Origin of the sequence: Methylobacterium sp. 285MFTsu5.1 (assembly GCF_000383455.1) — a bacterium.
Classification (GTDB): Bacteria; Pseudomonadota; Alphaproteobacteria; order Rhizobiales; family Beijerinckiaceae; genus Methylobacterium.
This window is the reverse complement of sequence record NZ_KB911270.1, coordinates 55844-111627: the sequence shown is the minus strand read 5'-3', so window position 1 is coordinate 111627 and position 55784 is coordinate 55844. Positions and strand designations below refer to the sequence as shown.

The following is a 55784-nucleotide window of genomic DNA, read 5'->3' as shown; positions in this document are numbered from 1 at the left end:
GATTTCATGATCTGGTCCTCACTGGTGGTCCGCGCCGTCCCACGGGCGGACGGTTGCGGAACCGGATCTGGCTGCGTTCCAGCGGTTCCAGGGTTGCTTTGCGCTCCGCGGTGTCGCCGACCGCTCTCGCGGCCCCTTGTGGCAACCCGCCGTTTTCCCCGGCACCTTGACCCCTAAACGCGGTCGAATGGCCAAGGTTCATTTACGGCTACGCTTTTTTTCGGGCCGGGAATCGACAAAGTGTCGCAGCCCCTGTCCGAGGCCGCACTGGCTCGTCAGGGCACCAGCGTGATCGCGGAGATCAGGCGGCCGTAATCCGCCTCGCCGCGATGCGTGGTCCGCCGGTAGCTGTAGAACCGCTCCGGATCGGCGTAGGTGCAGAGATTGAGTGCGGTGGCCTCGCCGATCTCGGCCTCGCCGAGCCGGGCCAGGATGAAGCCCGGAAGATCGAACTGGGCGTGCCCCGGCCGCGTGCCGGGGCCGAGGAAGCGCTCCATGCCGGGGGCATCGCTCCCGAAGCGCGCGACGAAGTCCGGACCGACCTCGTAGGAGGCCTGACCGATCGTCGGTCCCAGGACGGCGACGATGCGGCTGCGCCGCGCCCCGAGCGCCTCCATCGCCGACACGGTCGCGCCGATCACGCCGGTGAGCGCACCCTTCCAGCCGGCATGGGCGGCGCCGACGACGCCGTTCTCGGGATCCGCGAACAGGATCGGCCCGCAATCCGCGGTGGCGATGCCGAGCGCCAGGCCCGGAATCCGCGTCACCATGGCGTCAGCCTTCGGCCGCTCCGCCGCGAAGGGGGCCTCGACGGTGACCACATCGGCCGAGTGGACCTGATACAGGCTCACGAGCCGGTCCCGCGGCAGGCCGAGCTGCGCGCACATCCGCGCCCGGTTCTCGGCGACGCGCTCCGGCGCGTCCTGGGAGCCGAGGCCGCCATTGAGCGACGCGTACAGGCCCTCGGAGACCCCGCCGACGCGGGTGAAGAAGGCGTGGCGCACGCCCGCATGGGCGGAGAGTTCCGGCGCCTCGATGAACATGCCTGCGGTCACGGTCGGCCTCGCGCTTGCCCCTGTCGCGCCCCGATAGCGCAAGGGCGGACCCTTGACGATGTCGTTCAACCGTCAGATTCTTGCTGCATTGCAGTACGGAGCCGATCCGGCCCCGCCTTGAGAAGGATCGCGATGTCACGAGGGATCGAGACCGACGCCCTGCCCGAGACGCCCGAGGCCGAAGAGCCCCGGATTCCGAGCGCGCCTGCCCACCCCGTCACGGGAGAGCCCGCCGCCTTCGACCCGACCGACCTCAACCCGCCCGCGCCGCCGACTCCGCGGCCCGCCAGCCAGACCGATTCCGGCTTCGGCTCCTTCGGCTGAGAGTAGCCGGCCCGTACGGGGCCGCGCATCGTCCCGGCGGCTCAGAGCCCCGGAAATCCCGGGAGCGGCCCGACGGACGGGCCGCTCACCGCCAGCACCTTGAACAGGCTTCCCATCCCGCCCCGGCCCGGATCGGTCAGGCGCGCGGCCGCCGCGTCGATCGCGGCGGCCTGCGCGGGGCTCGCCCGTGCCTTCAGACGCTCGGCACGGGCCCCGAGTCCGAGGGCGGCCAGGAAGTCGCCCTGATCGACGGGGCCGTGGATCGCGGCGCCCTCGGCCCGCGCCGCCTGGGCGAGGGCGGCGAAATCGACGTGATGCGTCAGATCCGCCTCGCCGGGCTCCGCCAGCGGGTCGGCGAAGCGATGTCCCGCCAGCGCCTGGAGGGTGTCGCCGAAGCCCGGACGCACATGGCCGTAATCGATGGCCAGCAGGGCGCCGCCTTCGGAACACAGCCGCCGCGCCAGCGCGCGTATCAGCGCGAGGCCGGCCGCCGGCACGCTCATCAGCGCGCCGTCCGGGCCGTCCGCCGCGAGGCCCGGGACCGGCTCCGGCGACAGGCCGAAAGCGAGGCCGCCCGCCGGATCGAGACCGACCTGCCGCTCGTGCCAGCCCGACGGCTGGCGCTCGAACTGGCGCACCGGCAGGCAGTCGAAGAACTCGTTGGCCAGGATGATCGCCGGCCCCTCGGGCAGCGTGTCGACGCTGTCGTGCCACGCGGCACCGGTCCCGGCGAGGGCGCGCGCCTGCGCGGCCCGCAGCACCAGGCTCGTCTCGACGAGGTGCGGTGCCACGCGCACCCCCGGGAGCGCTGCCCGCAGCGCGCGCAGCGCGTCCGCCATCAGCGTGCCGCGGCCGGGCCCCAGCTCCACCAGGAGGAGCGGATCCGGCGACCCGATCGGGCCGCGGACGTAGGCTGTCCAGGCACCGAGCAGTTCTCCGAACATCTGGCTGATCTCGGGCGCGGTGGTGAAGTCGCCCTGGGCGCCCAGGGGATCGCGGGTGCGGTAGTAGCCGTGGACCGGGTGGCCGAGGCAGAGGGCCATGTAGCGGTCGACGCCGATCGGCCCGTTCTGCCGGATCAGCGCCGCGATCTCGGTTCCGAGGGGGGTCACGCCTCGACGGCCGCCTTGCGGGCGGCCTCGGCGGCCGGCGCTTCCACCGGATGGCGGGGCCGTGTCCGGCCGGTCGCGGCCAGCACGATGTAGGTCAGGCCGACGATCATCATCGGCACGCACAGCAGCATGCCCATGGTCACGCCGCCGCCCATCGGACCGAGATGGTCGCCGAACAGGAAGCCGAGCTGGCGATCCGGCTCGCGGAAGAACTCGCAGAAGGTCCGGGCCAGCGCGTAGCCGAGGACGAAGATGCCGCCGAGGAGCCCGGGCTTGCGGAAGCCGAACCGGCGGACGCTGACCGCCATCACGATGAACAGCAGCAGGCCCTCGGTGGCGGCCTCGTAGAGCTGGCTCGGGTGGCGCGGCAGCGGGCCGCCGCTCGGGAACACGATCGCGTAAGGGAAGTCCGGCGCCGCGCGGCCCCAGAGCTCGCCGTTCACGAAATTGGCGATCCGGCCGAAGAACAGGCCGATCGGCACCACCACGGCGCCGATATCGAGGAGCGTGTAGGCGTTGAGACCTTTCCCGCGGGCAAACAGCACGAAGGCCAGGATGGCCCCGATGAAGCCGCCGTGGAACGACATGCCGCCATTGCGGATCGCCAGGATCTCCCACGGATCGGCGATGTACATCGGCAGATTGTAGAACAGCACGTAGCCGATCCGCCCGCCGAGCACGACGCCGAGCGCCACCCAGACGACGAGGTCGTCGATGTCGACGACCTGCGGGCGCTTCACCACGCCCCAGAGGCTGTCGGCCATGACGAGGCGGCGCGCGTAATACCAGCCGCCGATCAGGCCGGCGATGTAGGCGAGCGCGTACCATTTGATCGTGATCGGCCCGATCGCGATCGCCACCGGATCGATGGCCGGAAAGGGCAGGGCGAGGAGCGGCATCTAACTCACCTCCGGGGCGGCCGGATTGGACGCCGGAGGGGCGACGCGTCAAGCCCGGGCGCACGCTCCCGGAACGGAGGCCTCAGCCGCGCACGAACAAGAAGCCGTGTCCGTCCGGGCCGGCGCAGTAGGCTGCCGTGCCGTCGGCGGAGGTCCGCGGCGTTCGCCCGCTCTCGCGCAGGCGCCGCGACAGGGCCCGCGGATCCGCTGCGGTGAACAGGTAGCGGGTGGCGGCCCGGTCGGCGGGCTCGACGACGAGCCGCCGCTCTGTCGCGGGCGTGCGGTAATGCAGGAGCTCCACGTGCGGCGCGGGGTCCGGCGGCGCCAGGGCGATCACGTCGACCTGCGGATCGTCGACTCCGTCGAGGCGCGCTTGCTCCGGCCCGCGGTTCAGGCCGCGCTCCGTCACCGCCAGCCCGAGGGGGCCGGTCAGGAAGGCCAGGGTGGCGTCGAGGTCGGTGACGGTGATCGCCGAGTGATCGATCCCCAGGAACAGGCCCGGCGGGTCGCGCCAGCGGGCGGCCGCGGGTCCGTCGGGGAAGAAGATCAGCTCCAGGGGATGCCCGTCGGGGTCGCGGAACTTGTAGGCGATCACGCCCCCCGTGGAGGCCGGCAGGCGCTGCGGCCCGCCACGGCTGATCGGCGTCGGGGCGAGCCGTGCCAGTCGCGCGGCCGCGGCTTCCATGTCGCGGACCGGGATCGCGAGGTGCTGGAAGAACGGGTCGGTCGCCGCGGGATCGGCCGGGTAGGGCGCGCCGGGCGGATCGACCGCCAGGAAGGTCACGGTCTGCCCGCCGAGGCGCATGCGCAGCTGGGTGGCGCGCCGGTCCGCGAGCCCCATCGCCTCCGCCTGCGCGGCGGGAACCGGCTCCGGCGGGGCGGCCCGCGCGAAGCCGAGCCCGTCCCGGTAGAAGGCCTCCGTGACGGCGAGGTCCGCGACCGTGCGGCCGAACCCCGTGAGGGCCCGCACGCCGCCCTCGGGAGCGGTGCCGCTCACAGGAGCGGCGCTCCCCGCACGTTCACGTAGATCGCGTAGAGCCCCTGCGAGGCGCACAGGAAAAGGCGGCTGTCGTTGCGTCCGCCGAAGGTGAGATTGGCGACCGTCGCGGGCACGAAAATCTTGCCGACCAGCTCGCCGCCGGGGTCGATGCAGTGGACCCCGTCCCCGGCGCTCGACCAGACATTGCCGTGCTCGTCGCACCGGATGCCGTCGGCGTTGCCCGGCGCGATCCGGCAGAACACGTCGCCGCCTGACAGGCTGCCGTCCTCGGCCACGTCGAAGACGCGCACGTGCTGGAGCGGATCGGTGTCGAACTGCAGCCCGGTCTCGACGATGTAGAGTCTGCGCTCGTCGGGCGAGAAGCAGAGCCCGTTCGGCCCCTGGAAATCGTCGGCCACCACCCGCAGCGAGCCGTCGCGCGGATCGAAGCGGTAGACGGCGGCGGGCAGCTCGGATTCCTGCTTGCCGCCCTCGTAGTCGGTCTGGATGCCGTAGGGCGGGTCCGAGAACCAGATCGTCCCGTCCGACTTGCAGACGATGTCGTTGGGCGAGTTCAGGCGTCGCCCCCGGTAATGCTCGACCAGGCCCGTGACCCGCCCGTCGAGCTCGGTCCGATGGATGCGCCGGCCGCGGTGCGAGCAGGACAGCATCCGCCCCTGGCGGTCGCGGGCGTGGCCGTTCTCGAAGTCGCTCGCCTCGCGGTAGACGCTCAGGCCGGCGGATTCCGACCAGCGCATTACCCGGTTGTTGGGGAGGTCCGAGAACAGGAGCTCGTCGCGGTCGCCGAACCAGACCGGGCCCTCGGTCCAGCGGAACCCGTCCGCGAGCTTCTGCAGCGGCGCGTTCGGCAGGATGTAGGCCTTGAAGCGCGGCTGCGTGAGTTCGAAGCCGTCCATGGAGCCGCCCCTACTTGAAGCGGCCGGGCTGATTGACGGTCGGCTCGACCTGCAGCCCGGTCACGATCATCGTGCAGGGCTCGTCACCCACCGTCCCGGACAGGTGGCCCTTCCGGCCGTCCCGCGCCTTGGTGTTCTGGTCCTCGCCCATCATCAGCTCGCCCGGGCCCATCTCGACCCGGTGGCCGTCCATCGTCTCGACGAACCAGCGGCCCGACAGGACGGCGATCCATTGCGGCCGCGGATTCTCGTGCCACTCGCCGACCCAGCCGACCGGCAGGACCGTGAAGGTCACGACCGACGGCGCCGGGTCCATCTTATCGTTCCACTGCGGCGCGGTCTCGGGGTTGATCCCCTCGAACTTGAACCGCTCGAGGTGGAACAGCTCCTGGCGGCTGACACCCTCCGCATCGGTGTAGACGTGCCAGTACGGCATCTTCGGAGGGGTCGGCTCGCTCATCGTCGCTCCTGCCGCGGCGGGACACACCCTCCCACAACGGCCGGGCTTGGCGATGGTTCGCGGCTCCCGACGAAGGCCAGAACGACCGGGACATCGCTCCGAGTCCCGGTCAGCAAAGCTCCTCACCGTCCTTGCGAGCGGAGCGAAGCAACCCAGCCGGCGCCACACTCGGCGATCGCGCGCCGGCCCGGCTCGCCTCGCCGCGCTCGCGATGACGGCGCGACGCTCACATCTGCTCGGGGATCCGGTCCGTCTGCGCGAGGTTCGAGAACCGGGTGATGTTCGCGTCGAACTGCAGCTCCACGGTGCCGGTGGGGCCGTGACGCTGCTTGCCGAGGATCACCTCGGCCTTGCCGTGGACGCGCTGCATCTCGGCTTCCCAGGCGAAGAACTCCTCGGTCCCTTCGCGGGGCTTCTTGTTCCCGACGTAGTACTCCTCGCGGAACACGAACATGACGACGTCGGCGTCCTGCTCGATCGAGCCCGACTCGCGCAGGTCGGCGAGCTGCGGACGCTTATCGTCGCGGTTCTCCACCTGACGGGAGAGCTGCGACAGGCCGATGATCGGAACCGCCAGCTCCTTGGCGAGCGCCTTCATGCCCGTCGTGATCTCGGTCATCTCCTGCACGCGGTTGTCGCTGCGCTTGCCCGAGCCCGAGAGGAGCTGGAGGTAGTCGACGATCAGCAGGTCGAGGCCCTTCTGGCGCTTCAGGCGCCGGGCCCGGGCGGCGAGCTGGGCGATCGAGATGCCGCCGCTCTGGTCGATGTAGAACGGGATCGTCTGCATGTCCCGGGCGGCGTCGGTGATCTTGTAGAAATCCTCGGGCCGGATGTCGCCGCGGCGGATCTTGTACGAGGGCACGCCCGACTGCTCTGCGATGATGCGGGTCGCGAGCTGCTCGGCCGACATTTCCAGCGAGAAGAAGCCCACGATGCCGCCGTTCACGGTCCGGGTCGTGCCGTCCGGCTGCTTCTCGCCGCGGTAGGCCTTGGCGATGTTGAAGGCGATGTTGGTCACCAGCGAGGTCTTGCCCATGGCCGGGCGGCCCGCGAGGATGATCAGATCGGAGGGCTGCAGGCCGCCCATCTTGGCGTCGAGGTCGGACAGACCCGTGGCGATGCCCGAGAGCTTGCCGTCGCGCTGGTAGGCCTTGGCGGCCATGTCGACCGCGGCGGTCAGCGCGTCCGAGAATTTCTGGAAGCCGCCGTCGTAGCGTCCGGCCTCGGCCAGCTCGTAGAGCCGGCGCTCGGTCTCCTCGATCTGGTCCCGGGGCGCCTGCTCCACCGGCGCCTCGTAGGCGCCGTTCACCAGATCCTCGCCGATGGTGATCAGCCGGCGGCGGATGGCGAGGTCGTAGATCGTGCGGCCGTACTCACCGGCGTTGATCACCGTCGTCGCGTCGGCGGCGAGGCGCGCGAGGTACTGCATCACCGTCTGGCCGCCGAAATCGGCGTCGCCCAGATAGGTCTTCATGGTGATGGGCGTGGCGAGCTTGCCGGCCTTGATCAGGGAGGCCGCCACCGTGAAGATCTGCTGGTGGGCATCCTCCATGAAGTGCTCGGCCAGCAGGAAGTCCGACACCCGGTAATAGGCGTCGTTATTCACCAGGATCGCGCCCAGCAGCGCCTGCTCCGCGTCGATGTTGTGCGGGGCGACGCGGTACTCGGCCTGGACCGCTTCGAGCTTGGCCGTGAGCGCATTGGGCAAGGCCATCGGCGGACGACTCCGTATCAGGCGCCGCGGCGGGCGCGCCAGGATCACACCGCACGACCTTGGCGCCGGTATGGTTACCGAAGCCTAGCCGACGGCCGGTTCTCCCGGGCCGGGGCGCGGAAAAGCGGACGCCCGCCGACTCTCGCGAGGGGCGGGCGTCCATGCTGGAACAAAACTGGAACGTGTCAAGTCTCGGGGACCATCATCCCCAGTGTTCACCGGTATACACGGCGGGGTCGGCCTCGCGGCCCGGCCACGCCGCCGCAGGCTTGACCGGCCGGTTGGCCGGCCGGTCAAGCCTGCAACCGGGGATCAGCCGCGGTCGTCGGCGCCCTCGCCGGCATCGGCCAGCGCCTGACCGACCTCGAGGCCGAGGTCGTCGAGGTTGAACGCCTCGCGCTCGGTCACCGACTCGCCGCGGGCCTGACGCTCGGCCTCCTCGGGGCTGCGGGCGACGTTGACGGTGATCTCCACCTCGACCTCGGGGTGCAGCACCACCGGGACCGTGTGAAGGCCCAGCGTCTTGATCGGCTGGTTCAGGGTGAACTGACCGCGATCGACCGTGAAGCCCTCCTTCGCGACGACCTCGGCGAGGTCGCGGGTCGAGACCGAGCCGTAGAGAACGCCGGTCTCGCCGGACTGACGGATGAGGACGAAGCTCTGGCCGTTCAGCTTCTCGGCGACGACCTCGGCGTCCTTCTTGCGGTCGAGGTTGCGGGCCTCGAGCTGGGCGCGCTGGGCCTCGAAGTGCTTCTTGTTGGCTTCCGTCGCGCGCAGGGCCTTGCCGCGCGCGAGCAGGAAGTTGCGGGCGAAGCCCGGACGGACATTCACGGTCTCGCCCATCTGGCCCAGCTTGGCCACGCGCTCGAGCAGGATCACTTCCATGGTCTTTCTCCTTCAGGTGTTCGGCCACGCGGGCCGGGGTCTCACGGCGCCGGATCGCCCTTGGGGCGTCGGCGGTCGAGGGCTGTGTCGGCGAGGCCGAACAGGGTCAGGGCGACCAGGGCGATGCCCTGGGTCACGAACAGGATCAGGTACATGCCGAACAGCATGAGCCCGCGCCCCGGCCGGCCGCGGGAGCGGTCGTGGAAGGCGGCGAGTCCCTGGAGGGCGAAGGCGGCGCTGAACGCGCCGAGCAGCGCGACCCCGAACACGCCGACATAGCCGGGCGCGAAGCACATCCCGACGGCCGCCGCGACCGCCACGAGCGTGCTGCGCGGCATGGCGGTGGAGGGGATGTCGGGCCAGGGCCGCGGCAGGCGGCCGGAGATCTTCACGATCCGGGCCGACGCCCAGAGGTAGAAGGCCAGCAGCAGGGCGAGGCCGTTCGCCGCGAAGGCGGGCACGACGCGGGCGAGGGCGTCCGCCACCTCGGCCCGCGTGACGTCCGCCGGGTCGGCGTCGGCCTGCGGGGCCGGACCGGGCGTCGCCGCCCCGTCCTTGCCGCCTGCCTCGCCGCCGGTCGAGGGCGCGTCGGCGCGCGGGGCGTCTGCGCGTGGGGTCTCGGGGGACGGGCGGGCGGAGGGCAGCCGCGTCTGGACCAGGGTCTGGGCGAGCCCGCGCAGCTGCGCGTCGAAGGCGGCGTGGTTCGGCGACGACAGGACCGCGATGGCGATGAAGGCGAGGGCGGCCGTGGCGGCGATCCAGCCGAGCAGGCGGCCGGTCGGGTACCATTCGAGGCCGGCGGGCGTCTCGCGCCCGAGGAGCGCGAGGTAGGCGAGCCACCAGGCGGGCAGGGCGATGTAGGCCGCGAAGGCCAGTCCCAGGAAGGGCGCGATCACCAGGACCAGCGCGAGGCTGCCGGCGGCGGCCGCGGCGAGCGCGGCCTTGTGGCTCCAGCCCAGGCCGACGATCAGGATCGGAAGCGGCGCCACGAGGTAGAGTAGGATCGCGAGCGGCGTCGCCTTCAGCAGCACCCCGAACAGGAGTGCGGAGACGAGGCCCGCGCCGATACCGATGCCGATGTGCTGTGCCATGAATTCCGCTGTCCCGCTGCCGGTACGGCAGGGTTAGAGGCGGCTACGCGCCCCAACGATCGGGCGGCGCGAGCCGCCCTCTGGGAGGGCCGGCCCGGGCAGATGCCGGGCCGGCGGGTTCTGATGGCCTACTTGATCACGTAGGGCAGCAGGCCGAGGAAGCGGGCGCGCTTGATCGCCTGAGCGAGCTCGCGCTGCTTCTTGGCCGAGACCGCGGTGATCCGCGACGGCACGATCTTGCCGCGCTCGGACACGTAGCGGGACAGGAGCTTGACGTCCTTGTAGTCGATCTTCGGCGCGTTCGCGCCGGAGAACGGGCAGGTCTTGCGACGACGGAAGAAGGGACGGCGTCCGCCGCCCGCACCAGCACCGAATGCCATGGGTTAGCCCTCCCCGCCGAAGCTGCGCTCGCCGCGGTCACCGCGATCGCCGCGGTCACCACGGTCGCCGCCGAAGCCGCCACCGCCGAAGCCCTCGTCATCGCGACGACGGCCGCGCTCGCGATCCTTGCGGTCGTCGCGGTCGCGCTTCTGCATCATGGCGGACGGCTCGGAATCGAGCTCCTCGACCCGGATGGTCATGAAGCGCAGCACGTCCTCGGAGATCTGCATCTGGCGCTCCATCTCGGCGATGGCGGCCGGCGGGGCGTCGATGTTGAGGAGGGCGAAGTGCGCCTTGCGGTTCTTCTTGATCCGGTAGGCGAGGGACTTCACGCCCCACATCTCGATCTTCTCGAGACGGCCACCGTTCTGCTCGATCACACCCTTGTAGGTGTCGATCATCGTCTCGACCTGCTGGGACGTCACGTCCTGGCGGGCCAAGAGCACATGCTCGTAGAGAGGCATTGTCGGGCCTTTCATCGTCAAAAGGAGCCCGGCCGCCGGAAGGCGGCTGATTCGGGCCGGTTCATCTCGCGCTACGCTCGGCGCCAAGCCCTTCGAGCCGATTTTCAGGCCCGAGCGGTTGATCGAAGGCGGAGACACCGGACGACGGGATCTGGGAGAGCCCTGTGCCGCGAGCGGCACCGTCCGTTCAGCCCCCGGCCGGAGCGAACGCGAGGGGCGGCGCATAGTCGGTTTTTCGCGACCTGGCAAGGTCGTGGCAAGGTCGCGTCGTGGGTCGCGGCTTGGGTGGCGGGCCCGATCTCCCCGCGGCCGCGGGGATCGGGCCGCGCGTCCCGTGCCGGGCCCTGCCGGGACGGCCCCGCCTGTTGTGCGGAACACGCCCACGGGCGCGTGCCGCGCCGCGGCGCGACCCTGTCCGGCACCGCTCAAGCTTGCCGCTCGGGCGGTTCGATGACACAAGCGCGGCGCGGCTGGGGATCCCCGGCCGCACTGGTTTTCGGTAATCCTCCAGATCCGCGATGGCAGAGGCCCCAGCTTCCGGCCCGTCCGAGGTCGGTCCCGTGCTGATCACCGGCGCGAGCGGCTTCCTCGGCTCAGCCCTGGTCGACGTGTTCCGCCGGGCCGGCTTCCCGGTGCGCATCCTCGTGCGCGCCTCGAGCCCCCGCCGCAACCTCACCTGGACCGACGTGGAGATCGCCGAGGGCGACATGCGCGACCCGGCCGCCGTGGCGGCGGCGATGCGCGGTCAGCGCTACCTGATCCACGCCGCGGCCGATTACCGGCTCTGGGCGCCGGACATGGAGGAGATCGTCCGCACCAACCGCGACGGCACGCGCCTGATGATGCGCGCGGCGCTCGAGGCCGGCGTGGAGCGTGTCGTCTACACGTCGAGCGTCGCGACGATCAAACCGCCGGCCGACGGCGTCACGCCCTCCGACGAGACCATGCCGCTGACGCCCGAGACCGCGATCGGCGCCTACAAGCGCAGCAAGGTCGTGGCCGAGCGGGTGGTCGAGGAGATGGTCGCCCGGGACGGCCTGCGGGCGGTGATCGTCAACCCGTCGACGCCGATCGGTCCCCGCGACGTCAAGCCGACGCCGACCGGCCGGATCATCCAGGAGGCGGCGCTCGGCAAGATGCCGGCCTTCGTCGATACCGGGCTCAACCTCGCCCACGTGGACGACGTGGCCCAGGGACACCTCCTGGCGCTGCGCAAGGGCCGCATCGGCGAGCGCTACATCCTCGGCGGCGAGGACGTGTTCCTCTCGCAGATGCTCGCCGACATCGCCGGCATGGTCGGGCGCAAGCCGCCGACCGTGAATCTGCCCCGGGCCGCCGTCTATCCGGTGGCGTTCTTCGCGCAGCTCGCCGCGCGGGTCACCGGCAGGCAGCCCTTCGCGACGATCGACGGGATCCGCATGTCGCGCTACCGGATGTTCTTCTCGGACAGGAAGGCGCGCGCCGAACTCGGCTACACGGCCCGGCCGTACCGCGAGGGCCTGTCGGACGCGATCACGTGGTTCCGGGAGGCGGGCTACCTCGCATGAGCACCCTCGATTCCGCCACCGCGACGCGCTCCGGCAAGGGGCACCGCGACGAGAACTTCCCCGTCGCCTCGCACCTGATCCATCCCCGCCACCGGGGCGCGATCCTGGCGTTCTACAACTTCGTCCGCGCCGGCGACGACGTGGCCGATCACGCCGCCCTGTCGCCCGAGCGCAAGATCGAGCTGCTCGATCGCCTCGCCGACGCGCTCACCGGCGCCGGGCCGTCCGATCCCGAGGCCGAGCCGCTGAAGCGCGAGCTCGCGGCCCGCGGCCTGCCGCCCCGGCACGCCCTGGAACTCCTCGACGCGTTCCGCATGGACGCGCGCAAGAACCGCTACGCGGACTGGGACGAGCTGATCCACTACTGCCGCTACTCGGCGATGCCGGTGGGCCGCTACGTCCTCGACGTGCACGGCGAAGACCCGGCCCGGGTCTACCGGGCGTCCGACGCCATCTGCGCGGCGCTCCAGGTGATCAACCACCTCCAGGATTGCGGCAAGGACTTCGCGGCGCTCGACCGGGTCTACCTCCCGCAGGATTGCCTCGACCGCCACGGCGCCACCGTGGCGATGCTCGGCGAGGCCCAGGCGCCGCCGCAGCTCCGGGCCGCGATCCGCGAACTGGCGCAGCGCTGCCTGGACCTCCTCGACGAGGGCGCGGTCCTGCCGGACCTGATCGACGACCTGCGCCTGTCTCTGGAGATCGCTGCCATCCACCGGCTCGCCGTCGTGTTGAGCCGGGGCCTGCTGGAGCGCGACCCGCTCTCGGAGAAAGTCCATCACGGCAAGGCCGCCTTCGCGCTGACGGCGCTCGGCGGCGTCGCTGCCACCCTGGCGCGCCGGCCCTTCCGCGGCCGGACCGTCCGGGCCGCGGCTCAGGGAATCCGCTCGTGACCGCCACCGCCACGCCCGCCCAGGACCACGCGAGCGCCGCCCCGGCGCTGCCCGCCGCCGGCTCCTCCTTCTACACGGCGATGCGCCTGCTGCCGAAGGAGCGGCGGGAGGCGATGTACGCCGTCTACGCCTTCTGCCGCGCCGTCGACGACGTCGCCGACGACGGCGGCACCCGGGCCGTCCGGCAGGTCGAGCTCGACCGCTGGCGGGCCGATATCGACGCGCTCTACGCCGGCCGCCCGGCCCCGCGGGTGCGCGACCTCGTGGAGCCCGTGCGCCGATTCGGCCTGAAGCGCGAGGATTTCCAGGCGGTCATCGACGGCATGGCGATGGACGCCGTCGAGGACATCGTCGCCCCCGACGCCGAGACCCTCGACCTCTACTGCGACCGGGTCGCCAGCGCGGTCGGCCGGCTGTCGGTGCGGATCTTCGGCATGCCGGAGGCGGACGGCATCCGGCTGGCGTGGCACCAGGGCCGCGCGCTCCAGCTCACCAACATCCTGCGCGACATCGACGAGGATGCCGAGCGCGGCCGCCTCTACCTGCCGCGCGAGAAGCTCCGGGCAATCGGCCTCACCGACCCGACGCCGGCAGAGGCGATCGGCCACCCCCGCATCGGCGAGGTCTGCATCTCCCTCGCCCGCGAGGCCGAGGACCATTACCAGGCGACCTGGGAGATCATCCGGCGCAGCCCCCGCAAGGCGACCAAGGCCGCCCGGCTGATGGCCGCCGCCTATCACCTCTACCTCAAGGCGGTCCTCGCGCGCGGCTGGGCGATGCCCCGCGCCCGGGTGAAGCCCGGCAAGCTCGCGCTGCTGGGCGTCGTCGTCCGGCACGGCCTGATCTGATGGGCACCGTCCACGTCGTCGGCGCCGGCCTCGCCGGCCTCGCCGCTTCCGTCGCGCTCGCCGAATCCGGCGCCCGGGTGGTCCTGCACGAGGCCGCCAAGCAGGCCGGCGGCCGCTGCCGCTCGTACTACGACCCGGCCCTCGGCCTGACCATCGACAACGGCAACCACCTGCTCCTGTCCGGCAACGCCGATTCCCTCGGGTTCCTCCGGACGATCGGCGCGCCGGCCGACGCCCTGGTGGGGCCGGACGTGGCGGAGTTCGACTTCGCCGACCTGAAGACCGGCGAGCGCTGGCGGCTTCGGCCCAACGCCGGGCGGCTGCCCTGGTGGGTCATGAGCCCGGCCCGCCGCGTCCCCGGCACCCGGGCGCGGGACTACCTCGCGCCCCTCGGGATCCTGCGCGCGGCCTCCGGCAAGGCGGAGGGTGCGGGCGGCACGATCGGCGCCCACATGGCCTGCGAGGGCACGCTCTACCGGCGCCTCTGGCACCCGGTGCTGCTCGCGGCCCTCAACACCGAGCCCCGCGACAGCGACGTCGGGCTGGCGGCGCGGATCCTGCGCGAGACCCTGGGGGCGGGCGGCAAGGCCTGCCGCCCGCTCGTGGCCGTCGAAGGGCTGTCCTACGCCTTCGTGGATCCGGCGATCCGCTACCTCACGAGCCGCGGCTGCGAGATCCGCCTCGGCCGGCGCCTGCGCGGCCTCGACCTCGCGGACGGCCGCGTCGGGCAGCTCGTGTTCTCGGACGGTGCCGAGACCCTCGGTCCGGAGGACGGCGTCGTGCTGGCGCTGCCGCCGTGGGTCGCCCGGGAGGTGTTGCCCGGTCTCCTCGCCCCGACGGAATTCCGCTCCATCGTGAACGCGCATTTCGCCCTGGCGCCGAAGCCCGGTAGCCCCCTCGTGCTCGGCGTCGTCAACAGCCTGACAGAGTGGCTTTTCGCCTATCCGGACCGGTATTCGGTCACGATCAGCGGCGCGGATCGCCTTCTCGACGTGCCCCGCGAAGACCTCGCCCGGCAGATCTGGGCCGAGATCGCACAGTTGTGCAACCTTGCACCCGACCTGCCCAGCTGGCAGATCGTAAAGGAGAAGCGTGCGACCTTCGCGGCGACGCCGGCGGAAGCCGCGCGGCGCCCGAAGGCCGAAACCGCCTACGACAATCTCGTCCTGGCAGGCGATTGGACCGCCACCGGCCTGCCGTCGACGATCGAGGGAGCGATCCGCTCTGGCCAGACGGCCGCACGTTCCTTGCGTGCGGGATCTGCCGCGCGTGCTGGAACCCAGGTGCGCGGCGCAGCTTGAGGCATGGCGTCCGCCGCGAGGCGGTCGTTCGAGGCGAGGACTATGAGAGAGGCCGTTAGCAAAGTCGAGGCGCTGCAGCGCTCGAAGACTCAGGGGATCTCGCTCGAGGACGTCGAGCGCGGCGTGGCGCAGGCGACGCGCGCGCTGACCGCCCTGGCGCACGACGACGGGCACATCTGCTTCGAGCTCGAGGCGGATGCCACGATCCCGTCCGAGTACATCCTGTTCCACCATTTCCGCGGCACGCGGGTCCCCGGCGACCTCGAGGCCAAGATCGGCAATTACCTCCGCCGCACCCAGGGGCGGCACGGCGGATGGGCCCTCGTCCACGAGGGGCCGTTCGACATGAGCTGCACGGTCAAGGCGTATTTCGCCCTCAAGATGATCGGCGACGACATCGAGGCGCCGCACATGCGCCGGGCGCGCGAGGGCATCCTGTCCCGCGGCGGCGCGGCCAACGCCAACGTGTTCACCCGCTTCATGCTGGCCCTCTACGGCGAGGTGCCGTGGCGCGCCGTGCCGGTGATGCCCGTCGAGGTGATGTTCCTGCCGAAGTGGTTCCCGTTCCACCTCGACAAGATCAGCTACTGGGCCCGCACCACCGTGGTGCCGCTGTTCGTGCTCCAGGCGACCAAGCCCCGGGCGCGCAATCCCCGCGGCATCAGCGTGCAGGAGCTGTTCGTCACCCCGCCGGAGAGCGTCCGCTCCTGGCCGGGCTCGCCCCACGCCACCTGGCCCTGGACGCCGATCTTCGGCTTCATCGACCGGGTGCTGCAGCGGGTCGAGAACCACCTGCCGCGCAAGAGCCGGCAGCGCGCCATGGAGATGGCCCGCGCCTGGGTGAGCGAGCGCCTCAACGGCGAGGACGGCCTGGGCGCCATCTTCCCCGCCATGGTCAACTCGGTGCTGATGTACGAGGTGATGGGCTACCGGCCCGATCACCCGCAGGTCCGCGTGGCCTGCGACGCCATCGAGAAGCTCGTGGTCGAGAAGGCCGACGAGGCCTACGTCCAGCCCTGCGTCTCACCGGTCTGGGACACGGCGCTCGCGAGCCACGCGCTGCTCGAGGCCGGCGGCCCCGAGGCCGAGGCCCAGGCCCGCGCCGGTCTGGACTGGCTGAAGCCCCGGCAGGTGCTCGACATCGTCGGCGACTGGGCGGCGCGCAAGCCGAAGGTCCGGCCGGGCGGCTGGGCGTTCCAGTACGCCAACGCGCACTATCCCGACCTCGACGACACCGCCGTGGTGGTGATGGCGATGGACCGGGCCATGCATCAGCACGGCCTCGTCGCCGGCATGCCGGACTACAAGGCCGCGATCGCCCGCGCCCGGGAATGGGTCGAGGGTCTGCAATCCGAGGACGGTGGCTGGGCGGCGTTCGACGCCGACAACAACCACATGTACCTTAACCACATCCCGTTCTCGGATCACGGCGCGCTGCTCGACCCGCCGACCGCGGACGTGACCGCCCGCGTGGTCGGGATGCTGTCCCAGCTCGGCGAGACCCGGGAGACCTCCCGCGCCCTCGACCGCGGCGTGAACTACCTCCTGAATGATCAGGAGGAGGACGGCTCGTGGTACGGCCGCTGGGGCATGAACTTCATCTACGGCACGTGGTCGGTGCTCTGCGCCCTCAACGCCGCCGGGGTCGACTCCGCCGATCCGCGCATCCAGAAGGCTGTGTCCTGGCTGATCCGGATCCAGAACCCGGATGGCGGCTGGGGCGAGGACGCCTCCTCGTACAAGATCGACCCGGCCTTCGAGCCCGGCTCGTCCACCGCCTCGCAGACCGCCTGGGCGCTCCTCGCCCTGATGGCGGCCGGCGCGGTCGACGACCCGGCCGTGACCCGGGGCATCAACTTCCTGACCCGCACGCAGGGCGCGGACGGGTTCTGGAAGGAGGAGCGCTACACCGCCACGGGCTTCCCGCGGGTCTTCTACCTGCGGTACCATGGTTACCCGAAGTTCTTCCCACTCTGGGCGATGGCGCGCTTCCGCAACCTCAAGCGTGGCAACAGCCGGCGCGTCCAGTTCGGCATGTGACGTCCGCCGACGTCCTGGGGCCGGCCCGGCGGGCCGGCTCCGCTCCGCCGGATCGCGGCGCGCTCGACCGTCCCGACAGCCGATCCGCGAGCCCCGGTACGAGACACGTGGCCTCCTCAGACAGCGATCCCGCGGGACCGGACGAACCGCCCTCCGCGTCGGATCCGGCCCGGACCCCGCCTCGGCGCTCGCGCCTTCTTGCGGACCTCGCCGGACTCGTCCACGAGCGCGCCATGATCGATCCCGCCGCACCCGTCCTGGCCGTTACCGGCCTCGCCCGCGAGCGCCGCATGGCGGCGGGGGCGGGGGTCGAGGCCGTGGGAGCCGGCGGCAATCCCCACCGGCTCCGCCAGCTCCTGGAGGCCCGCGGCCAGCCCGGCTGCCGGGCGGTTGTCAGCTTCGGCATCGCGGGCGGCCTCGATCCCTCGCTCCGGCCAGGCGACGTCGTGGTGGGCACCGGCGTGGTGAGCGAGGAGGGGCGGCGCGCCGCCGATCTCGACCTGTCGGCCACGCTGCTCAACCTCCTGTCCGGCGTCGGGCCGCGGGTGATCCCGGCGGATTTGGCGGGCGTCGACACGGCGGTGCTCGCGGTCGACGGCAAGACGGACCTGCGGACCACCACCGGCGCCGCGGCCGTCGACATGGAATCGCACGTGGCCGCGTCCTTCGCGGGCCGGCACGGCCTGCCCTTCGCGGCCGTGCGGGTGATCTGCGATCCGGCCGACCAGGCCCTCCCGGCTTTCGCGGCCTCGGCGCTCACGCCGGACGGCGAACCCGACATCGCCGCGGTGTTCTTCGCCTTCGCGCGCGGCCGGGCACGCCTGGGGGACCTCATGCGCCTTGCCCGGGATTCGAACGCCGCCTTCGCGGCGCTGGGACGGTGCCGGACGCGGCTCGGGCCGGGACTGGGCATACCGGTCCCGGGGCGCTGAGACGCCCAGACGCTCAGTCGCGGTGAAGGGGCCACGAAAAAGCGCCGGCCTGTTCGGCCAGCGCGAGTCGGAGGTCACCACGAGACGGCGCGGGGCGGACCCCGCGCCGGGAGAAACCGGCCTCAGCCGGCCTTCTTGTTGAGCGAGACCGCCACGAACCGGGTCTGGCCCTTGCCGCTCTTCACCCGCATCAGCACGGCCTTGCGCCCGCTCGACTCGGCCGCCCGGATCTGCGTCGCCACGTCCGACGGACGGGCCACGCTCTGGCCGCCGACGTCGAGGATCACGTCGCCCGCCTCGATACCCTTGGCGGCCGCCGGGCCGTCGGGATCGACCTGGACCACCGCGACGCCCTGATCCGACAGGCCGACATCGCCGGCCGGGGCGAGCTGCAGGCCGAGCCGCGGCTGGCCGTTGCCCGAGTCGTCGTCGCGGCTCGCCATCTTGGTGCCGTCGGTCGGCATCGTGCCCAGCGTCACCGTGGCGGTGTCGGTCTTGCCGCCGCGCAGGTAGCTCAGCTCGACCTTGGCGCCCGGCTTCAGGCCGGCGATCTTGCGCGACAGCTCGCGGGCGCTGTCCACCGTGTCGCCGTTGACCTTCTCGATCACGTCGCCCGCCTTCAGGCCGGCCTTGGCCGCCGGGGTGCCGTTCTCGGCGTGGTCGACCAGGGCGCCCTTGGCCTTGTCGAGGCCCAGGCCCTCGGCGATGTCCTGCGTCACGGGCTGGATCTGGACGCCCAGGTAGCCGCGGGCGACCTTGCCGTCGGTCCGGAGCTGGTCGACCACCGCCTGAACGGTCTCGGCGGGGATCGCGAAGGCGAGGCCGACGCTGCCGCCCGACGGGGACGCGATGGCGGTGTTCATGCCGACCACCTCGCCGTTGACGTTGAAGGTCGGGCCGCCCGAGTTGCCCTTGTTGATCGGCGCGTCGATCTGCAGGAAGTCGTCGTAGGGACCGGCGCCGATGTCGCGGCCGCGGGCCGAGACGATGCCGGCGGTCACGGTTCCGCCGAGGCCGAACGGGTTACCGATCGCCACGACCCAGTCGCCGACCTGCGGCGCGGCCTTTCCGAACTGGACGTACGGGAAGTTCGAGCCCTCGGTGATCTTCAGCAGGGCGACGTCCGTCTTGGAATCCTTGCCGATGACCTTGGCGTCGAGAGTGCGCCCGTCGTCCAGCGTCACCTGCACGGTCTTGGCATGGTCGACCACGTGGTTGTTGGTGACCACGTAGCCGTCGGCCGAGATGATGAAGCCGGAGCCGACAGCGCCGCGCGGGCCCTGATGCTGGGGCTGCATCCCGCCGGGGCCGTTCTGGCCGAAGCGCTTGAAGAACTCGCGCAGCTGCGGCGGCACGTTCTGGAGGTTGCGCCCCTGGCTCGGTCCGTCGTCGTCGTCGCTGCTCGCCGAGTCGTCGAGCTTCACCTTCACCGAGACGACGCCCGGCTTCACCTTGTTGACGATACCGGCGAACGAGCCCGGCGGGTGCTCGGGGGCCTCGATCGGCGACTTGGGCAGCGCCTGCGCGTAGGCCGGGGTCGCGGCCGGCAGATAACCGCTGCCGATGGCACCGCCGGCGATCAGCGCGGCGGCCGCCACGGAGGCGAGGGCGCGGCGCGAGGTGCGGCCAGTGGGACGGGTCTCGGTCATGGGGGGTCTCAACCTCTCGGGACTGATCGGGACGACGCCGGCGGTCGCGGCCATCGATGGGATCTGTCTAAGGGGCGGCGCCTGACCCGGGCGTGGCGATCAAATTACCGTTTGGACAGGTAGCCGAGCGCTCGCGGAGCCCCAGCGCGATCGCGGCGCGTGACCGAGACCGGAGGCCCGACGTCGCGGCGCTGGCCGAGCCGGATCCGGGCTCGTGCCGCCCAGCACCGCAGTTTCCGGGAGTCGATCTTAAATACCGCTCAGTTCGGCGGGCCGGCGCAATCTCGGTGCCGCCAGATCCGAGTGTGTAGGCAGAGGAATTGACAATGAAGGTGCTGCTGGCGACTGCCATGGTCTTCGGGTCGACTGTCGGCACGCTGGCGGCCGACTCGTACGCGGATTACCGTGACTACTTCGACGCGAAGCCCGTCGCCACAGATCGCGCGCCGCGCGGTGCTTCCAAGCGGGCTTACGGCGTCGATACGCGCCGCCCCGGCGATGAGCGCGCGGCGAAATCAACGGGCCAACTTCCGGCCCGGCTACTGGAACCAGGCCGGCGGCTACGTTCCGCCGGACTATTCCCTGCATCCGCGGGGCGCGTCGCAGGACGGCTTCTGGACCCCGAACGACGCGTCCGCCGCCAGTTGGGGCGGGCCGCGGGCGTTCACCGGAACCCTCGGCACCCGACGCTGACGGGCGAGCCTCCGGGGCCGGGTCACCCCCGGGGCGGGCCTGACACGTCGGAGCGCTCCCGGACGGGCGCTCAGTCGCCGCTGAGCCGGACCAGAGCTTCCTCGATCTTCGCCAGCCGCGCCGACTCGCTCTCGCGGCGCTCCCGGTTCTCCTCGATGATCTCCTCGGGCGCCCGGGCCACGAAGTCGGCGTTGCCGAGCTTCGCGTCGATCTTCCTGATCTCGCCCTGCGCCTTGCCCTGCTCCTTCTTCAGGCGCGCGACCTCGGCCGCGAGGTCGACCACGCCTTCAAGGGGCAGCGCGGCGACGCTGCCGCGCACTAGGAGCTGCACCGAGTTCTTCGGCGGCGTCTCGGAGAAGGTGATCTCCGACAGCCGAGCGAGACGCAGGAGCGTGTCGCGCCACGCCTCAACCCGCGCTCTCACCTCCGGGGCGGCGCCGACCATCACCAGCGGGATCTGCGCGCCGGCCGGGACATTGGTCTCGGACCGCGCCGAGCGGATCTGGCTGACGAGATCGACCACGAACCCGACCTCGGCCTCCGCGGCCGCGTCGGCGAGGCCGCCGAGGTCCGGCCAGGCGGCCAGGGTCAGCAGGCCGCGCTCCGACAGGTCGGCGCCCTTGATCGCCCACAGCTCCTCCGTGAGGAACGGCATGAACGGGTGGAGCAGCTTGGCGACCTGATCGATCAGGAACGCCACGCTCGCCTGCGTCTCGGCCCGGATCGCCGGATCGACGCTCTCGCCCTGGAGCACCGGCTTGGCGAGCTCGAGATACCAGTCGCAGAAGATGTTCCAGACGAAGCGGTAGGCCACCGCCGCCGCGTCGTTGAAGCGGAAGGCCTCGAGGGCGCCCGCGACCTCGTCGACCGCGCGGGCCGCCTCGGTGAGCGCCCAGCGGTTGATCGCGCCGGTGGCGGAGCGCGGGTCGAAGGCCGGGTCGAGGCGGCAGCCGTTCAGTTCGGCGAAGCGGGCGGCGTTCCAGAGCTTGGTCGCGAAGTTGCGGTAGCCCTGGACACGGTCGGTGGACAGCTTGATGTCGCGGCCCTGGACGGCCAGGGCGCAGAGGGTGAAGCGCAGGACGTCGGCGCCGACCTGATCGATCAGTTCCAGGGGATCGACGACGTTCCCCTTCGACTTCGACATCTTCGCGCCCGACGCGTCCCGCACCAGGGTGTGCAGGTAGACCGTGTCGAAGGGCGCCCGGTCGGTGAGGTGCAGGCCCATCATCATCATCCGGGCGACCCAGAAGAACAGGATGTCCTTGCCGGTCACCAGGGTGTTGGTCGGGTAGAAGCGCGCGAGTTCCGGGGTCGTGTCCGGCCAGCCCAGCGTCGAGAACGGCCAGAGCGCCGAGGAGAACCACGTGTCGAGGACGTCCGCGTCGCGGGTGAGCGCGACCGGCCGGCCGTGCTGCGCGTCGGCCGCCGCCTGCGCCTCGGCCTCGCTCTCGGCGACGAAGATGCCGCCGGCGTCGTCGTACCAGACCGGGATCTGGTGGCCCCACCAGAGCTGGCGCGAGATGCACCACGGCTCGATGTTGGTGAGCCACTGGAAGAAGATCTTCTCGTAGTTCTCGGGCACGAACTTGGTCTGCCCGTCGCGCACCGCCTGGAGGGCGCGCTCCGCGAGCGGCTTGACGTTCACGTACCACTGGTCGGTCAGGTAGGGCTCGATGACCACGCCCGAGCGGTCGCCGTGCGGGACCGCGTGGGTGTTCGGCTCGATCGCGCGCAGCCGACCGCGCGCCTCCATCAGCGCCACCACCTCCTTGCGGGCCTGCGCCCGGTCGAGGCCGTGGAGCGCCAGGGCCTCCGGCTCGGGCGCGACGCCGTCGAGGAACTCGGCGTTGCCGTCGAGCAGCATCCGGCCCTCGGGATCGAGGACGTTGATCAGGCCGAGTCCGTGGCGGCGGCCGACGTCGAAGTCGTTGAAATCGTGGGCGGGCGTGATCTTGACCGCGCCCGTGCCCTTCTCGGGATCCGAGTAGGTGTCGGCCACGATCGGGATCAGCCGCCCGACCAGCGGCAGGCGCACGCGCTGGCCGACGAGCGCGGTGTAGCGCGCGTCCTCGGGATGGACCGCGATGCCGGTGTCGCCCAGCATCGTCTCGGGGCGGGTGGTGGCCACCGTGATGACGGCGCCGGTCTCGGCGCCGGCCTCGTCCACCACCGGGTAGTCGAAGTGCCAGAGATGGCCCCTGGTCTCGACCTGCTGGACCTCCAGGTCCGAGATCGCGGTCTGGAACTTCGGGTCCCAGTTCACCAGCCGCTTGTCGCGATAGATCAGGCCCTGCCGGTGCAGGTCGACGAAGGTCTTGAGCACGGCCCGGCTCAGCCCCTCGTCCATGGTGAAGCGCTCGCGGGACCAGTCGCACGAGGCGCCGAGCCGCTTCAGCTGGTTGACGATCGCGCCGCCGGATTCCGCCTTCCAGGCCCAGACCTTCTCGACGAAGGCCGCGCGGCCGATCTCGCGGCGGCCGGGCTCCTGACGCTCCATCATCCGCCGCTCGACCACCATCTGGGTGGCGATGCCGGCATGGTCCGTCCCCGGCTGCCAGAGCACGTCCTTGCCGCGCATGCGCTCGAAGCGGCAGAGGATGTCCTGCAGCGTGTTGTTGAGGGCGTGGCCCATGTGCAGGGAGCCCGTCACGTTCGGCGGCGGGATCACGATGCAGTACGGCGGGGCCCCGGCGCGCTCGGGCCGGCCGGCACGGAAGGCGTCCGCCTCGGCCCAGGCGGCGGAGATCCGCGCCTCGACGGAGGTGGGCTCGAAGGTCTTGTCCATCATCGCGGGTACGGGCCGGCGCTTGTCCAAACGGGGGTGGCCCCGCTTTCGACCGTCACGCCGCTCCCGTCAACACGCGGAGGGCGGCCCGCGGCCGCCGTACCCAGGCCGCCGGCTCAGCGGCCGCGCGACACCCGCTCGATCTCGGCGCGCACGAGGCGCTCGACCACGGCCGGGAGGTTGTCGTCGAGCCAGGATTTCAGCATCGGCCGGAGCATCTCCTTGACGAGATCCTCCAGGGTCCGGGCGTTCTGCGTCAGCACGGTGTGGGCCAGCAGGTTGAACGCGCCGCTGACGCTGGCATCCGTGGCCGGAGAGACCAGGGCCTCGGGCTCCGGCTCGGGCGCGCGGGCGGCCTGGAGCACGGGCTGCGGGGGCGGAGGCGGTGGGGGCGGCGGCTCCGGGGCCGGCTCGGGCTCGGGCTCGGGCTCCGGTTCGGGCGCGGCGGTCACCGGGTCCTCGAAGTCGATCGCGTCGAAGTCGAGCAGGTCCGGCGCCGGCTCGGGTTCCGGTTCCGGCTCGACGACGCGCGGGCGCATCACCGGCTCGGCGACCTCCGCGAGGTCGAGCACGTCGTCGGGCTCCGGAGCGGGCGCCGCGACCTCGGCCGGCTTGGCGGCCTGATCGTCGGCGATGATCCTCCGGATCGACGCGAGGATCTCTTCCATCGAAGGCTCGTGCGCCTTATCGGCAGCCTTGTCCTGGAATTTCGAGTCCGGGATCTTGGGGCTTGCTGCACTCATCGGCAGGCGCACTCGGGCATGGGAGACTGGAAAGCGACCCGAATGGATCGATGTTCAATCAGTATTCCATGCCGTTTCGTGACGGCAAGCGCGCCCACAACACACTCCCCGTGGAAAAGCCGTCAGCGACCGTCCGGGGTGCGCAGGCCGAACCAGAGATCCTTGACCTGATCGTAGTGAACCTTGGCGCTGTAGTATTCGACCGGGAGCGCCGTGAAGCGCGCGGTCAACTGTCCGATCGCCTGGACCACCCCGTAGGAGAAGATGACCCGGTCACGCTGGGCGACGATGAGGTTCACCCGGGAGTTCAGCAGTTCCTGCTGCGCGTTGAGCACGTCGAGGGTCGTGCGCTGGCCGACGCGCGCTTCCTCGCGCACGCCGTTCAGCGCCACCTCGTTGGCCTGGACCTGGGCCTGGGCGGCGATGACCTGCGCCTTGGCGGCCTCGAGCCGGCCCCAGAAATCGACGATCTGGGCGCGGACCTGATCGCGGATCTGGTCGACCTGGATGCGGGCCTGGCCGACCGACTCCTTGGCCTGCCGGATCTGCGCGTAGGTCTGGCCGCCCTCGTAGATCGGGATCGAGAGCCGTCCGCCGACGAAGCCGACGAAGAAGCTCTGGTTCGGTCCGTTCTGGTCGTAGAGCTGGCTGAGCGAGCCCTGCAGGCTGAGCTGCGGGGCGAGCTGGCCTTCCAGGACTTTCACCTGGGCCTCGCTCGCGTCGACGTTGTGGATGGCCGAGACGACCTGCGGGTGCTCGCGCAGGCCGACGGCGATCGCCTGATCGAGGCTGCGCGGCACGAACCGGTCCAGCGGCCGACCCGGCGCGAGCTGGCGCGGCTCGACGCCGATATTCTGCCGGTAGACGCCGATGCTCGTGCGGAGAGTCGACTCGGCCTGGGCGACCTGCGATCGCGCGCCGGCCAGTCGGGCCTCGGCCTGCGCGACGTCGGTCCGGGTCACCTCGCCGACGTTGAAGCGGTCCCGGGTCTGGCGGAGCTGCTCTTCCAGAACCTCGACGTTGTTCCGGTTCAGCTCCAGCGTCGCCGTGTTGCTGAGCACGTTCATGTACGCCTGGACGGCGCTGTACAGAACCGACAGCTCGGTGAAGCGCAGGCTCTCGCGCTGGCTGTAGACCTGCGACTCCGCGCGCCGGACCGTGTTGTCGGTCTGGAAGCCGTTGAAGATCGTCTGCGTGACGTTCAGGCTGGCGGAACTCGGCAGGTAGGTGGTGCGCGTCGTCCGCCGGGAGGTGATGACCTGGCTCGCGATGTCGGAGGTCGCGCCGCCGGACAGGCCCTCGCCGCCGGTCGCGGATCCCGCCGCCCCGGCACCTGAGGTTCCGATGCCGGTGGTGCCGCCCGCGGTCCCGATCCCCGTCGTCCCGATCCCCGTGGTCGTTCCGGTCCCGGTCGTCCCGGCGCCCGCCGTTCCGCCCAGGCCGCCGCCCGTCGTCCCGAGGGCCGATCCGGCGGTGGTCGCGGCCGTGCCGCCGGTGGCCGCCGTCGCGACCGTGCTGGACGAGCGCGTCTGAAGGTACTGGACGCCGATCGCGGCGTTGACGTTGACGGTCGGCCGGTAGCCCGACTGCGCGATCGCCACGTTCTCGTCGATCGCGCGCACGCCCGCACGGCTGGCGTTCAGGCTCGGATTGCCCTGATAGGCCTTCGCGAGAGCGCTCTCCAGAGTCTCGGCCGATGCCGGCATGGCAGCCAGCATCGCGAGTCCGGACACCATCCCGGCCAGGCGGAACGTCGGGCAACTCGCTGGTGGACGTCGTGTCACGATGAACAAGCCCTTGCGGTCTCTTTCGGTCCGGAAGTCCGAGACGAAAACGGCCAAGGTACGGCGTTTCGCTCGTCTCCGATCAAGCCCGCCCCACCGTCACGCTTAGCGCAAACCGGGCGCTTTGGCTCGCCTCGGTGCGGGTCTGGCGGCGGAATGTGCGGCGTTGGGGCATTAAGGTGACACACCCGGCGCGGACAGCGCGGCACGCGAGCGAATTGAGTTGTTAAGTCGCATAAATACGCTCTTCCAAAGACTATTGCCGGCGTGCAGCCACGCGAGACTTGGGGGCCGACGCGTCGCCCCTGGCCGGGCAGGGTGGCCCGTTCCGCGGCTGGCCCTGCGGTCGACACCGGTCCGCGCCTAGTAGCGGTCCATCCCGCCGCCGCCGGCGTCGGGCTCCAGATCCAGCGGTCCCTCGGGCGCGGATTCCGGCTCGGGTGCGCGGCGCGCCCGCGCCGGCGGCCGCGGCTTCGGCGCCGGCCCTGCCAGCGCGGCCGACGGGTTCGGTTTCGGCGCGGCGCTCGGGGAAGCCGGCTGCCCGCGGGTGCCGCCGGGCGGCCCGGGCGGGCCGGGCGGGCCCATGGCCCCCATCAGCCCCGGTGCGCCGGCCATGCCGATGGGGCCGCGCTCGCCCGGCGGGCCCGGCGGTCCGGCGACGCCCTCCGCGCCGGCTGGCCCCTGGGGTCCGGGCGGCCCGGGCGGTCCCATCGCGCCCCGCTCGCCGGGAGGCCCGGCCTCGCCCCGCGGACCCGTCTCGCCGCGCGGGCCGGCGAGCCCGGGCGCCTGCGGCCCCTGCTGGCCGCACTCGCCGACCACGATGCTGCGGGTCTGTTTCGGCGTCCGCAGCGTCGCGATGCAGGTGGCCGGATGATAGACGACGCGAAACTCGAAATAGCCGCGGCTGTCGGTCCGGTGGGGGAACTGGCCGTCGAGCGTGATCTCCACCCCCGGATCGTCGGCGTAACCGATGATCCAGAGATCACCGCCGGTGATCTTGGCGGCCTCGATGCGCATGTCCGCCGCCCGCGCCGGCGGCCCGCAGGCGGCCGACAGGGCCAGCATCGAACACAGCGCCCAGCGCTCGTGCCACAGGCGTTTGGCAGATCTCATGGCAGGTCACGCAGTCTTTTAGACGGTCAGAATGCCATAGCCCGCAAACTAAGCAATAAATTGCGGAGAAAGTTGGATGTGGAAAAGCGCGGCCGGTCGAAGGCCGTAGTCCGAAATGGGTATTCGAAGGGCGCGCGGCGGGGCCTGTAGCGTGACCGCGCTGGACCCGGTCAGGCGTGTGCGGACCGGGCCGGCAGAGGAGTGACGCGGACCGATTCATCGGTCACCGCCGCGCGAGCGCCCCGGGCCGCATTCGGACCCGCGGTGGAGGGTTCTGCCGTGGACAACGACGATCCGCCCTGGGACACGGACCCGCTCTGGTACGACCGGACCGAGTCCGGAACGCCGCCGGGGCCCATCCTCGAGGCGCTGGCCTGGCTGTTCCTGCTGGCGATCGCCGGGTGCGCGGCGCTCGTGTGGCTCTACGGGATTCCGGACCGCCTGTGGCGCGCGGCGGCGCGCCGGCTGATGCGCCGCGATCCGGCGGATGCCGGGCGGTTCTGAGCCGCGCGCGCCGGCACCGGCTCAGGCCGCGGCGATGCGGGTGCTGAGCAGGGTGGTCTCCAGATCTTCCACCGGCATCGGGCGGCCGAGATGGTAGCCCTGCAGGAACGGGCAGCCCATCGCCTGCAGGATGTTCAGGTCCTCAGCCGACTCGACGCCTTCCGCCACCACGTCGAGCCCGAGCAGCCGGCCGAGGCCGAGGACGGCGAGGACGAGCCCGCGCTTGTCGTCGCTCGCCCCGAGGCCGGTCACGAAGCTCCGGTCGATCTTGATCCGGTCCGCCTTGAGCTGGCGCAGCGAGGAGAGCGACGAGTAGCCGATGCCGAAATCGTCCAGGGCGACCCGGATGCCGGCGCGGGACAGCGCCTGCAGCTTGCCCTGCACCGCGCCGATGTCGAGGGCCGTCTCCTCGGTGATCTCGATCTCCAGCATGGTGGGCGGCAGGCCGAGGAGGTTCAGGCGCCCGATGACGATCTCGTCCACGGGGACCTGCGCCATCTCCCGGGGTGAGACGTTCATCGCCACGCGCACGCCGCTCAGGCCGCGGCGATGCAGGATCTCCAGCATCGCGCAGACCTGCTCGAGGATGTAGCGGAGCAGCGATTCGGTCAGGCCGGCCATCGCGGCGGCGGCGATCAGGTCCGGGGGCGCGATCCAGCCGAGCCGCGGATGCTCCCAGCGGATCAGGGCTTCCAGCCCGACCAGGGTCCGGCCATCGGCCGCGTAGATCGGCTGGAACCAGACCTTCGGGGCGTTCTCGACCAGGGCCTGCGACAGGTCGCGCTCCAGGTCCCGCCGCATCTGCAGCCCCTCGCGCAGGCCCGAATCGAACACCCGGTAGCGGTTCCGCCCGGCGGCCTTCGCGGCGTAGAGCGCCTCGTCGGCGCAGCTCAGCATCTCGGTGAAGCTCGGCTCCGCGCTCGCGTGGACGCCGATGCTGACCCCGAGGCGGCCCGCGTCGAAGCCGTCGAACGGCTGGGACACCGCGGCGATGAGGTTCGCCGCCATGACGTCGTCGGGCACGCCCGACGTCACGGGATCGTACAGCACCGCGAACTCGTCGCCGCCCAGCCGGGCCGCGAGACCGTTCTCCGGCAGCGCGTCCTTCAGCCGGCGCGCCACCTCGACGAGCACCCGATCGCCCGCCTTGTGGCCGTAGACGTCGTTGACGAACTTGAACCCGTCGAGGTCGAGCATCAGCAGGCTGAGGGTCCCGGTGCGGAGCCGGTTCTCCGTCGCCTGGAGGAAGCCCGCGCGGTTCAGCAGGCCGGTGAGATCGTCGTGCGTGGCGCGCCACCGCATCTCGTCCACGAGGGCGCTGGCGCTGGCATGGGCCTCGGCGCGGGACCGGGCGAGGGCGTGGGCCTCGTTCTTGAGCCGGCTCGCCTCGCGAAACACGGACTCGCTGCGGAACGCCGTGTGCGTCAGGGCGAGGAAGTAGAGCAGCACGCAGGCCGCGAGGCAGTTCCGGTCGAAGTCGCCGGCATAGGCGAGGCAGGCCACGACGGACAGCAGCGGCAGGGCGATGAAGGCGAGGGGGATGCGCGCGTACGCGATCCCGTGCGTCACCGCCCCCGCGGTCACGCCGCAGGTGATGGTCAGGTAGAACAGGGTCTCGGCGGTCGTGTAGCCGTCGCACAGGAGCGGCTGACAGGCCCAGACCAGTCCGGAGAGGAACGCCGCGACCGTGAAGACGCGCAGGTGCCGGTCGACGGAGCGCGCGGCGGCCGCGGCCAGGCTCGGCGTCATGTCGGCGGTCAGCGCCAGGCCGAGGCAGGGGATCCGGCAGAGGGCGATTCGCAGGAGGTTGACGCTGGTCGACGCCGCGAACCAGATGGCCCCCACGGTGCCGTGCCCGCTCCTGTAGGCGACGAGCATGCTCGCCACGCCGAGCAGCATGTTGACCGGGATGGCCGCCAGCACGCTCCCGCGCATGGCCTCCAGCTGATCCCGCCGGATCAGCGCGCCCCACCTCGGATCTGCAGGGTCGAGAGATTCACCGGAGCCGGGTGAGCCCGGCTCGGATCTCTCCTGGTCCCGAACGATCATCGCACGTCCACTCGAAGATGAGGGACTCATGGCACCGAATCGTAAGATATCGTTGAACGATCAACGCGCGCCGCGCCCGATCCCGAGCTTTTCGCGCGCCGCGCGAAGAGAGACTCCGGGTCGCAAGGCATTCCGGCCGCGTCGCCGCGCACCATATCGGGTCGCGGGCCGCTTCCGGGCCCCGGATCGTCCATGGCCCTGACCCGCGACCTGCTCGATATCCGGACGATCTATCACGAGCCCACTGTCGGCGACTTCCCGCTGGGCCGGGACATCCTGGCGCGCTTTCCCGACGCCGCGCGCATCGTCGTGCCGTCGCACTGGAACATCCCGGAACTCCACGGCAACGCCGGCTCGGTGGAGGATTGGGTGCGGATCAAGCGCTCGACGCTGGTCCTCGGCGTGAAGAAGGGGCTGGCGATGCGCCCCAACGGCCGCAGCGCCCACTTCATCGCGCCCTCGACCTCCAACGGCTGCGCCATGGCCTGCGCCTATTGCTACGTGCCGCGCCGCAAGGGCTTCTCCAACCCGATCTCGCTGTTCGTGAACCTCGAGCAGGCCTGCGCGGCGATCGCCCGCCACGCCGGCCGCCAGGGGCGCCTGCCGGAGCCGGACCCGATCGATCCGGAGCACTGGGTCTACGATATCGGCGAGAACGGCGACCTCTCGGTCGACGCGGCGGTCAGCGACGGCGTCCGCGCCCTGGTCGCGCTGTTTCGCACCCTGCCCAACGCCAAGGCCTCCTTCGCCACCAAGGCCGTCAACCGCGACCTCCTCGCCTACGATCCGCAGGGCAAGACGCGCGTCCGCTTCTCGCTCATGCCGGCGCGGATCGCCCGGATCGTGGACGTGCGCACCGCCCCGATCGCCGAGCGGATCGCCGCCATCGACGAGTTCGTGGCCGCCGGCTACGAGGTCCACGCCAACTTCTCGCCCGTGATCCTCTACGAGGGCTGGGAGGCCGACTGGCGGGCGCTGTTCGCCGAGATCGACGCGACGCTGTCCGACGCCGCCAAGGCGCAGCTCAAGTGCGAGATCATCATGCTGACCCACAACGCGGATCTGCACGCGGTCAATCTCGGCTGGCACCCCAAGGCCGAGGACCTGCTCTGGCGGCCGGACATCCAGGAGGCGAAGGTCTCGGAGGGCGGGGGCACCAACCTGCGCTACCGGGCCGGCTGGAAGGGCCGCTGGCTCACCCGCTTCAAGGCCCTGCTCGCCGAGACGATGCCCTACTGCACGGTGCGCTACGCGTTCTGAGCGCGGAGCGCTGAACTTCCGGCCGCGCGCGGCGTTGGCGCGCCAGCGGAGGAAAGCTCAGCCATGTCGAGCCCGTCCATGTCGAGCCCGTCCATGTCGACGCACGAGGACCATATCGGCGAGGCGGTGGCCCTCGCCGCCGCCAATGTCGAGGCGGGCGGTGCGCCCTACGGCGCGGTCATCGTGCGGGAGGGGACCGTGCTGGTCCGCGCGGCCAACACCGTGCACGCGACCAACGACCCCAGCGCCCATGCCGAGATGGTGGCGCTGCGCGAGGCCAGCCGCCTCCTCGGCCGCCGCGACCTCGGCGACTGCGTGATGTACGCGAGCGGCCGCCCGTGCCCGATGTGCCACGCCGCGATGCGCCTGGCCGGCTTCAAGGAGGGCTACTTCGCCTTCTCGGCCGAGGAGGCCGAGACCTACGGCGCCGGCAGCACGTCGATCTACGCCGAGCTCTGCCAGCCCCTCGACGCGCAGCCGATGCGCGTCACGCAGCTGCGTCCGCCGGGCGATTCGCCCTACCCAGCGTGGAAGGCGCGCCGCGAGGCCTGACGCGGCGGCGACGGCCTCAATGGGTCCAGGGCGCCGTGCGGTTGAACTTGAAATTGTCCGAGTAGGACAGGCCCTTGCGCTGGACGGGCTTGGCCGGCTGCTCGACGCGGTAGGCGATCCCCTCGCGCTTCGCGTAGGCCACGGCCTCCTCCTCGGTGTCGAATTCCAGGCGCACCTGCTGGAGCATGTCCGAGGACCCGTTCCACCCCATCAGCGGATCGATCTCGCGCGGGCTGGTCCGGTCGAACTCCAGGATCCACTGCTTGGTCCGGGCGAGGCCCGACTGCGTGGCGTCCCGAGACGGACGGAAGATGCGGGCGCTCGGCATCTGACTCGACAAGCTCCTGATCGAATGGTCGGGGCGATAGGATTCGAACCTACGACCCCCTGGTCCCAAACCAGGTGCGCTACCAGACTGCGCCACACCCCGACTGCCACACGGCCTCAATGCCGTAGCGGTTCCGCCGTTCCCCCGCAAGGCGCGGCGCGGTGCGCGCCGACGCTTCCGGGATCGGCCCTTCGCGGCGGCCTGGCCGTCGCGTACCACTTGTCAGACAAATCGGGGCGCGGTAGCGTTCGGGCCGGGACGAGGGCCGAACCGCCCCGCTGTCGAACCGGCGCCTGCCATCACTGGGGGGTGGAGGATGGTGCGCCCGGATCGCCGTGCCGGGCGCTTCCGGCCCTCGTCGCCGCAGCGTCACCGCGGTGCTGCGCCCGCGTCCGCGCGGCGGGCCTTGCCGGCCCGCGCCGGAACGGTAACGATCGCCGCGAGTGACAGGGACCTGCCCGTGTGGACACCGAGCCCGCGCTACCCGGACCCGGCGGTCGAGATTCTCGACGCCGCCTTCGCCCGCTACCGGGTGTTCAACGCGGCGGTCGAGCGCCTCGCGACCGGCTTCCGCTGGTGCGAGGGGCCGGTCTGGTTCGGCGACGGACGCTACCTGCTCTGGAGCGACATCCCCAACGACCGCATCCTGCGCTGGGACGAGGAGAGCGGGGCGGTCGGCCTCTACCGGCGGCCGTCGGGCTTCGCCAACGGCAACACCCGCGACCGGCAGGGGCGGCTCGTCACCTGCGAGCACGGCGGCCGTCGGGTCACCCGGACCGAGCATGACGGCGCGATCACCGTCCTGGCGGACGCATTCGAGGGCCGCCGGCTCAACTCGCCCAACGACGTGGTGACCGCGGCCGACGGCGCGGTCTGGTTCACCGACCCACCCTTCGGGATCGGCGGGTTCTACGAAGGCGTGCGCGCCGAGCCCGAACTGCCGCAGAACGTCTACCGGCTCGACCCGGTCACCGGTGCGCTGGAGGCCGTGGCCACCGACCTCGCCGGCCCCAACGGCCTGTGCTTCTCCCCCGACGGCCGCGTGCTCTACCTCGTGGAATCGCGCGGGCAGCCGACCCGGCGGATCGCCGCCTACGACGTGGTCGCCGGCCGCACGCTCCGCGACCGGCGGGTCCTGATCGATGCCGGGCCGGGCACGCCGGACGGGCTGCGCTGCGACGTCGACGGCAATCTCTGGTGCGGGTGGGGCATGGGCGACGACGCACTGGACGGCGTCATGGTGTTCAACCCCGACGGCCGGCCGATCGGCCGCATCCGGCTGCCGGAGCGCTGCGCCAACCTCTGCTTCGGCGGCCGGCACCGCAACCGCCTGTTCATGGCGGCGAGCCAGTCGCTCTACGCCGTCCACGTCGACGTCCAGGGCTGCGCCGGCGGGTGAGGCCCGGATGCCCAGCCCTGCGTGCGCCGCCGGCGTCGTCGCCGGCACCATGCTTGACCGGAGCGGCGCGCCGACCCACTTCCCGTCCGCCGGGGGCATAGCGGGACACCAGCCGATGATCGAACTCCATTACTGGCCGACGCCGAACGGCCATAAGATCACGATGTTTCTCGAAGAAGCGGGCGTTCCTTACCACATTCATCCCGTCAATATTGGCAAGGGTGAGCAGTTCAACCCGGATTTCCTCAAGATCGCGCCCAACAATAGGATGCCGGCGATCGTCGACGACGAGCCGGCGGGCGGCGGCGCGCCGGTCACGCTGTTCGAGTCGGGGGCGATCCTGCTCTACCTCGCCGAGAAGACCGGGCGCTTCATCCCGGGTGACCCGCGCGGCCGGGCCGAGGTGCTGCAATGGCTGTTCTGGCAGATGGGCGGCCTCGGCCCGATGCTCGGCCAGAACCACCACTTCTCGCAGTACGCGCCCGAGAAGATCGACTACGCGATCAAGCGCTACGTCAACGAGACCAACCGGCTCTACGGCGTCCTCGACCGGCGGCTGGCCGACCGCGCCTTCGTCGCCGGGCCGGACTACTCCATCGCCGACATGGCCTGCTATCCCTGGATCGTGCCGTGGGAGAAGCAGGGGCAGAACCTCGACCAGCACCCGAACCTCAAGCGCTGGTTCACGGCGATCGCCGAGCGGCCCGCCACCAAGGCGGCCTATGCCCGCGCCCCGGAGGTCAATCCCGATTTCGGCAAGACCATGAGCGAGGATGCCAAGAAGGTGATGTTCGGCCAGACCGCCGCCAGCACCAAGCGCTGACCGGATCATGGTCGAGATCCCGCTCGCCCTGCCGCTGCAGGTGATCCACCGCGGCTGGAACACCTTCGGCATCGCCACGCTGACGCTGCAGGACGGCAGCACCGTGCGGCGGGCGCTGGAGGACCACGGGCAGGCGGCCTGCGTGCTGCCCTACGATCCCGAGCGGCGCGTGGCGCTGCTCGTCCGTCAGGCGCGGGTCGGGCCCGCCTTCTGGGGTGAGTCGGCCGAGTTCGACGAAGCCCCGGCGGGCGGCCTCGACGGGGGCGCCCCCGAGGCGACGGCGATCCGGGAGGCGATGGAGGAGGCGGGCGTCCGGCTGACCCGGCTGGAGCCGGTCGCCCACGCCTACAGCATGCCGAGCGTGTCCTCGGAGCGCCTCTGGCTCTACCTGGCACCCTACGCCGCGGCCGACCGGGTCGGCCCCGGCGGGGGTCTGCACGCGGAGGGCGAGCAGGTGGTGGCCGTGGAGATGCCGCTGGCCGCGCTGGCGGAACAGGCCCGGGCCGGCCGCCTGCCCGATCTCAAGACCCTGGTTCTCGTCCAGGCCCTGATGCTCCGAAGCCCCGAACTGTTCGCCGCATGACCCTCTCGCCCACCGCACCCGCGCCGGATGTCCTCGCGGCGATGCTCGCCTTCGCCGAGGAGGCGGCCCCGCTGGCCCTCGCCATGCGGGCGCGAGGCCTCGCGATGAGCAACAAGGGTCCGGATCTCGGCCAGGCGCTGACCGAGGCCGACCTCGCCGTCAGTCGGTTGATGCACGCGCGGTTCGGCCCCGACCTGATCGAGGAGGAGACCGCCGAGGATCTCGGACAGGCGGCGGCCCGGGCGCTGCTCGCCCGCGACGCCTGGACCTTCGTGGGCGACCCGATCGACGGGACCCGGCCCTTCGCGGGCGGCCTGTCGGGCTGGGGCGTGATGGTGGCGGCCTGCCGCGGTGGCTGGCCCCGGGCGTGCGTCATGAGCCTGCCGGCCTGGAACGAGGACCGCTCCGCACCGGCCGGGGGCGTACCGGCGGAAGCCACGGAGGGTCTCCTGCTGGCGGCGAGCGAGGGCCGCGCCTACTGGGCCCCGACCCGCGGCGGCCGCATGACGACGGCGCTGCGCCCGCTCGAGCGCCCGGAGCGCCGGACCGGCCATGTCGGCTGGCTGTCGGTGACGGCGCAGCGCTACACCCTGGATTACGGCCGCGGCTGGTTCCCCTGGAGCGAGGGCGGGGCGATCTCGGACGCCGCGCTCCTGGCCACCGGGCGCCTCGACGCGACCCTGAGCAACAACCGATTGTGGGACCTGGGCCCGATCCTCCCGCTGTTCGAGGCGCTGGGCTTCCGCCTGTTCCACTGGCCCGATCTCGGGGATCCGCCGGCGGACTTCGTGGACCTGTTCGACGCCGAGCTGTCGGCCCATGACGACCTCTGGCTGGTGTGCCGGGATCGCGCGCAGGCCGCCGATCTGGCGACGGCCATCCGCCCCGCCTAGGACAGGGCCCTGCCGGGCCGCGTCCGGGCCGGGATGGCCGTCGATCGGGCGGTCCCGGATCGCGCGGGGATCCGGGACCGCTCTCAGAGCGCCGCGATCAGCGACCGGATCCGCGCCTGCGACGCCCTGAGCCCGTCCTCGGCCTGGGTCCGGGCGGCATCGAGCTTCGCCAGCTCGTCCTCCTGGGCACCCATGCGGCTGAGATAGCGGCGCGCCAGCTCGCTGTCCTTCGGAACGGCGCCGAGATTGCTGCGGATGCGCTCCTGCTCCGCCTGCACCTTCGCCGCGCACTCGCCGATCTCCTCGACGGTCCGGGTCGCCGCGGCGACCTCGGCGCGGGCCTGGGAGAGGGTCTTGAGCTTGCCGCCCAGCTCCGGGTCGGTCGCCAGGGAGGCCCACCGGACGAGCAGCGCCTCGTCGGCGTCGACGAGGTCGTAGGCGTCGATCCGGACGCGCTCGAGCACGGCCCGGGTCTCGGCCGTCCCGCCGGCGGGAACCGCGACCTTGAGGCGATAGGCCGTGGGGGTCTCGCCGTCGCGAGCGGACGCGGTGAGGGTCCAGCCATCCCGTCGGGGATGCTCGATGATCACGGAGCGGGCGGCGTCCGGCGCACCCTTGATCGTGTAGGTCGTGACCTCCCGGGCGATCACCGTCGCGCGCGCCACGCCGTCGACCACGGTGATCTTGGTCAGGGCGTCGCTCGGCGCGGTCTCCGCCTGGACGGCGACCTTGCGGTCGAGGGCGAAGCTGGCGAGCCGCTGCTCGCCGACGGGCGTCGCGGGCAGACGGGCGTCCCCCAGGTAGCCGGCCTTGCGGTCGTAGAGGGTGATGAGGCCCGCCGGCAGGGTCGCGCCGGCGCTGTTGCGGATCCGGAGGGCCGCGATCGGGTGAACCCCCTGGCCTGGCTTCCAGAGGGCGACCCGCTCGGCCTCGATCTCGGTATCGAGGAACGGCACCGACAGCGTGCCGCCGGCGCGCAGATCGACCGGATGCGGCAGCGTGAAGTTCGCCGCGACATCCCCCTCGCTGGCGGCGGCGCCCGCGGTGGCGGCCGCGGCGTCGTAGCTCGGTTCCGCGGCCTCCATGCGGCTGTCGCGGGTGTCCATCCGCGCCATCGGGGCCGGAAGAGGCGCGGCGGCGGGGGCCGGGGCGCGCAGGCGCGCGACCGACTTCGACGCGACCGTGCCCGGGTCGAGGTCCGGCATGCCGACATCCTCGACCATTACCGGCGCCTCCGGTCTCTTGCGCCAGTAGCGCTTGTGCAGGCGCTGGAGGAGCGCCACCGGCGACCCGGACGAGAGGGTGACGTCGACGCCCGTCCAGTCGGCGCCGAGGGCGTTCTCGATGATGGCCCAGGCCTGCAGGTTCGCGCGCCCGCCGCCGCCATCGACGATGCGGTAGCTCGTCTTCCAGACGGGCGCGGCGACGACGTAGGTCAACCGGACCTCGCGCTGGCCCTGCCCGGAGACGGCGATCTCGACCCGGTGGGCGTCGCCGACCTTGGTCTTCCCGGCCGCCGCGATAGCCTCGGCGATCTTGGCCGCCATGGCCGGGTCGAGGATCGTCACGGAGGCGCCGTCCTCGATCGGCACGGATTCGAGCGTGCCGGTCGCGGTCAGGACGGTCAGGATCGAGACGTCGCCGGTCCCGGTCCCGGCATTCCGCTCGGAGACGCCGAGCACCCGCCCTTCGAGCGTGCGCCCGCCGCTCTGGACCCGGATCGGGACGCCCTGCAGCTTGCCCACGAGGCGGGTCGGCGCGGACAGGTCGTCCGCGGTGAACGGCATCGTCCGCAGGGTCTCGTCGGCCTGATCCACCCCGTCCAGGCGCAGGGCGCCGACGGTTCCGACGGGATCGCGCACGACGAGGCTCTTGAGAATGTCGTCGACCTGCTCGGGCCGGACGCTGAGCCCGATCGTCCCGTCGCCGTCGACGGCATGGACCAGGGTCACTTCGGCCAGGCCGCCGCTCGACAAGGTCACCGCGCGGATGCCGTCGGGCGCTGCCATCAGGGGCGATGCGGCTGCAATCATGGACACGAGGACTCCGGCTAAGGTCAGATGCGATCGGATCAATTCGTCTGGCTCCAGTCAGGGCGCGCCCGCCGCATGCGGTCCCACCCTGGCCGACCGCGCGCCGTCCGGCAAAGGCTTCGTGACGCGCGCGGGCGTGAACCGATCGCGGGCGCCCCTCCCGTGCTGTCCGCGCCGGGGCGCGCCGGGTCGCGGCGCCGATGCGGCGGGATGGGAACGGCGGCGCGATGGGGGAAGGCTGCGGTCCGCGGATGCACCCTACCGTGTCCGGCCGAATGTCCTGCCGTTCCAGACGGCGATCGCGCCGCACGGATCCTGCCCGGATCGTCCGCACGTCGCCCCGGTCATATCGACGATGACCGCCGGGCGGCCTCCCACCGTGCGGAATCGGAGGTCGTGGGCGACGGCGTCGAAGGCGTCCACGAACCCGTCCGTCGTCGAGGCGAAGACCTGCATCTCGCAGCCCGCGGTGCCGCACGCGGCGGACCCGTCATCGCCGCATTGGACGGCCGCGAAATCCAGGATGAAGTCCGGTACAGCGTCGCCGTTCACGTCCTGGCGGGTGATGAAGCCCGGCTTGAGCGTGGCCGGCTCGGACCCGCAGGACGCCTCGGCCCGCGCGGCCGACGCCGCGACCGGCGGCGGGAGATCGTCCGCCGCGGCGGTGAGCGGGACGGCGGGCGGGAGGGCGAGAGCCAGGGCGGCGAGGGCGCGACGCATGCGGCCAGGATCCTCAGGCCCGTCCGCCCTGTCCAGCGCACTAGCTCATCGCGGCCCCGATGGAGGCTACGCCCCGGGCCTTCCTCCGACCCAGGCGCGCAGCGCGTTCGCGCCGTCCGGACGGATGGTGACCGCGACGCTGGGGGCACGGTCGACAGCGGGAATGAGGGCGCCGCTCGACAGGGCGACGTCACCGGCGAGGGCGCCGAAGCCGTATCGGACATCCGCGCATCCAGCGAGGGTGGGCGACCGGTCCTGTGCTCGCCCGGCGCTTCCCGGAGCGTCGACCCGGGGAGCGACCGCCTGCCTGCGGCGCCGGAAAGCCAGACAACCTCTACTCGGCGCAGGCGAAGCGCGTCCCGTCCCACAGGAAGGTCGTGCGGCCCGGCCCCCTCCGGACCGAGCCGCAATTCCATCCCTCGTCGTTCGCCGAAGCCGCCGGCCGGCCATTCAGCGCGCGAAACCGGAGGTCGTGCGCGTAGATGTCCAGCACCAGGACGAACCCGTTCTTCGAGGATGCGAGGACGATCTTCGGGCATCCCATGAGGCCGCACTGGGAGACTTCTTCGTCGCCGCATCGGAGGCCGCCGACGTTGAGGATGAAGTCCGGCACCCCGTCACCGTTCACGTCCTGCCGGTCGATGACGAACGGATCGATCCTCGCCGGCGCGGATCCGCAGGCGGCCTCGACCTCGGCGATGGCCGCAGCCACCGGCGGCGGGAGATCGTCCGCCGCTGCGGCGAGCGGCACGGCGACGAGAAGGGCGGCGACGGCAGGGCGCATGGCGCCAGGATTCGGGTACCCGTCCGCTCTGTCCAGCGCACTAGCTCATCGCGGCATCGACGGTCGATGCGGCGCGCCCGTCCTCCCGCGGGGGCCGCCTCGTGAGGGCCCGTGTCCGAGAGGCGCGACGGACCGGGCGGCGCACCGAGTGCCGGTGCGCCGCCCCTCGACCGTCCGGCCGATCAGTTCAGCGTCGCGTTGACCGGGCGGCGCTCGGCCCCGACCGTCACGTCGCCGATCATCAGGCCCATTGGGCCGAGGCGGACCGGCACCGTCTCGCCGTCATGGACCTTGCCGGAGAGCACCAGCTCGGCCAGCGGATCCTGGACGTTCTTCTGGATCACCCGCTTCAGCGGCCGCGCCCCGTAGGCCGGGTCGTAGCCCTTGTCGGCGAGCCAGTTCTTGGCCTCCTCGTCGACCTCCAGGGTGATCTTGCGATCGTCCAGGAGCTTCTGCAGGCGCCTGAGCTGGATCTCGACGATCGCGCCCATCTCCGACCGCGCGAGGCGGTGGAACAGGATGATCTCGTCGACCCGGTTCAGGAATTCCGGCCGGAAGTGGCCCCGGACCACGCCCATCACCTCCTCGCGGACCGCGTCGGTGTCCTGGCCCGCGGGCTGGTTCACCAGATACTCGGCCCCGAGATTCGAGGTCATGATCAGCAGCGTGTTGCGGAAGTCGACCGTCCGCCCCTGGCCGTCGGTGAGCCGCCCGTCGTCGAGAACCTGCAGCAGGACGTTGAACACGTCCGGGTGCGCCTTCTCGACCTCGTCGAACAGCACGACCTGGTAAGGCCGGCGCCGCACGGCCTCGGTGAGGGCGCCGCCCTCCTCGTAGCCGACGTAGCCCGGAGGCGCGCCGATCAGCCGGGCGACCGCGTGCTTCTCCATGTACTCGGACATGTCGATGCGCACGAGCGCCGTGTCGTCGTCGAACAGGAAGCCGGCGAGCGCCTTGGTCAGCTCGGTCTTGCCGACGCCGGTCGGGCCCAGGAACATGAACGAGCCGATCGGCCGGTTCGGGTCCTGAAGCCCGGCGCGGGCGCGCCGGACCGCGGTCGAGACCGCCTCCACCGCCTCGCGCTGGCCGACGACGCGCTTGGACAGCGCCTCCTCCATGGCCAGGAGCTTCTCCCGCTCGCCCTCCAGCATCTTGTCGACCGGCACGCCGGTCCAGCGGGAGACGACCCCGGCGACGTGGGCGGGCGTGACCGCCTCCTCCATCATCGCGTCGCGGCCGTTCTCGGCCTTCGCCTCGATCTCGGCGAGCTGCTTCTCCAGGCCCGGGATCACCCCGTAGGCGAGCTCGCCGGCGCGCTGGTACTGGCCCTGGCGCTGCGCAGCGGCGAGGTCGTTGCGGGCCTCGTCGAGCTTCTTCTTGAGGCCTGCGGCCGTCCCGAGCTTGTCCTTCTCGGCCTTCCACCGGGCGGTGATCGCCGCCGAGCGCTCCTCCAGGTCGCCGAGTTCCTTCTCCAGCCGGACCAGCCGGTCGCGGGAGGCGGAATCGGTCTCCTTCTTCAGCGCCTCGCCCTCGATCTTCAGCCGGACGATCTCGCGGTCGATGTTGTCGAGCTCCTCGGGCTTCGAATCGACCTGCATGCGCAGGCGCGAGCCGGCCTCGTCCACGAGGTCGATCGCCTTGTCGGGCAGGAACCGGTCGGTGATGTAGCGGTTCGACAGCGTCGCGGCCGCGACCAGGGCCGAATCCTGGATGCGCACGCCGTGGTGCTGCTCGTACTTCTCCTTCAGGCCGCGCAGGATCGAGACCGTATCCTCCACGGTCGGCTCCGACACGAAGACCGGCTGGAAGCGCCGGGCGAGCGCCGCGTCCTTCTCGACGTGCTTGCGGTACTCGTCGAGCGTGGTCGCGCCGACGCAGTGCAGCTCGCCGCGGGCGAGGGCGGGCTTCAGGAGGTTGGAGGCGTCCATGGCCCCGTCCGCCTTCCCGGCGCCGACCAGCGTGTGCATCTCGTCGATGAACAGGATGATGCCGCCCTCGGCCGCCGTGACCTCGGAGAGCACGCCCTTCAGCCGCTCCTCGAACTCGCCGCGATACTTCGCGCCGGCGATCAGCGCGCCCATGTCGAGGGCGAGGAGGCTCTTGTCCCGCAGGGACTCGGGCACGTCGCCGTTGACGATGCGCAGGGCCAGACCCTCGACGATCGCGGTCTTGCCGACGCCGGGCTCGCCGATCAGCACCGGGTTGTTCTTGGTGCGCCGGGACAGGACCTGGATAGTCCGCCGGATCTCCTCGTCGCGGCCGATCACCGGGTCGAGCTTGCCGTCCCGGGCGGCCTCGGTGAGGTCGCGGGCGTACTTCTTCAGCGCGTCGTAGGCGTTCTCAGCCGAGGCGTTGTCGGCGGTGCGACCCTTGCGCAGCGCGTTGATCGCGGCGTTGAGCGAGGCCGGGGTGACGCCCGCCGCCTGGAGCGCGCGGCCGGCCTCGGAATCCTTCTCCACCGCGAGGGCGAGGAGCAGCCTCTCCACCGTCACGTAGGAATCGCCCGCCTTCTCGGCGGCCTTCTCGGCGGTGTCGAACAGGCGCATCAGCTCGCGCGTCGCCTGCGGGGCGGCCGCGTTGCCGGAGACCTTCGGCTGCTTGGCGAGCCACTGCTCAGTCTGTGCGAGCGCCACGCGCGACTGGCCGCCCGCGCGGTCGATCAGGCCGGCGCAGAGGCCTTCCGGATCGTCGAGCAACACCTTGAGCAGGTGGCCCGGCTGAAGCTGGGGATGTCCCTCGCGCATCGCGAGGTTCTGAGCCGCCTGCACGAAGCCGCGGGCGCGCTCGGTGTACTTCTCGAAGTTCATGCACAACCCTCCCGTACCGGCATCCGCCGCCCGATGAGAGGCGCGGCGCCACCGAAACGTCGCCCTCCGGCTATCCGCCGCGCGAGGGCCCCGGCGCCGTGGTGGCCGCCGGTAGACCCGATGTGGTGTTGCAATTGAGCACCACAAGGGGCCGCGAAGCTCTTGCGCGCCGGATCATTTCAGGGCCACGCTCCGCGCATGACCGCATTGATTCATGTCAGCGCCCTGTATCGCTACCCGGTGAAGGGCCTGAGCCCCGAACCCGTCGAGCGGGCGGAGCTCGAGACCAGCGGCCACTTCCCGGGCGACCGGCTCTACGCCATCGAGAACGGTTCGTCGGGCTTCAACGCGGTTGCGCCCCGCTACCAGCCCAAGACCAAGTACCTGATGCTCATGCGCGACGAGGCGCTCGCCCGCCTGCGCACCCGCTACGACGATGCCACGGCGACGCTGACCGTGGAGGGGTACGGCGACCCGCAGGCCTTCCGGCTCGACACCGAGGCGGGTCGCGAGGGCCTCGCGGAGCTGATGCGGCGCTACGTCCCCGAGAGCCTCCGGGGCGAGCCGAAGGTCCTCGCCGCGCCGCCGCAGTACCGGTTCACCGACTCCCCGACCGGCTACGTGTCGCTCATCAACCGGGCGAGCGTGGCCGCGGTGGAGGACTACCTCGGCGCGCCCGTGGACCCGCTGCGCTTCCGCGGCAATCTGCTGGTCGAGGGGCTCGAACCCTTCGCCGAGCTGGAGATGGTCGGGCAGGTGGTCGAGGCGCCGAGCGGGTTGCGGCTCAAGATCACCAAGCGGACCGTGCGCTGCGCCGCCACCAACGTCGACCCGGTCAGTGGCGTGCGCGACTGCGACATCCCCTGGACCCTCGACGCACGCCTCGGGCACCGCGACCTCGGCGTCTACGCGGAGGTGATCGCCGGCGGGCCGCTGGCGCGGGGCGACGCGCTGCGCGTGGTGGGGTGACGCGCGACGGGTGATCCCAGCGCTGCCGTCGTTGCGAGAGCAGCGAAGCGAGCGAGGCAGCGCCACGCTGACACGCCGCGCGCCGCCCTGGGTCACTTCGCTGCGCTCGCGATCACGGGTGAGCGCGGCCAGAGAGACGTCGTGTCAGAGCCGCGACACGTAGGCCGCGAGATCCTTGATATCCGCCTCGCTCAGGCCCTGCGCGACTTCGTTCATGGCGGGATCGTAGCCGGGCCGGGCGTTCGACTTGTAGCCGGCGAGCGCCTTGGCGAGATACTCCTCCCGCTGCGCCCGGATCCGCGGGATCGCATCCCGGCCCGCGAGGTCCGGCCCGTGGCAGGAATTGCACTGGTGCTTGGTGACCAGCGCCTGCGCGCGCGCCGCCAGGGCCGCGTCGGCCTGTGGCCCGGACCAGGCGGGCGGCGGCAGCGTCGCCACCGCGTCGGCGTAGGCGCGCAGGTCGTCGTCGGAGAATCCGGCAGCGACCTCGTTCATCGGCGGCGCCTCCCGCTGCTTCTCCCGGAACTGGAAGAGCTGCGTGACCACGTAGTCCGGGAGCTGCCCGCCGAGCGAGGGCACGCCCTCCGTCGCCGACGTGCCGGCCCCGTGGCAGCCGATGCAGGGGGCGAGGCGCTCCTGCATCGCCGCGTCCGGGGCGGCGAGCGCCGCGCCCGCCAGCAGCAGCCCGCCGAGGGCGGTGACCAGCCCGCGGGCTGCCCGGGTGGGGCGGCGCATCACCGGCCGTAGCTGACGCGGTAGATCGCGCCGTTGTAGTCGTCGGAGACGAGCAGCGATCCGTCCTTGGCGACCAGCACGTCGACGGGCCGGCCTACATACTTGTTGTCCTGGAGGAAGCCGGTCAGGAACGGCTCAACCGCGGCGGTCTTGCCGTCCGGTCCGGGCTTGGCCACGACCACGTCGCCGCCGAGCTTGGTCGTGCGGTTCCACGAGCCGTGCCGGGCGACGAACATCGCGTCGCGGTAAGCCTCCGGGAACTGCGTGCCGGTGTAGAACCGCAGGCCGAGGGAGGCCGTGTGCGGGCCGAGGAGCGCCGCCGGCGCGGTGAATTCCGAGCAGGCATGGCCCCAGCCGTATTCCGGATCCGTGAACGTGCCCTGGTGGCAGTACGGATAGCCGAAATGCTGCTTGCCCGGCTCCGTGAGCACGTTCAGCTCGTCGTTCGGGATGTCCTCGGAGACCCAGTCGCGGCCGTTATCGGTGAACCAGAGCTGCTTGGTCTTCGGGTTCCAGTCGAACCCGACGGTGTTGCGCACGCCGCGGGCGACCACTTCGGCGTTCTTGCCGTCGAGGTCCATGCGCCGGATCTGCGCGTGCGTGTCCGGCGGCATCACGATGTTGCCCGGCGCGCCGACCGGGACGTAGAGCTTGTTGTCCGGGCCGATGGCGATGAACTTCCAGCCGTGGGCCTCGTCCTTCGGCAGGTCGTCGTAGACCAGGGTCGGCTTCGCCGCACCGTCGAGGTGGTTGGCGATGTCGTCGTAGCGCCAGATCTTCGAGAGTTCGGCCACGTAGAGGGAACCGTCGTGGTACGCGACGCCGTTCGGCCGGTGCAGGCCCGTCGCGATGGTCTTAACCGCGCGCTTCCCGTCACCGTCCGGGTTCGGCAGCACCGCGTAGACCTTCCCCACCGTCCGGGTGCCCACGTACAGCGTGCCGTCCGGCGCCTGGGTCATCTCGCGGGCGTTGGCGAGGCCGCTGGCGTAGACCTCGATCTTGAAACCCTCCGGGACCTTCAGCTTGTCGAGCGGCAGCTTGGCGGCCGCGGTCGCCAGAGGCGGTCCGGCCACCGGCGCGAGCTTGGCCGCGGCGCCGCCCTCGGGCCGGCCGTAGAGCGCCGAGCCGCGATCGACCTGGACGCTGGGCGGCGGGGCGGCGGTCGCGGGCGTCTCCTGCGCGACGACCGGGCCGGATCCCATCAGGCCGAGACTGAGTCCGGCGAGGGCGGCGGCGAGGCCGCGGGTCAGGATCGGCTGGTTGATCGGCGTCATGATGTCTCCCGGTGGCGGCGGCCTCGCGGACCGCCCGCTCGCTCTGCACTCTTTATTCAACGGTCCGCCGGGGAGTGCGACCGGCCCGGGCGGCAGGGAGGCGACACTCCGCGGCCGCCGTAACGTCGGCCGGGATTCGGTGCGCCGCCGCGTCCTCCGGGGCCATCTTCGGCTGTCGCGTCGGCTCACCTTGCGTTTTGGGCAATGATCTCCGAAAACGCCCCCCGTCCGGGAAGCTTAGGCTTGGCCGGGGCTGCCGGCCGTCCGCTGGAGCCCGGCCGACGCGGCGTTCCGATCCGGTTCGAGGACACGTATCGATGATCGATTACGCGCAGGCGCGGCGGATGATGGTCGACTGCCAGTTGCGGACCTTCGACGTGAACGACAACACGGTGCTCGACGCGTTCGACACCGTGCCGCGCGAGGCCTTCGTGCCGAAGGGCCGCGAGCCCTTCGCGTATATCGACCAGACCCTGAACCTCGGCGAGGCCGGCGGCGAAACTCGCTGCATGCCGGCCCCGATGGTCGTGGCCCGGATGATCCAGGCCCTGCGGGTCCGGCCGGGCGTCGCCGCCCTCGACGTCGCCACCGGTTACGGCTACGCCGCCGCCGTCATGGCGGAGCTCGGCGCGCGGGTCACGGCGCTGGAATCGGTGCCCGATCTCGCCGCGGCGGCGCGCACCCGGCTCGGCGCCTCCGCCCAGGTGATCGAAGGCCCGATCGCCGACGGTGCGCCCAAGCAGGGCCCCTTCGACGTCATCCTGATCAACGGCCGGGTCGAGGTCCGGCCGCAGGCGCTGCTGAACCAGCTCAAGGACGACGGTCGCCTGGTCTGCGTGTTCGGTCCGCACCGCAACGCCAAGGTCACGCTCTTCGTGCGCGCCGGCGACGCGTTCGGCGCTCGGCCGCTGTTCGACGCGTCGCTGCCCGGTCTCGAGGCCTTCGCGGCGGAGGCGGGCTTCGCGTTCTGACAGCGCGCGCCGGATCGCGTCCGCCCCCCGTCGGCGCGGGCGGATCCGTGACGGCGCCGCAGGCCCCGATCAGCCGAGCCTGTAATCCCCCAGCCGGGCCCGGCGGGCGCTCCGGCGATAGGCCATCACCGAGTCGGGCCAGAGGGTGTTGTTGCGCCCGGTCGCGTCGAGGTACCAGCTGCGGCAACCGCCGGCCTGCCAGATGCTGTCGGCCATGCGGCTGTGGATCCGGTCCACGAACCGGGCCTGGGCCTCCGGCCGGACCTCGATGGTCTGCCTCCCGCGGCGCAGCGCCTTCAGGCAGTCGAGGACGTGCTGCACCTGGATCTCGATCATCGAGACGACCGAGTTGTGGCCCAGCCCGGTATTGGGCCCGAGCAGCATGAAGAAATTGGGGAATCCCGCGACCGTGATGCCCTGATAGGCGCCCACGCCGCCGGACCATGCCTCGGTCAGGCTTCGGCCGTCGCGGCCGACGAGGTGCATCCGCGCGAAGGTCGCGGCCACATCGAAGCCCGTGGCGTAGACGATCACGTCGAGGTCGTGATGCCGCCCGGCCTCGGTGGTCACGCCGGTCTCGGTGATCCGGGCGATGCCGTCCGTCTCCAGGGTGACGTTCGGACGCTGGAGCGCGGGGTAGTACTCGTCGGAGATCAGCACCCGCTTGCAGCCGAGGCGGTAATTCGGCGTCAGCTTCGCCCGTAGGGCCTTGTCGGGGACCGCCTTGGCGAGATGGTGCCGCGCCAGGGACTCGGCTTGGCCGGTGAGCTTCGAGACCTTGGTGAAGCCGAGCAGCGCCCGCACTTCGTGCAGCCAGAACAGCCGCGCCCGCTCGAGCCGCCGGCTGAGCGGCAGGCGCCGGTAGCGCTCCCGGGCCCGCTCCGTGATGGCGTGGTCGTTCTTGGGCATGATCCAGGGCGGGGTGCGCTGGAACAGCGTCAGGTGCGACGCGACGGCGGCGAGTTCCGGCACCACCTGGATCGCGCTGGCGCCGGTGCCGATCACCCCGACCCGCTTGCCGGCCAGCACCGCGGAGTGGTCCCAGGCCGCCGTGTGGAAGGCGGGGCCGGCGAACGCGTCGCGGCCGGGGATATCCGGGTAGGCCGGATGGTGGAGCCCGCCCATGCCCGCGACGATCGCGCGCGCCGTGATCGGTCCCCGGTCGGTCTCCACGTGCCACAGGGCGCGCGCCGCGTCCCAGGTGGCGCCGGTGAAGGTCGTCCCGAGCTGGATCAGGGGCGTCAGGCCGTTCCGCTCGGCGGTGTCCCGGAGATAGGCCAGGATCTCCGGCTGCGGCGCGTACATCCGGCTCCAGTCGGCCTTCGGCGCGAAGGACAGCGAGTAGAGGTGCGAGGGGACGTCGCAGGCCGCCCCCGGGTAGGTGTTGTCGTGCCACGTGCCGCCGATGCCGTCGGCCTTCTCGATCACCCGCAGCGGGCCGATGCCGGCCTGCCGGCAGCGGATCGCCATCGCGAGCCCCGAGAATCCGGCGCCGACGATCAGGACGGCCAGGGTCTCGTCCGCGGGCTCGGTCATCGCTGGGTGCTCCCGGACAGGGTGTGCGGCGCGTGCGCCGTCAGGAAGGCCGCGGCCTCGTCGAGGGAGGTCCGCGCCTCCGGCAGCATGCTGGCGGCGAACTGCCATGCGTGGGACACGACCGGGAACAGCTTGAGCTCCGTCTCGACGCCGGCCCTGCGGGCCCGCTCCGCCATGCGCACGGAATCGTCGCGCAGGACCTCGCGGGCGCCGACATGGAACAGCAGCGGCGGGAAGCCGGTCGGGTCGCCGTAGAGCGGCGAGACCCGCGGATCGGCCGGATCGGCGGCGCCCAGATACATCGGCCGGATCGCCGCGAGCGCCTGCGGGTCGAACATGGCGTCGCGCCACGCATTGGTCACCCGCGATCCGTCCTCGGACATGAAGTCCGTGGCCGGCGAGAACAGGGCCGCCGCCCAGGGCATCGGCAGGCCGCGGGCGCGGGCCTCGCCCATCAGCACGAGGGCGAGGTTGCCGCCGGCCGACTCGCCCGCCACGCAGGCGGCGCCCTCGGCGCTGAACGCCGCCCAGACCGCCGTGACGTCGTCGACCGCCGCGGGGAACGGGTGCTCGGGGGCGAGGCGGTACTCGGGCGCGAAGATCGTGAAGCCCCGGTTCGCCAGCGCGCCGGTGACGGGACGGTGCGTACGGGGCGAGCAGGCGATGAAGCCGCCGCCGTGGATGTAGAGCATCCGCCGGCCGGGGCCCGCTTTCGGCCGGACCCACTCGCCCTTGACCCCGCCGACGATGCCCGGCTCGTAGGTGACACCCTTGGGGTCGGGGAAGGTCGGCGCCTCGAAGATCCGGCGGAACGCGGCCGCGTCCCGCGCCCGGGACAGGGGGCCGCGGACCCGGCTGCGGACCATGTAAGCCCCGAAATACGCGCGCAGGCTCGCCATCTCAGAGCGTCCCGCCGGACAGGCGCACAATCGTCTTCCAGTAGCCCACCGGCATCAGCCGCTGGATCAGCGCGGCGTTCTTCGCGTCCTTGCCGATGACGATCCGGGGCGCCCGGGCCTCGATGCCGCGGATGATGGCGGCGGCCGCGTCGGCGGGCGCCAGGGTCAGGAGCTTGCCGAACGCCTCCCGCGCCTCCTCGTCCTCTACGGCCGCGCGCTTCGCAGCCTCCGGATCGCTCGGCGGCCGCCGGCCGCGGGCGTTGCGGGAGATGGCGGTGGCGACGCCGCCCGGGTGGACCACCGTCACCCCGAGGCCGGTGCCGGCGTACTCGTGCCGCAGCGCCTCCGAGAAGCCGCGCACGCCGAACTTGCTGGTGCAGTAGGCGACTTGGCCCGGCGGCGCGATCAGACCGAACAGGCTCGACAGGTTGACGATCTGCGCCGCCGGCCGGGCGCGGAGCATCGGCAGGAAGGCGTGGCACATCCGCACGACGGCGCGCAGGTTGATGTCGAGAAGCCACTCGAAATCGTCGAGATGCGTCTCGTCGAACCGGCCGCCGAGGGCGACGCCGGCATTGTTGATGAGGAGGTCGAGATGCCCGGACCGCTCCGCGACCCAGGCGGGCAGCGCGCGGATCCCCTCGGCATCCGTGAGGTCGAGGACGCGCGTCTCCACCGTGACGCCACAAATCTTCGCGGCGACGGCCGCGAGGCCGGTCTCGTCTCGGTCCACCAGGAGAAGGGTGCAGCCCTTCGCGGCGAGGCCCTCAGCCAGCGCCGCGCCGATGCCGCTCGCCGCCCCGGTGATCAGGGCCACCGCGCCCGCGAGTTGGAACCGCTGTGCCAAACCGCGCCCCCGTGCCGCCGATCTGGATCGGACCGTCCACGGGGGATAGGCCCCGCCGGCCGGATTGTCTAGGGTGAACACCCTAGACGGGGACGGGATCATGTCGCGGGGCGAGGGTCGGAGGGTCGAGCGCGAGTGGGAGGTCGGCCCGGAGCCCGGTCCCGCGGCCGCGTCACCTGACACGCGCACCCGGATCCTCGCCGTCAGCCTCGCGCTGTTCAATGCCCGCGGCCTCGGCCACGTCACGACGGCGGAGATCGCGGCCGCGGCGGGGATCCGCGAGGGCAATCTGCAGTACCATTTCCCGCGCAAGCGCGGCCTCGTCGAAGCCCTGTTCGCGGCCTTCGAGACCGAGGCCGTGGCGGTGGCGGGCCGGATGCCCGCCGACCCCGCGGCGCCGGAGGCGCTGCTCGCCTACCAGAGGGCGTGGTTCGACCTGATGTGGCGCTACCGCTGCGTCTACCGCGACGGTATCGCCATGGTGGAGATCGCGCCGGCCCTGCGCGCCCGGGTGCACGCGCTGCGGGCCGAGACCCAGGCGCTGGCCCGCGCCGTGTTCGAGGCGGCCGTGCGGGCGGGGCGGCTGCGCGTTTCCCCGGACGCGCTCGGGCGACTCATCGACAACGCCTGGATCGTGTCGAGCCACTGGATGAGCCACCGTCTCCAGGGCGGCACCGCCCTGACGGAAGCGGATCGGGACTGGGGCTTCGCGCAGGTCCGCGACCTCTTCGCGCCCTATCTCGCGCCCGAGAGCCCTACTTGACGGCCACTGGCCCGATCCTTCCATGCGCTCCGGCCAAGCTCGGACCCGAAGGACGCGATGCTCGACCGCCTGACCCATGCCGGCCTCAGCCTGCTCGTGCTGCTCGCGGTCGCGTTCCTGTTCTCGACCAACCGGCGGGCGATCAGTCCCCGCGTGGTCCTCACGGGACTGGCTTTGCAGGTCGGCCTCGGCGCGCTGGTCCTGTTCCTGCCCGCCGGGCAGGCCGCGCTGCGCGCCGCCGCGGACGCGGTCGTGACCGTGCTGTCCTACGGCGACCGCGGCACGGCCTTCCTGTTCGGCGGCCTCGTCGAGCCGAAGATGTTCGAGCTGTTCGGCGGCTCAGGCTTCATCCTGGCGCTGCGGGTCCTGCCGCAGATCCTCTACGTCTCCGCGCTGATCGGCGTGCTCTACCACCTCGGCGTGATGCAGGTGCTCGCCCGCGGGCTCGGCGCCGTGCTCCGGCGGATCCTCGGCACCTCGCCGATCGAGTCGTTCTCGGCGGTGATCACGATCGCCATCGGCCAGAGCGAGATCGCCGTCGCCCTGCGCCCGTTCCTCGCCCTGCTGACCGGCGCCGAGCTGTTCGCCGTCATGTCGAGCGGCGCCGCGTCGACGGCGGGCTCGATCCTAGCCGGCTACGCGGCGCTCGGCGTGCCCATGACCTACCTGCTCGCGGCCTCCGTGATGGCGATCCCGGGGGGCCTCGTCTACGCCAAGATCCTGATGCCCTCGACGGAGCCGACCCGGATCGCCACCACCCGGGTGGAGTTCGGCGAGACGCGGGCGGCCAACATCATCGAGGCGGCGGCCGACGGCACTCAGAAGGGGCTCGCGGTGGCGGTCTCGGTGGGGGCCATGCTGATCGCCTTCGTCGGGCTGATCGCGCTGGCGGACGGCCTGTTCGGCACCCTCGGCGGCTGGATCGGCTACCCGTCCGCCTCGTTCGAGGGCGTGCTCGGCTGGGCGCTCGCCCCGCTGGCGTGGCTGCTCGGCGTGCCCTGGGACCAGGCGACCCTGGTCGGCGGGGCGATCGGCCAGAAGCTCGCCTTCAACGAGTTCCTGGCCTACGCCAACCTGTCGCCGGTCCTGAAAGCCGGAACCCTCGAGCCGCGGGCGCAGGCCATCGTCTGCTTCGCCCTGTGCGGCTTCGCGAATCTCGCGTCGATCGCGATCCAGCTCGCGAGCTTCTCCAGCCTGGTCCCGGAGCGGCGCTCGGAGGTCGCCCGGTACGGCCTGCGGGCCATCCTCGCGGGGACGCTGTCGAACCTCACGAGCGCGGCGATCGCGGGGCTGTTCGTGGCGTGACGGGTCAGGCCGCCTTGCGCGCCGCGAGCAGCAGCGCGTTCGGGCGGGTCCGCTTCGGCACCGGCAGGACGCGGTCGAGGACGGCGCCGACGCCGTACGCGAAGGCGAGCGCCGCCGCCCAGGACCATGTCCGCCGGAAGAAGCGGTCGCGGCAGCGGACGGGGCTGACCTTGGCCATCCAGTGGATCAGCGAATCGTGCCGGTCCATGCCGATGGCGTGGACGGCCTCGGGCGTGCAGCCGAGCGTCCCGGCCAGCGCCTCCAGGGCTCTGGGCGTCCACCACGTCAGGTGGTGGGGCGGCGCGTTGATGACGAAATTCGGGACCGTGGTGTTGGGCGAGGGCCATAGCGGCGTGCCGATCAGGACCACGCCACCCGGCTTGACGCAGGCCGCGAGCGCCCGGGCGAAACCCAGCGGGTCCGCCACGTGCTCGATCACCTGGAACGCGCAGGCGACGTCGTAGACCGGCCCGACGCGCGCCGCGTGCGCCTCCACGGTCTCGTCGAGGATCGCGCCGGTCGGGTCCTCGGCGGAGAAGTTCGGATCGAGGCCGGTATAGGTGGCGTCCGGCACGTAGGCGCGGAACCCGCCGTGTCCGCAGCCGACATCGAGCACCCGGGCTCCGGACGGGACGTGCGCGGCGGCCTGGCGGAATTCCAGGCGCTCCGTCTCCGGGCCAGCGAGCTTATCGTGCGCGGCGATCCGGCCGTAAAACGCCCGGTAGAAGGCCGCGTCGCCGGCCACCGGCGGATCGAAGAAGATCAGTCCCGTAGGAGATTCCCAGAGCCGGAACGTGCCGGCGGGGCGGAGCAGCGGCCCGACATCGACGCGGCCGGAATAGTGCCAGAGGAGCGTCAGGAAGCCGGCGTCCAGGCGCTCGACGCAGCGCAGAGCGGGGGCACCGGTGATCGGGCAGGGGGGGATCGACCGATCGGCCGTGTGCGCGCTGTCCGCCAAACTGGTCCTCGCTCGCTCCGCAGGCCCGGCTGGTCCGGGGCGCCGCAGCGGCACAGGTTTGGCGCGGCCCGTCAAGCCGAGGCGCGGCTCGTGGCGAGCGCGCAAAGAAAAAGGCGCCGCTTCGGATGAAGCAGCGCCCGGAAACGTCAGAGCGACGTCTTAGTGGAAGGTGTCGATCTCAGCGGACTCGTAGCTGGTGACTTCCATGCCGACGCAGATCTCGGAGACGACGGGGGCGGACCAAGCCATGATTTCCTCCAGGTAAGTTGATGCGATGGATAGAGAGGCCACGAAGGCCGGAGCGAACCGCGCTCCGGACCGCGCGCGACTTAGTTGAACGTGTCGATCTCGGCGGACTCGTAGCTGGTGACTTCCATGCCGACGCAGATCTCGGACACGATCGGGGCAGACCAAGCCATGGCGTTTCTCCTCGCTGTTGCTGCGATCCATATAGGCAATATCTTGGACGCAATACAAGCGAGCACAACACTTATATTTCTCATAGGGAGCCTGGCCGTGGGCGGCGCGGGGTCGTTCCGTGGCCGCGCGGCCACCCGCCGGAGCCCTGTTCGGCATCGGCTGCGGATGGGCGCGGTTTCGGCTTGACGGGCCCCGCGCCCGGGCGCACGACGCACCCGCGCGACGGTGTCCTCGACGGTGTCGCGCTCCCATTCCAGCAGCGACCCGCGAAGCGACGTGCCCGACCGATCGTGCCTGCCGTGCCCGGCCCCGTACCGTCGTTCCGCCTGAGCCGCTGAGAGGCCCGGCCGCGGGGTGACCGACGCGGCGGCCGGCCACGGCCCAGACCCAGGATGACCGGCGCCGCGTCGCCTCGTAACCCACGAGGCGAGGCCATGAACGAGATCGCCCCCTTCGATACGCGCGTCGATCCCTCCGTGCTGGCCGCCCGCCTGTCGGACGAACGGGCGCCCGACATCGTCGAGGCCCTGAACGACGAGGCACCCGAGGTCGCCGCCGCCATCCTGCTCGGCCTGCCGCTGGAGCGGGCGATCGAGGTGCTGGACCAGCCGGAACTCGACTGCGCCGCCGACATCATCGAGATGCTGCCGCGGGACCGGGTCGCGGGCTACCTGTCGGGCATGTCGGCCGACCGGGTCACGGACGTGTTCCGCGAGATCGAGGAGCCGGGCCGCTCCGACCTGCGTGCCCGCCTCGACGCCGAGACCCGCGGCGCTGTCGATCGCCTGTCGGCCTACGGCGAGGAGACCGTGGGCTCGCTGATGACCACCGAGTTCGTCACCGTGCCGGGGACCTGGACGGTGGGCCAGACGCTGGAGCACATTCGCCACGTCGAGAAGACCCGGGAGACGATCTACGCGATCTTCGTGCTCGACCCGCGCACCCGCGCGCTCACCAAGGCGGTGCCCCTGCGGCGCCTGATCTCGGGGGACCCGGGCGACAACGTGCTCAGCGTCGCGCCGGGACGCCGGCCGCTCGCGGTCTCGCCCACGGCGAGCCGCGAGGAGGCGGCCCGGCTGATCTCCAAGTACGACCTCCTGGCGCTGCCGGTCGTCGACGCGGTCGGCCACGTGATCGGCATCGTCACCGTCGACGACATGATCGACGCGATGATCGAGAAGCAGACGCAGGACGTGCAGCGCTTCGGCGGCATGGAGGCGCTGCCCGAGCCCTACATGGATATCGGCTTCTTCACGATGATCCGGAAGCGGGCCGGCTGGCTGTGCGCGCTGTTCCTGTCGGAGATGCTCACCGCCTCGGCCATGCAGGGCTTCGAGGGCGAGCTGGAGAAGGCGATCGTCCTGACCCTGTTCATCCCGCTCATCATGAGCTCCGGCGGCAATTCCGGCTCGCAGGCGACCTCGCTGCTGATCCGGGCGCTGGCGCTCCACCAGATCCGCCTGCGCGACTGGTGGCGGGTGGCGCTGCGCGAATTGCCGACCGGGATCTTCCTCGGCGCGATCCTCGGCGTGATCGCGGTGATCCGGATCGTCGCGTGGCAGAAGCTCGGCCTCTACGATTACGGCGCGCACTGGCCGCTGGTCGCCGCCACGGTCGGCGCGGCGCTGGTCGGGATCGTGACCTTCGGATCGCTCGCCGGCTCGATGCTGCCGTTCCTGCTCCAGCGGATCGGCTTCGATCCGGCCACCGCCTCGGCGCCCTTCGTGGCGACGCTGGTCGATGTCACCGGCCTCGTCATCTACTTCTCGGTGGCGCTGCTCATCCTGCGCGGGACGCTGCTGTAGGAAGGCCTCCGCGCATCATCCCGTAACCGCCTCGGCCAGCCGCTTCCTCTGGACCTTGCCGTTCGCCGTGCGCGGCAGGGCGTCGAGGAAGCGGATCTCCCGCGGGCGCTTATAGGCGGCGAGCCGCTCGGCGCACCACGCGAGCAGGGCCTCCGCGTCGGGCTCGGCGCCCGCCTGCAGCACCACGAAGCCGCAGATGACCGAGACGTCCGCCCGCACCGGCAGCTCGGCGACGCCCACTTCCGCCACGGACGGGTGGGTCGACAGCACCGCCTCCACCTCGTTCGGCGAGACCCGGTAGCCCATCGCCTTCATCAGGTCGTTGTTGCGGCCCTCGAACCAGATGTAGCCGTCGGCGTCGAGGCGGGCGAGATCGCCGCCGACGAACCAGTCGCCGCGCATGACCTCCGCCTCTTCCTCCGGCCGGTTCCAGTAGCCGAGCATCAGCGCCGGCTCGGTCCGGTGGACGGCGAGGAGCCCGCTCTCTCCGGCCGGGAGCGGCTCGGGCTCGCCCGCCACGGGCAGGATCGCCACCCGCCGGCCCGGCTGCGGCTTGCCGGGCGAGCCGGGGCGCACCGGGATGGTCGGGCCGCTGGATATGTAGGTCGAGATCTCGCTCATCCCCAGCGCCTCGTAGAGGGGCTTGCCGGTGGCCTGACCCCAGGCCTCCAGGAGCTCCACCGCGAGGGGTTCGCCGGCCGTGCAGCCGTGGCGCAGGCTCGACAGGTCGTGGGCGCCGAGGTCGCCGTACTTGAGGATCTGGCGGTAGAGCGTCGGGACGGCGGCGAACAGGGTCGCGCCGTAGGCCGCGATCAGGCGCGGCCAGATTCCGGGATCGCGCGGGCCGTTGTAGAGCACCGCGGTCGCGCCCACCGACCAGGGATCGCTCAGCCCGACGCCGAGCGTGTAGGTCCAGTTCATGGTGCCGGCGTGGAGCATCACGTCGGATTCGGTGAGCCCGAGCCAGTGGTCGAGCATCGGGCGGCGCCCGTAGGCGGCGCGGTGCGCGTGCAGCACGCCCTTCGGCCGGCTGGTCGTGCCGGACGTGTAGATCAGCATCGCCGGGTCGTCGGCGGCGGTGTCGGCGTACTCGGCCATGGGCGGACCGGCCTTCAGGGCGGCGACCGCGGCGGCGTCGAGCAGGAGGCGCCCGCCCAGGACCTCGGGCGCGACCGTGCAGCCGCTTCCGATCACCACGGCGGCGGCCCCGGAATTGTCCATGAGGAACGCCGCCTCGCTCTCGGTGAGCTGCGGCGAGGACGGCAGCGCCACGAGGCCGGCCGCCAGGGCGCCGAAGTAGACGAGGACGTAGTCGGCCTCGTTGCCCATCCGGATCATCACCCGGTCGCCGGGCCTCAGGCCGAGGCCGAGGAAACCCGCCGCGATGCCGCGCACCGCCCGCTCGACTTCGCCGAAGCTGAGGCGGTCCGCGGTGCCGTCGCCGACCATCACCAGGGCGGTCTTGTCGGGACGCAGGCGCGCGTTCTCGGCGAGGCAGTACCGCGCCGCGTTGAAGCGGGCCGGCGGACGGCGGTCATCGTGCTGGCTGTCGGACACCGGGCGCTCCCCGCGGGCGGCTTTTCGCCGGGTGTCCCGCCTGGGCGCGCCTGCGTCAACTGGGGCCGTCGCCCCGCCGGCGAGCGCGGCCCCCGGGCAGTCTGGCCCTCAGGTCCGCCGCTGCGCCTGGCCCTCCTGCTCCTCGAAGCCCTTGAGCATCTTGTCGAGGGTCATCGGGTAGTCGCGGACCCGGATCCCGGTGGCGTTGTAGATCGCGTTGGCGAGCGAGGCGCCGGCGCCGCAGATGCCGAGCTCGCCGAGCCCCTTGCTCTTCAGCGGGTTCGCCTTGTCGTCGAGCTCCGGCAGGAACACCGCGTCGATCTCCGGGAGGTCGGCGTGGACCGGCACGTGGTACTCGGCCATGTCGTGGTTGACGAAGAAGCTGTAGCGCGGATCGACCA

Annotated in this window: 53 protein-coding genes and 1 tRNA gene (2 of these 54 running past the window's edge); 20 read left to right on the top strand and 34 right to left on the bottom strand. The window is 71.7% G+C overall.

Going from position 1 to position 55784, the window contains the following annotated elements:
• Together H288_RS0100540 and pgeF are read right to left on the bottom strand one after the other, a co-directional pair.
• Window positions 1-8, bottom strand: the 5' end (the start) of a protein-coding gene (locus tag H288_RS0100540) for a porin family protein (protein WP_020090642.1). The gene continues 832 nt to the left of window position 1, outside the view; only the first 8 of its 840 coding nucleotides appear in the window; its start codon is at window positions 6-8; the stop codon falls past the left edge of the window.
• A 267-nt stretch (window positions 9-275) separates the two neighbouring features.
• Entirely contained in the window at window positions 276-1043 is a 768-nt protein-coding gene (gene pgeF, locus H288_RS0100535; RefSeq protein WP_020090641.1) for a peptidoglycan editing factor PgeF, read from the bottom strand.
• A 144-nt stretch (window positions 1044-1187) separates the two neighbouring features.
• On the opposite strand from pgeF, the gene H288_RS0100530 reads away from it, so the two are divergent.
• Window positions 1188-1379, top strand: a complete 192-nt coding sequence (locus H288_RS0100530; RefSeq protein ID WP_012322302.1) for a hypothetical protein — start codon at window positions 1188-1190, stop codon at window positions 1377-1379.
• A gap of 41 nt (window positions 1380-1420) precedes the next feature.
• Here the strand turns inward: H288_RS0100530 and H288_RS0100525 are convergent, their stop codons facing one another.
• The 10 genes from H288_RS0100525 to rpsF all read right to left on the bottom strand — a co-directional run bounded on the left by H288_RS0100525 (window position 1421) and on the right by rpsF (window position 10281).
• A complete protein-coding gene (locus H288_RS0100525) occupies window positions 1421-2491 on the bottom strand; it encodes an SAM-dependent methyltransferase (protein ID WP_020090640.1) in 1071 nt (356 codons plus the stop codon).
• Window positions 2488-3390 (bottom strand): prolipoprotein diacylglyceryl transferase, encoded by a 903-nt coding sequence (gene lgt, locus H288_RS0100520; protein ID WP_020090639.1) that lies wholly within the window; start codon window positions 3388-3390, stop codon window positions 2488-2490. Before lgt ends, H288_RS0100525 begins: the two co-directional genes overlap by 4 nt.
• A gap of 82 nt (window positions 3391-3472) precedes the next feature.
• On the bottom strand, window positions 3473-4387 hold the full coding sequence (locus H288_RS0100515) for a VOC family protein (RefSeq protein WP_020090638.1): 915 nt from the start codon (window positions 4385-4387) through the stop codon (window positions 3473-3475).
• Window positions 4384-5286 carry an SMP-30/gluconolactonase/LRE family protein gene (locus tag H288_RS0100510; RefSeq protein WP_020090637.1) on the bottom strand — a complete coding sequence of 301 codons (903 nt, stop codon included), beginning with the start codon at window positions 5284-5286 and terminating at the stop codon, window positions 4384-4386. The genes H288_RS0100515 and H288_RS0100510 overlap by 4 nt, the downstream gene beginning before the upstream one ends.
• Before the next feature lie 10 nt (window positions 5287-5296).
• Entirely contained in the window at window positions 5297-5746 is a 450-nt protein-coding gene (locus tag H288_RS0100505) for a cupin domain-containing protein (RefSeq protein ID WP_020090636.1), read from the bottom strand.
• A gap of 226 nt (window positions 5747-5972) precedes the next feature.
• On the bottom strand, window positions 5973-7460 hold the full coding sequence (locus H288_RS0100500) for a replicative DNA helicase (protein ID WP_020090635.1): 1488 nt from the start codon (window positions 7458-7460) through the stop codon (window positions 5973-5975).
• Window positions 7461-7772: 312 nt separating this feature from the next.
• Window positions 7773-8345 carry a 50S ribosomal protein L9 gene (gene rplI, locus H288_RS0100495; protein ID WP_020090634.1) on the bottom strand — a complete coding sequence of 191 codons (573 nt, stop codon included), beginning with the start codon at window positions 8343-8345 and terminating at the stop codon, window positions 7773-7775.
• Between the two features lie 41 nt (window positions 8346-8386).
• Window positions 8387-9436, bottom strand: a complete 1050-nt coding sequence (locus H288_RS0100490) for a DUF2232 domain-containing protein (protein WP_020090633.1) — start codon at window positions 9434-9436, stop codon at window positions 8387-8389.
• A gap of 128 nt (window positions 9437-9564) precedes the next feature.
• Window positions 9565-9816 carry a 30S ribosomal protein S18 gene (rpsR, locus tag H288_RS0100485; RefSeq protein WP_007561044.1) on the bottom strand — a complete coding sequence of 84 codons (252 nt, stop codon included), beginning with the start codon at window positions 9814-9816 and terminating at the stop codon, window positions 9565-9567.
• Between the two features lie 3 nt (window positions 9817-9819).
• Window positions 9820-10281 carry a 30S ribosomal protein S6 gene (rpsF, locus tag H288_RS0100480; RefSeq protein ID WP_020090632.1) on the bottom strand — a complete coding sequence of 154 codons (462 nt, stop codon included), beginning with the start codon at window positions 10279-10281 and terminating at the stop codon, window positions 9820-9822.
• Between the two features lie 518 nt (window positions 10282-10799).
• On the opposite strand from rpsF, the gene hpnA reads away from it, so the two are divergent.
• The 6 genes from hpnA to H288_RS0100450 all read left to right on the top strand — a co-directional run bounded on the left by hpnA (window position 10800) and on the right by H288_RS0100450 (window position 17842).
• Window positions 10800-11828, top strand: coding sequence for a hopanoid-associated sugar epimerase (gene hpnA, locus H288_RS0100475; RefSeq protein WP_026604540.1), 1029 nt, complete (start codon window positions 10800-10802; stop codon window positions 11826-11828).
• The gene (gene hpnC, locus H288_RS0100470; protein WP_020090630.1) at window positions 11825-12721 is read left to right on the top strand and encodes a squalene synthase HpnC; all 897 of its coding nucleotides are present in this window, start codon (window positions 11825-11827) and stop codon (window positions 12719-12721) included. Before hpnA ends, hpnC begins: the two co-directional genes overlap by 4 nt.
• Window positions 12718-13569 carry a presqualene diphosphate synthase HpnD gene (gene hpnD / locus H288_RS0100465; RefSeq protein ID WP_020090629.1) on the top strand — a complete coding sequence of 284 codons (852 nt, stop codon included), beginning with the start codon at window positions 12718-12720 and terminating at the stop codon, window positions 13567-13569. Before hpnC ends, hpnD begins: the two co-directional genes overlap by 4 nt.
• Window positions 13569-14870, top strand: a complete 1302-nt coding sequence (gene hpnE / locus H288_RS0100460; protein ID WP_020090628.1) for a hydroxysqualene dehydroxylase HpnE — start codon at window positions 13569-13571, stop codon at window positions 14868-14870. The genes hpnD and hpnE overlap by 1 nt, the downstream gene beginning before the upstream one ends.
• A gap of 42 nt (window positions 14871-14912) precedes the next feature.
• Window positions 14913-16910: a squalene--hopene cyclase gene (shc, locus tag H288_RS0100455; protein WP_020090627.1), complete on the top strand. Its 1998-nt coding sequence runs from the start codon at window positions 14913-14915 to the stop codon at window positions 16908-16910.
• 233 nt (window positions 16911-17143) lie between these two features.
• A complete protein-coding gene (locus H288_RS0100450; RefSeq protein ID WP_020090626.1) occupies window positions 17144-17842 on the top strand; it encodes a phosphorylase in 699 nt (232 codons plus the stop codon).
• Between the two features lie 122 nt (window positions 17843-17964).
• Here the strand turns inward: H288_RS0100450 and H288_RS0100445 are convergent, their stop codons facing one another.
• Entirely contained in the window at window positions 17965-19491 is a 1527-nt protein-coding gene (locus H288_RS0100445) for a Do family serine endopeptidase (RefSeq protein ID WP_020090625.1), read from the bottom strand.
• A gap of 498 nt (window positions 19492-19989) precedes the next feature.
• Here H288_RS0100445 and H288_RS0100440 point away from each other — a divergent pair, with 498 nt between their 5' ends.
• Window positions 19990-20184, top strand: a complete 195-nt coding sequence (locus tag H288_RS0100440) for a hypothetical protein (RefSeq protein WP_020090624.1) — start codon at window positions 19990-19992, stop codon at window positions 20182-20184.
• A gap of 70 nt (window positions 20185-20254) precedes the next feature.
• On the opposite strand, the gene H288_RS0100435 is transcribed toward H288_RS0100440, so the two are convergent.
• From H288_RS0100435 to H288_RS32005, 4 genes are all read right to left on the bottom strand, one after another.
• Complete coding sequence (locus tag H288_RS0100435; RefSeq protein WP_020090623.1) at window positions 20255-22972, bottom strand: valine--tRNA ligase; 2718 nt, start codon at window positions 22970-22972, stop codon at window positions 20255-20257.
• 113 nt (window positions 22973-23085) lie between these two features.
• On the bottom strand, window positions 23086-23637 hold the full coding sequence (locus H288_RS0100430) for a DUF2497 domain-containing protein (protein ID WP_020090622.1): 552 nt from the start codon (window positions 23635-23637) through the stop codon (window positions 23086-23088).
• Between the two features lie 197 nt (window positions 23638-23834).
• Window positions 23835-25430, bottom strand: coding sequence for a TolC family outer membrane protein (locus H288_RS0100425; RefSeq protein ID WP_280142537.1), 1596 nt, complete (start codon window positions 25428-25430; stop codon window positions 23835-23837).
• 429 nt (window positions 25431-25859) lie between these two features.
• Entirely contained in the window at window positions 25860-26609 is a 750-nt protein-coding gene (locus H288_RS32005) for a collagen-like protein (RefSeq protein WP_234082070.1), read from the bottom strand.
• Window positions 26610-26888: 279 nt separating this feature from the next.
• Between H288_RS32005 and H288_RS0100415 the strand changes: the two genes are divergently transcribed.
• Entirely contained in the window at window positions 26889-27113 is a 225-nt protein-coding gene (locus tag H288_RS0100415) for a hypothetical protein (RefSeq protein WP_020090619.1), read from the top strand.
• A 21-nt stretch (window positions 27114-27134) separates the two neighbouring features.
• Here H288_RS0100415 and H288_RS0100410 read toward each other — a convergent pair whose 3' ends face one another.
• A complete protein-coding gene (locus tag H288_RS0100410) occupies window positions 27135-29048 on the bottom strand; it encodes an EAL domain-containing protein (protein ID WP_020090618.1) in 1914 nt (637 codons plus the stop codon).
• Between the two features lie 306 nt (window positions 29049-29354).
• On the opposite strand from H288_RS0100410, the gene H288_RS0100405 reads away from it, so the two are divergent.
• Window positions 29355-30422 carry a spore photoproduct lyase family protein gene (locus tag H288_RS0100405; protein ID WP_020090617.1) on the top strand — a complete coding sequence of 356 codons (1068 nt, stop codon included), beginning with the start codon at window positions 29355-29357 and terminating at the stop codon, window positions 30420-30422.
• Window positions 30423-30515: 93 nt separating this feature from the next.
• Complete coding sequence (locus H288_RS0100400; RefSeq protein WP_020090616.1) at window positions 30516-30974, top strand: nucleoside deaminase; 459 nt, start codon at window positions 30516-30518, stop codon at window positions 30972-30974.
• A 16-nt stretch (window positions 30975-30990) separates the two neighbouring features.
• Here H288_RS0100400 and H288_RS0100395 read toward each other — a convergent pair whose 3' ends face one another.
• Complete coding sequence (locus tag H288_RS0100395; protein ID WP_020090615.1) at window positions 30991-31302, bottom strand: ETC complex I subunit; 312 nt, start codon at window positions 31300-31302, stop codon at window positions 30991-30993.
• A gap of 25 nt (window positions 31303-31327) precedes the next feature.
• Window positions 31328-31404: transfer RNA gene (locus H288_RS0100390), tRNA-Pro, on the bottom strand.
• A 358-nt stretch (window positions 31405-31762) separates the two neighbouring features.
• On the opposite strand from H288_RS0100390, the gene H288_RS0100385 reads away from it, so the two are divergent.
• The 4 genes from H288_RS0100385 (at window position 31763) to H288_RS0100370 (ending at window position 35000) form a co-directional block, all read left to right on the top strand.
• Window positions 31763-32701 (top strand): SMP-30/gluconolactonase/LRE family protein, encoded by a 939-nt coding sequence (locus H288_RS0100385; RefSeq protein ID WP_020090614.1) that lies wholly within the window; start codon window positions 31763-31765, stop codon window positions 32699-32701.
• Between the two features lie 115 nt (window positions 32702-32816).
• Window positions 32817-33524, top strand: coding sequence for a glutathione binding-like protein (locus tag H288_RS0100380; RefSeq protein WP_020090613.1), 708 nt, complete (start codon window positions 32817-32819; stop codon window positions 33522-33524).
• Window positions 33525-33531: 7 nt separating this feature from the next.
• Window positions 33532-34107 (top strand): NUDIX hydrolase, encoded by a 576-nt coding sequence (locus tag H288_RS0100375; protein WP_020090612.1) that lies wholly within the window; start codon window positions 33532-33534, stop codon window positions 34105-34107.
• On the top strand, window positions 34104-35000 hold the full coding sequence (locus H288_RS0100370; RefSeq protein WP_026604536.1) for an inositol monophosphatase family protein: 897 nt from the start codon (window positions 34104-34106) through the stop codon (window positions 34998-35000). The genes H288_RS0100375 and H288_RS0100370 overlap by 4 nt, the downstream gene beginning before the upstream one ends.
• An 83-nt stretch (window positions 35001-35083) precedes the next feature.
• On the opposite strand, the gene H288_RS0100365 is transcribed toward H288_RS0100370, so the two are convergent.
• The 4 genes from H288_RS0100365 to clpB form a co-directional block, all read right to left on the bottom strand.
• Window positions 35084-37033: a DUF4139 domain-containing protein gene (locus H288_RS0100365; RefSeq protein WP_081636424.1), complete on the bottom strand. Its 1950-nt coding sequence runs from the start codon at window positions 37031-37033 to the stop codon at window positions 35084-35086.
• Window positions 37034-37291: 258 nt separating this feature from the next.
• Window positions 37292-37753, bottom strand: a complete 462-nt coding sequence (locus H288_RS32000) for a hypothetical protein (protein ID WP_020090610.1) — start codon at window positions 37751-37753, stop codon at window positions 37292-37294.
• A gap of 334 nt (window positions 37754-38087) precedes the next feature.
• Window positions 38088-38537: a hypothetical protein gene (locus H288_RS31995; protein ID WP_020090609.1), complete on the bottom strand. Its 450-nt coding sequence runs from the start codon at window positions 38535-38537 to the stop codon at window positions 38088-38090.
• A gap of 182 nt (window positions 38538-38719) precedes the next feature.
• Entirely contained in the window at window positions 38720-41344 is a 2625-nt protein-coding gene (clpB, locus tag H288_RS0100350) for an ATP-dependent chaperone ClpB (RefSeq protein WP_020090608.1), read from the bottom strand.
• 198 nt (window positions 41345-41542) lie between these two features.
• Between clpB and H288_RS0100345 the strand changes: the two genes are divergently transcribed.
• Complete coding sequence (locus H288_RS0100345; RefSeq protein ID WP_020090607.1) at window positions 41543-42313, top strand: MOSC N-terminal beta barrel domain-containing protein; 771 nt, start codon at window positions 41543-41545, stop codon at window positions 42311-42313.
• Between the two features lie 144 nt (window positions 42314-42457).
• On the opposite strand, the gene H288_RS0100340 is transcribed toward H288_RS0100345, so the two are convergent.
• On the bottom strand, window positions 42458-43048 hold the full coding sequence (locus H288_RS0100340; protein ID WP_020090606.1) for a c-type cytochrome: 591 nt from the start codon (window positions 43046-43048) through the stop codon (window positions 42458-42460).
• A complete protein-coding gene (locus tag H288_RS0100335) occupies window positions 43048-44322 on the bottom strand; it encodes a PQQ-dependent sugar dehydrogenase (RefSeq protein ID WP_020090605.1) in 1275 nt (424 codons plus the stop codon). The genes H288_RS0100340 and H288_RS0100335 overlap by 1 nt, the downstream gene beginning before the upstream one ends.
• A 317-nt stretch (window positions 44323-44639) precedes the next feature.
• On the opposite strand from H288_RS0100335, the gene H288_RS0100330 reads away from it, so the two are divergent.
• A complete protein-coding gene (locus tag H288_RS0100330; RefSeq protein WP_020090604.1) occupies window positions 44640-45293 on the top strand; it encodes a protein-L-isoaspartate O-methyltransferase in 654 nt (217 codons plus the stop codon).
• A gap of 69 nt (window positions 45294-45362) precedes the next feature.
• Here the strand turns inward: H288_RS0100330 and H288_RS0100325 are convergent, their stop codons facing one another.
• From H288_RS0100325 to H288_RS0100315, 3 genes are read right to left on the bottom strand one after another with little or no spacing between them, the layout of a single operon-like run.
• The gene (locus H288_RS0100325; protein WP_020090603.1) at window positions 45363-46829 is read right to left on the bottom strand and encodes an NAD(P)/FAD-dependent oxidoreductase; all 1467 of its coding nucleotides are present in this window, start codon (window positions 46827-46829) and stop codon (window positions 45363-45365) included.
• Window positions 46826-47728, bottom strand: coding sequence for an alpha/beta hydrolase (locus tag H288_RS0100320; protein ID WP_020090602.1), 903 nt, complete (start codon window positions 47726-47728; stop codon window positions 46826-46828). Before H288_RS0100320 ends, H288_RS0100325 begins: the two co-directional genes overlap by 4 nt.
• Window position 47729: 1 nt before the next feature.
• Window positions 47730-48575, bottom strand: a complete 846-nt coding sequence (locus H288_RS0100315; RefSeq protein ID WP_020090601.1) for an SDR family oxidoreductase — start codon at window positions 48573-48575, stop codon at window positions 47730-47732.
• Between the two features lie 73 nt (window positions 48576-48648).
• Here H288_RS0100315 and H288_RS0100310 point away from each other — a divergent pair, with 73 nt between their 5' ends.
• Window positions 48649-49338: a TetR/AcrR family transcriptional regulator gene (locus H288_RS0100310; protein ID WP_234082083.1), complete on the top strand. Its 690-nt coding sequence runs from the start codon at window positions 48649-48651 to the stop codon at window positions 49336-49338.
• 57 nt (window positions 49339-49395) lie between these two features.
• Window positions 49396-50643, top strand: a complete 1248-nt coding sequence (locus H288_RS0100305; RefSeq protein WP_020090599.1) for a nucleoside transporter C-terminal domain-containing protein — start codon at window positions 49396-49398, stop codon at window positions 50641-50643.
• Window positions 50644-50647: 4 nt separating this feature from the next.
• Here the strand turns inward: H288_RS0100305 and H288_RS0100300 are convergent, their stop codons facing one another.
• The 3 genes from H288_RS0100300 to pqqA (H288_RS31985) form a co-directional block, all read right to left on the bottom strand.
• On the bottom strand, window positions 50648-51601 hold the full coding sequence (locus H288_RS0100300; protein ID WP_020090598.1) for a class I SAM-dependent methyltransferase: 954 nt from the start codon (window positions 51599-51601) through the stop codon (window positions 50648-50650).
• Between the two features lie 159 nt (window positions 51602-51760).
• Window positions 51761-51850: a pyrroloquinoline quinone precursor peptide PqqA gene (gene pqqA, locus H288_RS31990; RefSeq protein WP_020090597.1), complete on the bottom strand. Its 90-nt coding sequence runs from the start codon at window positions 51848-51850 to the stop codon at window positions 51761-51763.
• 80 nt (window positions 51851-51930) lie between these two features.
• The gene (gene pqqA, locus H288_RS31985; RefSeq protein ID WP_007559223.1) at window positions 51931-52020 is read right to left on the bottom strand and encodes a pyrroloquinoline quinone precursor peptide PqqA; all 90 of its coding nucleotides are present in this window, start codon (window positions 52018-52020) and stop codon (window positions 51931-51933) included.
• 435 nt (window positions 52021-52455) lie between these two features.
• Here pqqA (H288_RS31985) and mgtE point away from each other — a divergent pair, with 435 nt between their 5' ends.
• A complete protein-coding gene (gene mgtE, locus H288_RS0100285) occupies window positions 52456-53826 on the top strand; it encodes a magnesium transporter (protein WP_020090596.1) in 1371 nt (456 codons plus the stop codon).
• Between the two features lie 15 nt (window positions 53827-53841).
• Here mgtE and H288_RS0100280 read toward each other — a convergent pair whose 3' ends face one another.
• Both H288_RS0100280 and H288_RS0100275 read right to left on the bottom strand, forming a co-directional pair.
• Window positions 53842-55383, bottom strand: a complete 1542-nt coding sequence (locus tag H288_RS0100280; RefSeq protein WP_020090595.1) for an AMP-binding protein — start codon at window positions 55381-55383, stop codon at window positions 53842-53844.
• A gap of 108 nt (window positions 55384-55491) precedes the next feature.
• Window positions 55492-55784, bottom strand: the end of a protein-coding gene (locus H288_RS0100275) for a xanthine dehydrogenase family protein molybdopterin-binding subunit (protein WP_020090594.1). 1930 nt of this gene lie beyond the right edge of the window; 293 of the gene's 2223 nt are visible here — the last part of the coding sequence; its start codon lies off the right edge, out of view — the gene reads right to left on this strand; the stop codon is at window positions 55492-55494.

Bases quoted from the DNA above. Each gene is read 5' to 3' on its own strand.
- hpnA (WP_026604540.1), top strand. From the start codon at position 10,800: ATGGCAGAGGCCCCAGCTTCCGGCCCGTCCGAGGTCGGTCCCGTGCTG.
- H288_RS0100410 (WP_020090618.1), bottom strand. From the start codon at position 29,048: ATGCGCGGGAGCGTGCTGGCGGCCATCCCGGTCAACATGCTGCTCGGC.
- H288_RS0100530 (WP_012322302.1), top strand. From the start codon at position 1,188: ATGTCACGAGGGATCGAGACCGACGCCCTGCCCGAGACGCCCGAGGCC.
- clpB (WP_020090608.1), bottom strand. From the start codon at position 41,344: ATGAACTTCGAGAAGTACACCGAGCGCGCCCGCGGCTTCGTGCAGGCG.
- H288_RS0100395 (WP_020090615.1), bottom strand. From the start codon at position 31,302: ATGCCGAGCGCCCGCATCTTCCGTCCGTCTCGGGACGCCACGCAGTCG.
- H288_RS0100335 (WP_020090605.1), bottom strand. From the start codon at position 44,322: ATGACGCCGATCAACCAGCCGATCCTGACCCGCGGCCTCGCCGCCGCC.
- H288_RS0100320 (WP_020090602.1), bottom strand. From the start codon at position 47,728: ATGGCGAGCCTGCGCGCGTATTTCGGGGCTTACATGGTCCGCAGCCGG.
- pgeF (WP_020090641.1), bottom strand. From the start codon at position 1,043: ATGTTCATCGAGGCGCCGGAACTCTCCGCCCATGCGGGCGTGCGCCAC.
- mgtE (WP_020090596.1), top strand. From the start codon at position 52,456: ATGAACGAGATCGCCCCCTTCGATACGCGCGTCGATCCCTCCGTGCTG.
- H288_RS31995 (WP_020090609.1), bottom strand. From the start codon at position 38,537: ATGCGCCCTGCCGTCGCCGCCCTTCTCGTCGCCGTGCCGCTCGCCGCA.
- H288_RS0100330 (WP_020090604.1), top strand. From the start codon at position 44,640: ATGATCGATTACGCGCAGGCGCGGCGGATGATGGTCGACTGCCAGTTG.
- H288_RS0100400 (WP_020090616.1), top strand. From the start codon at position 30,516: ATGTCGACGCACGAGGACCATATCGGCGAGGCGGTGGCCCTCGCCGCC.
- H288_RS32000 (WP_020090610.1), bottom strand. From the start codon at position 37,753: ATGCGTCGCGCCCTCGCCGCCCTGGCTCTCGCCCTCCCGCCCGCCGTC.
- shc (WP_020090627.1), top strand. From the start codon at position 14,913: ATGAGAGAGGCCGTTAGCAAAGTCGAGGCGCTGCAGCGCTCGAAGACT.
- rpsR (WP_007561044.1), bottom strand. From the start codon at position 9,816: ATGGCATTCGGTGCTGGTGCGGGCGGCGGACGCCGTCCCTTCTTCCGT.
- H288_RS0100510 (WP_020090637.1), bottom strand. From the start codon at position 5,286: ATGGACGGCTTCGAACTCACGCAGCCGCGCTTCAAGGCCTACATCCTG.
- H288_RS0100370 (WP_026604536.1), top strand. From the start codon at position 34,104: ATGACCCTCTCGCCCACCGCACCCGCGCCGGATGTCCTCGCGGCGATG.
- H288_RS0100325 (WP_020090603.1), bottom strand. From the start codon at position 46,829: ATGACCGAGCCCGCGGACGAGACCCTGGCCGTCCTGATCGTCGGCGCC.
- H288_RS0100375 (WP_020090612.1), top strand. From the start codon at position 33,532: ATGGTCGAGATCCCGCTCGCCCTGCCGCTGCAGGTGATCCACCGCGGC.
- H288_RS0100425 (WP_280142537.1), bottom strand. From the start codon at position 25,430: ATGCTGGCTGCCATGCCGGCATCGGCCGAGACTCTGGAGAGCGCTCTC.
- hpnC (WP_020090630.1), top strand. From the start codon at position 11,825: ATGAGCACCCTCGATTCCGCCACCGCGACGCGCTCCGGCAAGGGGCAC.
- H288_RS0100435 (WP_020090623.1), bottom strand. From the start codon at position 22,972: ATGATGGACAAGACCTTCGAGCCCACCTCCGTCGAGGCGCGGATCTCC.
- H288_RS32005 (WP_234082070.1), bottom strand. From the start codon at position 26,609: ATGAGATCTGCCAAACGCCTGTGGCACGAGCGCTGGGCGCTGTGTTCG.
- H288_RS0100440 (WP_020090624.1), top strand. From the start codon at position 19,990: ATGAGCGCGCGGCGAAATCAACGGGCCAACTTCCGGCCCGGCTACTGG.
- H288_RS0100365 (WP_081636424.1), bottom strand. From the start codon at position 37,033: ATGATTGCAGCCGCATCGCCCCTGATGGCAGCGCCCGACGGCATCCGC.
- H288_RS0100340 (WP_020090606.1), bottom strand. From the start codon at position 43,048: ATGCGCCGCCCCACCCGGGCAGCCCGCGGGCTGGTCACCGCCCTCGGC.
- pqqA (WP_007559223.1), bottom strand. From the start codon at position 52,020: ATGGCTTGGTCTGCCCCGATCGTGTCCGAGATCTGCGTCGGCATGGAA.
- rpsF (WP_020090632.1), bottom strand. From the start codon at position 10,281: ATGCCTCTCTACGAGCATGTGCTCTTGGCCCGCCAGGACGTGACGTCC.
- H288_RS0100505 (WP_020090636.1), bottom strand. From the start codon at position 5,746: ATGAGCGAGCCGACCCCTCCGAAGATGCCGTACTGGCACGTCTACACC.
- lgt (WP_020090639.1), bottom strand. From the start codon at position 3,390: ATGCCGCTCCTCGCCCTGCCCTTTCCGGCCATCGATCCGGTGGCGATC.
- hpnE (WP_020090628.1), top strand. From the start codon at position 13,569: ATGGGCACCGTCCACGTCGTCGGCGCCGGCCTCGCCGGCCTCGCCGCT.
- H288_RS0100305 (WP_020090599.1), top strand. From the start codon at position 49,396: ATGCTCGACCGCCTGACCCATGCCGGCCTCAGCCTGCTCGTGCTGCTC.
- H288_RS0100500 (WP_020090635.1), bottom strand. From the start codon at position 7,460: ATGGCCTTGCCCAATGCGCTCACGGCCAAGCTCGAAGCGGTCCAGGCC.
- H288_RS0100345 (WP_020090607.1), top strand. From the start codon at position 41,543: ATGACCGCATTGATTCATGTCAGCGCCCTGTATCGCTACCCGGTGAAG.
- H288_RS0100445 (WP_020090625.1), bottom strand. From the start codon at position 19,491: ATGACCGAGACCCGTCCCACTGGCCGCACCTCGCGCCGCGCCCTCGCC.
- H288_RS0100380 (WP_020090613.1), top strand. From the start codon at position 32,817: ATGATCGAACTCCATTACTGGCCGACGCCGAACGGCCATAAGATCACG.
- H288_RS0100450 (WP_020090626.1), top strand. From the start codon at position 17,144: ATGATCGATCCCGCCGCACCCGTCCTGGCCGTTACCGGCCTCGCCCGC.
- pqqA (WP_020090597.1), bottom strand. From the start codon at position 51,850: ATGGCTTGGTCCGCCCCCGTCGTCTCCGAGATCTGCGTCGGCATGGAA.
- H288_RS0100430 (WP_020090622.1), bottom strand. From the start codon at position 23,637: ATGGAAGAGATCCTCGCGTCGATCCGGAGGATCATCGCCGACGATCAG.
- H288_RS0100490 (WP_020090633.1), bottom strand. From the start codon at position 9,436: ATGGCACAGCACATCGGCATCGGTATCGGCGCGGGCCTCGTCTCCGCA.
- rplI (WP_020090634.1), bottom strand. From the start codon at position 8,345: ATGGAAGTGATCCTGCTCGAGCGCGTGGCCAAGCTGGGCCAGATGGGC.
- H288_RS0100405 (WP_020090617.1), top strand. From the start codon at position 29,355: ATGGCCCTGACCCGCGACCTGCTCGATATCCGGACGATCTATCACGAG.